The organism is Cytobacillus sp. EB106-05-05-XG126 (assembly GCF_058791715.1).
In genome coordinates this window covers 1-57,671 of record NZ_JBYTDU010000007.1, presented here as the reverse complement: position 1 = coordinate 57,671, position 57,671 = coordinate 1, and the positions used below count along the sequence as shown (strand labels likewise).

Here is a 57,671-nt window from a genome sequence, read left to right as displayed (position 1 = left end):
AGCTAATGTAGAGGAAGATATACATAAAAAGCTTTTTAAATTCGGCTATTTTGTGGGTATGTCCTATCAGATCATTGACGATGTCCTGGATTTTGTCGGTACAGAAAAAGAACTTGGCAAGCCGGCAGGAGGAGATCTCCATCAGGGAAACATCACGCTTCCTGCTTTATTTGCAATGGAGGATCATAGAATCTCCGAACAAATCAGGAGAGTCCATGAAGGAACTGAAAGGTATGACATAGAGAACATAATTGCCTTGGTCAAAGCCTCCGGTGCAATTGAAAAGTCTCTTCAAATTAGTGATAAATACCTGCAGAAAGCTTTAGGGGTACTCGAAGAGCTGCCTCATTCCAGGTCCAAGAAAGCTTTGCGGGATATCGCAAAATTTATAGGCAAAAGAAAATTCTAATTTACTGTACCAATTGCCAGCACTCTACCAGGTGCCGGCAATTTCTGTTTTTGGGAAGTTATAATTAAAAGCGCTTTCAAATTTTTGTTGCTAAATTTTCAAAACAATGTTAATATTTTCGTGGATTAACATTATAACTATACATAAGTTTTAGGAGTGGAATTCAATGGAAAGAACTTTTTTAATGGTTAAACCAGACGGTGTACAGCGCAATTTAATCGGGGAAATCGTTTCCCGTTTCGAAAAGAAAGGCTTTCAGCTAGTAGGCGGCAAGCTAATGAGCATTAGTCAGGAACTTGCGGAAGAGCATTATGGTGAGCATAAAGAGCGCCCATTCTTTGGAGAGCTTGTTGACTTTATTACATCCGGACCAGTTTTCGCAATGGTGTGGGAAGGTGAAAATGTTATCGCAACAGCTCGTCAGATGATGGGTTCAACAAATCCTAAAGATGCTGCTCCAGGAACAATCCGAGGAGATTTCGGCATTACAGTTGGAAAAAATGTAATCCATGGATCCGATTCACCTGTAAGTGCAGAACGTGAAATTGGCCTTTTCTTCAAAGAAGAAGAAAAAGTGGAATACAAAAAATTAATGAATGACTGGATTAACTAATATTTTCAAAAAGTACTTGTCCATGACAAGTGCTTTTTTTGTAACCGAATTCATTATTTCAGCTGGATGGGTATAACGATAAAAGAAAAAAGCTCACCGGTAATATCAGAGGGGAAATAGAATGGCAGACGATTATCAGGAATTTATTCAAAATATAAAAAGAAAAACAGGAATTGATCTTTCTCTGTACAAAGAAGCTCAAATGAAGAGAAGGCTCATATCCCTTTATGAGAAAAAAGGCTTTCAATCATTTGGAAGTTTTTTTAGCGCGATAGTCAAGAATAGAGAACTGCTGAATGACTTTTTGGACAGGATGACAATAAATGTTTCCGAATTTTACCGAAATGCACAAAGGTGGGAGGTGCTCGAAAAAAATATTCTGCCTGGACTATTGGATCAAAATAGGAATCTGAAAATCTGGAGCGCAGCCTGTTCCACTGGTGAAGAACCTTATACAATTGCCATGATTTTATCAAAAATGCTGCCGATGTCCCAAATCAAGATAACTGCAACTGATATTGATGAAAATGCCCTGGCAAGGGCACGGATGGGTATTTACCCTGAGCGTTCGCTAAATGAAGTTCCTGAAATGATGAAACAAAAGTTTTTTAAGCGCGAAGGAAGTTTCTATAAAATATCCGAGGATATAAAAAGGACAGTAACCTTTAAAAAGCAAAATCTCCTTTCAGATGATTTTGGCGGTCCGTATGATCTCATCGTATGCAGGAACGTTCTCATATATTTTACAGAGGAAGCAAAGGATCAGCTTTATCATAAATTCAGCGGTGCATTAAGAAAAGATGGGATATTCTTTGTTGGAAGCACTGAACAGATATTTAACTCAGGCCGCTATCAACTGGCATCTGCTGAAACTTTCTTTTATAGAAAAGAATAATAACGCATGGAGGATGATTTTTTAATCTTCCTCTTTTTCTTTTCTTTTTTAGTTTGGTAGTAAATAACTATTCGTGTTAAAATGGCTCCATTCATAAGAAGAAATAAAATATTATAGGAATTTTCAATTTTATCTATTCTTATATTTATCATTATGTTATATTGATACATAATCCTTTAATGAGTTGAAGGGGGAAAGAGTTTTGAGATATCTTACATCTGGTGAATCTCACGGACCGCAGCTGACCACTATAATAGAAGGGCTGCCAGCAGGAATGCCGCTCGTAGATTCAGATATAAACGAAGAGCTTGCCAGACGCCAGAAAGGTTATGGCAGAGGCAGAAGGATGCAAATTGAAAAAGATACTGTTCAAATAACAGCGGGGATCAGACATGGATACACACTGGGATCCCCGGTAGCGCTCGTTGTAGAGAATAATGATTGGAAGCACTGGACAAAAATTATGGGCCAGGATCCTCTTAATGCTGAGGATGAGGCAGAAGTGAAAAGAAAAATTTCCCGTCCTCGCCCAGGCCATGCTGATTTAAATGGAGCCCTAAAATATGGACACAGGGATATGAGAAATGTTTTGGAGCGTTCTTCAGCCAGAGAAACCACAGTAAGAGTGGCTGCCGGTGCAGCTGCAAAAAAACTGCTTTCTCAGCTGGGGATTGAGGTTGCAGCACATGTTATTGAAATTGGCGGTGTTGTTTCAGGCCAAAGAGATTATTCTTCACTTAAGGAGTTAAAGGAAATTACAGAAGAATCGCCTGTTCGCTGTCAGGATCAGGCTGCCGCCCAAAAAATGATGGCTGCGATTGATTCCGCTAAGGAAAATGGCGATTCCATTGGCGGAGTAGTGGAGGTTATTGTTGAAGGAATGCCGCCGGGAGTTGGAAGCTATGTACACTATGACCGAAAGCTTGATTCGAAGCTTGCAGGTGCAATGGTGAGCATTAATGCTTTTAAAGGTGTGGAGTTTGGCATAGGTTTCGAGGCTGCAAGGAAGCCTGGAAGTGAAGTTCATGATGAAATCGCATGGGACCCGGATAAGGGCTATTATCGGAAAACGAACCGTCTTGGCGGCTTAGAAGGGGGCATGTCAACGGGAATGCCAATCGTCATCAGAGGAGTAATGAAGCCAATACCGACTCTCTATAAACCGCTGCAGAGTGTCGATATTGAAACAAAGGAACCCTTCTCAGCAAGCATAGAGCGTTCTGACAGCTGTGCAGTGCCGGCAGCTGCAGTCGTTGCAGAAAATGTAATTGCCTGGGAACTGGCTTCTGCCATTGTAGACCAGTTCTATTCTGACCGGTTTGAGACATTAAAAGCATCGGTTGAACAGCAAAGGCAATTTGCGAGGGAGTTTTAATGAAAAGGATTTTAATCAAAACACCCGACAGGGCCTATCCGGTTTATATAGGGACCGGAGCAATTGAAGGATTGGGATCATATATTAAAGATACTTTTCCAGCCTTGACGAATGTAATGATCATTACGGATGAAACAGTTAGGGACTTACATCTGCCAGAGCTGGAAGCGGCACTTAAGGGGATGGAGCCAAAAGTCTGTACAGTGCCAAGAGGCGAGAAAGCCAAAACCTTTGAAGTATACTACCAGTGCTTATCATTTGCTCTGGAACATAAACTTGACCGAAAATCTCTGATCCTGGCGTTTGGCGGGGGAGCTGTCGGAGATTTGGCAGGTTTTGTGGCAGCCACATTTATGAGGGGAGTACCCTTCATTCAGATTCCAACTACCATCCTGGCACATGATAGCGCTGTGGGAGGAAAAGTTGCCATCAACCATCCTTCGGGAAAAAATATGGTAGGGTCTTTTTACCAGCCCCAGGCAGTATTTTATGACCTGGCGTTTCTTGACTCACTGCCTCAAAAAGAGCTGCGCTCAGGGTTTGCAGAAGTCATAAAGCATAGCCTGATAGATGATATGAACTTTTACTTGAACCTTAAAAACAACATCCTTACCCTTGAGAACCTCCCCTCTGATGTATTAAGCAGGATGCTTACAAAGGGAATAGAGATCAAAGGCAGGATCGTTGCAGAGGATGAAAAAGAAGCCGGCGTTCGGGCATTTCTGAATTTCGGCCATACCCTGGGCCATGCAATTGAAGCGGAGAAAGGCTATGGAGAATGGACACATGGCGAGTCTGTTGCAGTCGGAATGTTATTCGCACTTCAATTAAGTAAAACACTGCTGGATGTTAGCTTTGATGTTAACGAATTCAAGCGCTGGCTTGATCAGCTTGGCTACAAAACAGATCTCCCTGAAGATTTATCACATTCAAAACTGCTTGAGCGGATGAAGCAGGATAAAAAATCAGAAGGCCAGAATGTTCGCTTTGTTCTTTTAGAGGAAGTGGGTAAGCCTGTCATATATCAGGTTTCTGATGACATGATTTTGCGGGAGCTTTCTCTTTTTACAAAATAAATAGGCTTGACTATATGACTTAGAGATAAAAAGGCTGACAAAACAGCTATGGGAGGTGCTGCAAGTGATTCGAGGGGTGAGGGGAGCCGTCACCGTAGATAAGAATTGTGAAGCTGAGATATTAGAAGCGACTGAGCTGGTGATCAGGCAAATGATACAGGAGAATAATATTGTATCAGAGGATGTAGCTTCTGTCTTTATATCCGTTACGGAAGAATTAACAGCAGCCTTTCCTGCAAAGGCAATGCGTTCAATAGAGGGCTGGACATATGTTCCTGTCATGTGCATGAGCGAAATACCTGTTGAGGGGTCACTCCCTAATTGTATCCGGGTAATGATGCATGTGAATACAGATGCAACTCAGCAGAATATCCGCCATATTTATTTGCGTGGCGCCATCAAGCTTCGGCCAGATCTGAATACCATGAACTCTCCTTAATGGAGAGTTTTGTGATAATAGGAGCAGATCAACAACGCTTTAATACGATAATTAGTGAAAGTGATAAAAAAGAGGTGGATTTGAATGAAATGGAAGGAACAGCTGTTGAATTTAACTCCTTACCAGCCGGGAAAATCAATTGATCAAGTAAAAAAGGAATATGGACTGAATCAAATAGTTAAGCTTGCTTCAAATGAGAATCCTTTTGGATGCTCTGAAAAAGTTCTTTTTACGATGAATCAGTCGCCATCATTTTTTGCCCTGTATCCCGATGGTTATGGTTCTGAGCTGAGGTCGGTTTTGGCTGGGCACTTAAGCATACAGGAAGATCAGCTGATTTTTGGCAATGGCTCGGATGAAATTATTCAAATGATTTCCAGAGCTTTATTAAGTCCGGGAACCAATACTGTTATGGCGGCGCCTACATTTCCGCAATATAGGCATAATGCTGTGGTAGAAGGTGCGGAAATCAGGGAAATTCCGCTGGTTGAAGGAGAGCATGATCTTGATGGAATGCTGGCAGCCATTGATGAAAAAACATCTGTAGTTTGGGTGTGCAGTCCAAACAATCCGACAGGGAACTATATTAATGAGTCTGCATTGCTTTCATTCCTGAAAAAGGTGCCTCAAGATGTATTGGTTGTCCTTGATGAAGCTTATTATGAATATGTTACAGCAGAGGATTACTGCAATACATTGGATTTAATCCGAAATTACGAAAATTTGATTGTCCTGCGTACATTCTCGAAAATTTATGGCTTAGCAAGCCTTCGGGTAGGCTATGGAATTGCAAATTCTCAAACAATCAAAGCCCTCGAACCGGTAAGAGAGCCATTTAATGTAAATAAGTTTGCTCAGGCTGCCGCTGCTGCAGCCATAGGAGATCAGAATTTCATTGAAGAGTGCAGACTGAAAAATCGCGAAGGGCTCGAACAATTCTATGCTTTCTGTGAAGAGCATGGACTGGGTTATTACCCTTCACAAGGAAATTTCATATTAATCAATTTTAATGCCGATTCAGATGAGGTGTTTCAATTTTTACTTGAAAAAGGGTATATCGTCCGGTCCGGCAAGGCACTTGGCTTCCAGGGCTATGTCCGTGTAACAGTAGGTTCTAAGGAACAGAATGATGGTGTACTTGCCGCAATGGGTCAATATCTTGCAAAGCAGGCTGCAGCATTGTAGGAAGTTTTTTGGGTTAAGGGGAATAAATACTTTTTTGATATCCATTCAGAGGCATAAGTATGCCTCTGAATTATTTTTAATAAAGGCGGTGAGAGGATGAGAGGGAAGATCTTTATTATTGGCCTTGGTTTGATCGGAGGTTCTTTGGCCCTATCAATAAAAAGAAAACATAGCGAAAGCATGATCATCGGCTTTGATGTAAATAAAGAGCAGGGGCGCCTTGCCCAAATGCTTGGGGTCGCAGACGAAATTTCTGCTACTATTAAAGATGGGGCAAGGGACGCAGATTTGATTTTAATAGCTGCACCTGTACAGGAGACTCAAAAAATTATACATATTTTAAAAGAGTGTGAATTGAAAAACAGCGTCATCATTTCGGATGCAGGCAGCACGAAAAAAGAAATTGTCAGCTGCGCAAAGGTACTAAAGGAAAAAGGAATTACTTTTATCGGAGGGCATCCAATGGCTGGCTCCCATAAGAGCGGTGTCACTGCAGCAAAAGATTTGCTTTTTGAGAATGCCTTTTATCTGCTCACTCCTGAAGAGCATATTGCTCCGGCAGAAGTTGAAAGGTTAAAAGAATGGCTATCAGGAACAAAAGCGAAATTTCTTACCATAACTCCCGATGAACATGATTATATAACCGGGATCGTCAGCCATTTTCCGCATATGATAGCTGCTTCCCTTGTCCATCAGGCAGAAAAAACAAGCCGTTCGCACAAGCTGATTCCAAGACTGGCAGCTGGAGGCTTTAGGGATGTTACCAGGATTGCCTCCAGCAGCCCCGCTATGTGGAGGGATATTCTTCTTCAGAATAAAGAAGTGCTGCTTAAGTTAATGGAGGATTGGGAGGGAGAAATGGAGTTAGTAAAATCAATCCTCAGACAGGAAAACAGCGAGGGTATATTTGAATATTTTTCCCATGCAAAAATGTTCAGGGATGAACTGCCGCAAAAAGAAAAAGGGGCAATTCCGGCATTTTATGATCTGTTCGTGGATGTACCGGACTACCCTGGTGTCATTTCAGAAATCACTGGATATTTGGCAAAGGAAGAAATCAGCATAACGAATATTCGAATCCTGGAGACAAGGGAAGAAATTTATGGAGTTCTGGTTATAAGCTTTCAAACGGAAGAGGACAGGGATCGGGCAATCAATTGCCTGGAACAGTATACAAGCTATGAAACAACCATCGGTCTATAGAGCGAATTTATTAATCCAGCAAAGGGTGATGATAGATGATACCGGCAAAATTGAAGTCAAATGTCAAAGGTTTAAGCGGAGAAATAGCGATACCCGGTGATAAATCCATATCACATCGTTCTGTCATGTTTGGGTCTATTGCAAAGGGGAAGACTGCTGTAACTAATTTTCTGCCCGGAGAGGACTGTCTTAGTACGATAGCCTGCTTCCGCAAGCTCGGAGTAACTATTGAGCAGGAAGGCAATAAAGTTACCATTATGGGGCAGGGAATGGATGGATTACAGGAACCGGCTGGTATTTTGGATGTTGGGAATTCAGGTACGACGATACGCCTTATGATGGGGATTCTGGCTGGCCGTCCGTTCCATTCAGTCCTTGTCGGAGATGAATCCATTGCAAAAAGGCCGATGACAAGAGTGACCGCGCCACTAAGTTTATTTGGTTCAAAGATTCATGGCAGGAAGAATGGAGAATTCACCCCCTTATCAGTCATTGGCGGCCCCTTGTCTGGAGTAACATATGAGCTTCCTGTCGCGAGTGCACAGGTTAAATCAGCACTGCTCTTTGCCGGCCTGCAGGCAAGCGGCGAGACAGTCATTATTGAACCTGTGAAGACACGTGATCATACTGAAAGAATGATCACACAATTTGGCGGGGAAGTTGCAGCAGATGGGCAAACCATTCGGGTTAAGGGAGGCCAAACACTGACAGGGACAGAAATTCATGTTCCCGGTGACATCTCCTCTGCTGCCTTCTTTCTGGCTGCAGGAGCCATTGTACCTAATAGTGAAATTACTTTGAAAAACGTTGGACTGAATCCTACAAGAACCGGCATCCTTGAAGTGCTGCAGCAGATGGGTGCAGATTTCCGCATTGAGCCGTATGAAAATGGATCAGCTGAGCCTGCAGGGGATATTACCATAAGGACTTCTAAACTTAAAGGAACCGTTATCGAAGGGACGCTCATTCCCCGGCTTATCGATGAAATTCCAATTATTGCCCTGCTCGCAACACAAGCAGAGGGAGAAACAGTAATTAAGGATGCAGAGGAACTTAAGGTGAAGGAAACGAATCGCATTGATACGGTTGTTAATGAACTTTCAAAGCTTGGAGCCGTGATTACTGCTACAGAAGATGGGATGGTTATCAGGGGGAAATCATCTCTTTCAGGTGGAACTGTCTCAAGTCATGGAGACCATCGCATCGGCATGATGCTGGCAATAGCTGCTGCCGTCTCAAAAGGCGAAGTTCACCTTCAGCAGAAAGAAGCGATCTCTGTATCCTATCCGTCGTTTTTTGATCATTTAGATAGCCTTATTTCAGATTGAAATACCTTCATTGAAAAAAGAAAGGGCTGTATTCCTGCAGCTCTTTTTTCTGTTAAAGCAGTCATATTTATCTGAAAATTTCATAGCTTGTCATAAGACCGTTTAAGAGGGTGGTTTTATGACATATATTATTGAGAATGCAAATCTGCTAAAGGAAGACAAGCTATTAAAAACATCAATGCTGATAAGAAATAATGAGATTTCACTGATGCAGGCTGAAATGAAAAGGTTTCAGTTTACAAGAATGGATGCGGGTGTATTTATTATGTCTGCAGGATATGTGGTTCTGGACACATCTATCCCGCTGGAAAAGCCTTTTTCAGAACTCAAAGAGTATTATATCCGGGAGTTCATATTAAAAGGATGTACAGCCTTCCTGACAGCCGTGCCTGTAAAGCATGAATATTCTTTGAAGAGTGATCTTAAAAGCTTTAAGGCAAGATTATTAAGCAGCCCGATTGATTATATTATTGGTGTGAAAATTCCTGTCCGTCTCCTCACCCCTTCTTTTATGAGAAAATGCAAGAGAGAAAAAGTTCCTGTTGTTTTTGTTGAAATACAGGATGCACAGGAGCTTGAACAAGTTCCATGGGGATGGCTTCGTGAAGCAATGTTTCCTTATAATTGTCCGCTTGCACCCATCTTTGCAGGCAGGAATGAAAAGGAGAAAAGCAGAATAAATACTGTATGGGCAAAACTGATGCAGGAAGAGAAAATACCTTCGGTGCCGAATGAGCTGATGGAACAAGAGCCTTTATCCAGGTCAGTTCTGTCCAAAGCCGGGATTTACCCTTTAAAAGGGAATATTCATCAGGGCGGGGAAGTCAGTTATAATTTATTTAAAAAACCTGAAGAAGGTCTTACCGTTGAAGAATCACAGCTGTTTCATTATCATAGAGATAAACTTGCTGTCACTGTACTGAAGGGAAAAGTGATTAGAGCCGGACAAGAAGTGATTTTTCGTTCAGGTTTCGGAGAGCATGTTAAAATCAGCACACCAGCTTATTTTAAAATAGCCGATTAGCATTCGAAAGGAATTTAGTATGGATAAAGTAAATAAAATCATTACTCTTTTAGAAAACGGTCATCATGAAGAAGCGTTGGAGAGCTATCAGCAAATACTGCTGGATGGTTCCCATGAAGAAAGGTTCCTGCTGGCAGAAGAACTGTTCCAGTATGGGTTCCTTGAGGAATCAAAAGCCTTATATGAACGGCTTCTCGAAGCATATCCTGAAGAAGGAGAACTGCTCGTTCTGCTGGCTGAAACACATATTGATCTTGGAAATGAAGAGGAAGCCATCCTTGTCCTTGAAAGAATAAATGAACATGATCCGAGCTTTCCGCAGTCGCTTCTCTTATTAGCAGACCTTTATCAGATGGATGGTCTATTTGAGGTCAGCGAACAAAAGCTCCTGAAAGCAAAAGAAATATTGCCTGATGAGATAATTGTAGATTTTGCCATGGGTGAACTTTATGCAGAGCAGGGACGGTTCCTGGAAGCAAAGCGGATTTATGAAAATGTTCTCAGGAAAGAGGAAATCATTGCAGGCATAAATGTAAATCAGAGATTGGCGGATATACTCAGTGCAGGCGGAGCATTTGAAGAAGCCCTTCCATACTACGAAAAAGCGCTTGATGACAAACTGGAGATTAATACCCTTTTCAGTTATGCTTTTACAGCGCTTCAAGCCGGCTTTAACCGTACAGCCATTGAGAAATTGACTGAACTGAAGGAGCTGGATCCCGAGTATCATTCACTGTATTTATACCTTGCTCAGGCATACGAGCGGGAGGAAGAAGCAGGCAACGGCCTGGAAGCAGTCAAGGAAGGCATAAAACAGGACGAATTTAACAAAGAATTATTCTTCTATGGCGGGAAGCTTGCCTTGAAAAATGGCAATGAAAAAGAATCCGAAGATATGTTCAGGCAGGCTCTTGCACTGGATCCCGAATATGTCCAGGCAGCCATTCTTTTAAATAAACTTCTCCTCCAGCAGGAAAGATATGAAGATGTAATCGAAATCACTGAAATGCTGAACGAGCTGGAAGAGCCCCAGCTTATATGGGATTCAGCCGTTGCCTTTCAGCATATAGAGAAATATTCAGAGGCATTAAACAAATATCAGCTTGCATATACTTTCTTTAAACAGCAGCCGGATTTTCTTTCAGATTACGGATATTTTTTAACAGAGGAAGGAAAAAGGGAAGAGGCTGCCGAAATTTTTAATACATTAACCGAACTGGAGCCCGGCAATGAGGAATATCTGGATGTGCTGCAGCGACTCACAGATGATTTACTTGATTAAAAAAGGCAGTGTCTATCCTTAATGCAGTTTCAGTAAGACCAAATTTGTCTGTAAGCAGAGGAGGGAATCAAAAATGGCGACCCCTGTATCTGTCAACGAGAAGAAAGATTTTATCCGCTGGTTTTTAAACCATTATCAGCTCAAAAGAAGAGAATGTGTTTGGATTCTCAATTATTTGATGAGTCATGACCAGCTTATGGAAAAGGTGCATTTTGTGGAGCAGGCACAGTATTGCCCAAGAGGCCTGATCATGTCGACCCATTGTGTGGATGAAGTTCCTTTCCGTTTTTACAAAGAGAATGTAATGACCACAGATGCGGAGAAGTCCTTCCATGATATCCGCTTAAACAGGGATGAAGAGATTTATATCCAGCTTAATTTCCATGCTTCAAATAAGGCTCATCAGTATGCAGCGGTCATGGAGGAAAATCCCTTTATGCCAAAGACACTTCAGGTAAACGAAAAGGATCGGCTGATCGCCGAAAGGTTCCTGACAGAAAGCCTGGAAAAGTTCAGAAGAGAGAAACTCCTTGAGCTCATTGATGAAGCATTGGATAAGCAGGATAAAAAAGCTTTTAACGTTCTAACTCAGCAGCTGAATAGATTAGAAACTACTTAAGCCTTGCTTTTATAAAAGCAGGGCTTTTATTTTGCCTGCATTCTCTGATTTGAAGCATTCTAAGCATTAATGATATATTAAGGAAGGCAAATATATGTAATGGAGTGAATGATATGAAATGGATATCACAGGATATCGACATGTTCTTAAAAGAAAAGCAATATGTAGACACTGCTGTTCTGCCGCTCCTTCCTGTATCATTTGGCGATGATATCAAGCAGTCTGTAGCGATGACAGAATTTATATCACTTCTAAGTGTGCAGCTTGAAAGGCAATTCAGAGGACGCCTTATCATGCTGCCTGGATATGCCTATCTGAAACCGGCATCAGTAGAGAGCATGATCAGCGGCCTGGGCCAATGGGAATCAGAATTGAAGGCACAGGGATTTAAGCATATTTTCCTATTAACTTCAGACAGCATGTGGAAAACGTTTGAAGACCGGCTCCAAGGAGGCTTAATTTGGCTGCCATCCCTGCCTCTTGAGCATATGGATGAGAATTATCGGAATTCCATTCTGGATGACCAGGTGAAACAGCTGCTGAATCTTTTTGTGCAAAAGTGGCAAAATGGTGAATAGTGTGAATGTTAAGTCGCTCTATTTACATGTTTCGCCAAAGGATTATATTGACCTTGCATAAAGATTGATATATCATTGTTATGTCCTAGTTTTATATTGTGTTGAATTTTGTCCGTTGGACTTAACTTCATAATAGAGGGGGGAAAAGTATGAGCAAAAATCGAGTTTCTAGACGTCAATTCCTGAACTATACACTTACTGGTGTAGGCGGTTTCATGGCAGCAGGCATGCTTATGCCGATGGTCCGTTTTGCGGTTGATCCTGTATTGCAGGCAGCTGGTGAAAGTGATTTTATTCCAACAAAGCAAAAAGTGGCTGAAATTACCGAAAAGCCGACAAGGGTTGATTACACTTACGAGCAGCAGGATGCATGGTACACATCCGAAGTTACCGGCACTGCTTGGGTTTATAAGGATGATAAAGGTGAAATTGTTGCATTGTCTCCAGTATGTAAGCATTTAGGGTGCGTAGTTGACTGGAATACTGACAAGTCAAACCCTGATCATTTCTATTGCCCTTGCCATGGCGGCCTTTATACAAAGGATGGGACAAACGTTCCAGGTACACCGCCGGTTGCATCACTTGATGTATTTCCTTACAAAGAAAAAGATGGCTTCTTGTATTTAGGCAAGGCTGAACCGCGAAAGGAGGCGTAATAATTGTTAAACAAAATTTATGATTGGGTAGATGAGCGTTTAGATATTACGCCGATCTGGCGGGATATTGCTGACCATGAAGTGCCTGAGCATGTAAACCCTGCACATCATTTCTCTGCATTCGTTTACTGTTTTGGCGGTCTGACGTTCTTCGTTACTGTAATTCAAATCTTATCCGGTATGTTCCTGACAATGTACTATGTTCCGGATATCAAAAATGCATGGGAATCCGTGTATTATCTTCAAAACCATGTTGCATTCGGGCAGATTGTCCGCGGAATGCACCACTGGGGAGCAAGTTTGGTAATCGTAATGATGTTCCTACATACGTTACGTGTTTTCTTCCAGGGAGCTTATAAGAAGCCCCGTGAATTAAACTGGGTTGTCGGAGTGCTTATTTTCTTCATTATGCTTGCACTTGGACTGACTGGTTACTTATTGCCTTGGGATATGAAAGCCCTTTTCGCTACAAAAGTAACAATCCAGATCGTAGAATCAACTCCGCTGATTGGAGAATATCTGAAAATACTTATTGCAGGACATTCTGATATTGTCGGCGCGCAGACGATCACCCGATTCTTTGCTATCCATGTATTCTTCTTACCGGCTGCATTATTCGGGTTAATGGCTGCCCACTTTATTATGATTCGTAAGCAGGGTATTTCAGGACCGTTGTAAGAAATAATTTTTTGATCATTGCAAAAGGAGGGGAAATCGCCCAATGCATCGTGGTAAAGGTATGAAATTCGTAGGTGACTCTCGTGTTCCTGCAGAACGCAAACCGAATATTCCGAAAGACTATTCGGAATATCCAGGAAAAACAGAAGCATTCTGGCCAAACTTCCTGTTAAAGGAATGGATGGTAGGGGCTGTATTCCTCATCGGTTTCCTATGCTTGACAATTGCGCATGAGCCGCCGTTAGAAAAAATTGCTGATCCAAGTGATACAGCTTATATTCCGCTGCCAGACTGGTACTTCCTGTTCTTGTACCAGCTTCTGAAATACAGCTATGCATCCGGACCTTATAATGCAATCGGTGCTTTCATTATTCCGGGTCTTGCATTCGGAGCATTGCTGCTTGCACCATTCATTGACCGCGGACCTGAACGCCGTCCGTCCAAGCGTCCTTTAGCAACCGGCTTTATGCTATTGGCTCTAGCCGGCATCACTTATCTGACTTGGGAATCAGTTGCCCACCATGACTGGGAAGCGGCTGCACAGCAAGGTAAGATTGTGGCTGAAGTAGAGTTTGATAAAGAAGACGAAGGCTACAAGATTTTTGAAGCAAACGGCTGTATTTCCTGCCACGGAGGAGATCTTCAGGGTGGTGCAGGTTCACCTGCACTTGTTGACACTGGGTTAACACCTGAAGAAGTTGCTGACATTGCTAAAAACGGTAAAGGCGCTATGCCTGCAGGAATGTTCAAAGGCTCTGATGAAGAACTTCAAAAGCTTGCTGAATTCATTTCTGGCCTTGAAAGCAAATAATTTAAAAGGAGCTGGCTTTGCCAGCTTCTTTTTTTTGCCCAAAAATTGTTCGTTTTTTTACAGGAGTTTGATGTGGTAAAATAATGAAATAAATGTGTACATAGAGAAAAGGAGAAAAAACATGAAATGGATCTATCCTTTATTAGGCAGCAGAGCTATGCTGATACTGCTTCTGATTATTAACACCGCAGGCACCATCTATGGATATATATGGTATAAGTGGCAGCTGGTAGATACACCGGCTATTTTCTTGCCATTCGTACCCGACAGCCCTACAGCGAGCCTGTTTTTTATGTTTGTGCTGATTGCCTTTCTAATGGGAAAAAATTGGCCATTGATGGAAGCTTTAGCAATTGTAACCCTTATTAAATACGGTATATGGGCCGTAGTTATGAATTTGCTGGTATTTGAGGTTACAGGTGAATTGGATCCTGTTGCTCTCATGCTAATCTTCTCCCATGGTGCAATGGCAGTACAGGGTGTTCTTTACGCACCTTTCTATCGCTTTAAAACATGGCATCTAGTTATTACGGGTATCTGGACTTTACACAATGATGTAATTGATTATGTCTTTTTCATGCTACCCCGCTATCCTATTTTAAATCTATACACACCGCAAATCGGCTATTTTACATTCTGGCTCAGCATTTTCTCACTAGGAACCGCGTATTACTTCGTCCTAAGAAAGAATCGGTTTAGTCTGGATATAGTGAAATAGTGCTCTGATTCACCTGATCCAAACCATTGAGTGTTTTGGGTCTTTTTTTTAGGCTGTTTTCGCAAGGTTTGTTGCTTTTTTGTATCTTATTTACTGGTTGATTGGAGCGGAAGGTGCGAGATCCTCGAAAATGCTATCGCATTTTCTTCGTGCGGTGTTTCTTGGGGGAGCCTATTCAACGTCCAGCGGGAGTAACGGGACAGGTGAGACCCCGGCAGACGCGGAGCGTCGAGGAGGCTCAGCGCCTGCCCCGCGTTTCGCTGAGCTGCCTGGAGCGGAAATCAACGGGCAATATTGATAGATGAAAAACAACATTATATACGAAAAGAGCCTTTTTTAAAGAAATAACCTGGCTCCCCAAATTATTTTCTGGTCTAACCTTGTCCCTCTTTTCATATTTATCTAATAGTAATTTGAGGGGGGACAAGTTTGATGAGGCGAAAAGTAATCGCATTCTTATTCATTATTATGTTATTGCCTGGAATGGTGTCTGCAGATAAGACAACAAAAATAGATAAATTAGATCAATTATCTAATGAAGCCTTACAGATGGTTAAGCTTCACAGGTATGAGGATGCCAAGAAGCTTTTGGAGTATTTTTCCGAGCAATTCGTTGCTGTAAACGGCAAGGATAGGCCATTTACAATGGACGAACTGCGGATTATTACCGTCTCTCATGATGATGCTGTACAAGCTGCGGTAAATACATCCATGAGCCATGAAGAACGGCTGAATCATGCAACAAAATTCCGCCTCGTAATGGATGCGATTTCTTCCAAATATCAGCCTTTATGGACTGAAATGGAGAAGCCGATCATGTCAGTGTTTGGTGAGGTAAAGGAAGCGGCTTACAGCGGCAATAACGAGAACTTCCATTCACGTTTGAATTCCTTTTTGTCTTTATATGAGGTTATTTATCCCAGTCTGAAGATTGATGTGGATGCAGAAAAGGTACAAAAACTGAACGCACGCATAAATTTTATCGATCATTATCGGCCGCAGGTGCTTTCCCAGCAGGCAAGCCAGCAGGAACTTGCTGCATTGGAAAATGATCTGCAGACGATCTTTGATGAAATGACAGAGGATGAAACGGATCCATCCCTCTGGTGGGTGATCATCTCAACCGGGAGCATAATCATCATTACATTATCTTACGTAGGATGGAGAAAATATAAGGGAGACAGGGCAAGACAAAAAAATCGATCCTAAATACAAAGAGCTGTTTTCGCAAGGTTTATTGCTTTTTGTATATTATTACTGAGTTGATTGGAGCGGAAGGTGCGAGATCCTCGAAAATGCATTCGCATTTTCTTCGTGCGGTGTTTACTCAAGGGTGCTTATTTAACGTCCTGCGGGAGTAGCGGGACAGGTGAGACCTCGCAGACGCGGAGCGTCGAGGAGACACACCGCCCGCCCCGCGGTTCGCTTAGCAGCCTGGAGCGGAAATCAACGGCCGATATTGTTGGCGAAAAACAATATTTTATACAAAAAGAGCCTTACAAAAAAAGAGAGTCTTTTCCCGTTTTGTATTGAAGAGAAAAGGGAAAAGATAGGCAGAGTGACTTGTATGCTGGGCATTCGCAGGCCAGCGGTTAAAATTCACCATGACCAGCTTAATGGGAGGTAACAGAATGGGAGGATATCTCATTTATTTTGCAATAATTATTCTTGTTCCGCTTTGGGCACAAATGAAAGTAAAGGGAGCTTACAGCAAATATTCAAAAGTTCCTTCATCCACTCAAATGAGGGGTGCTGAAGTAGCCAGAAGAATTCTGGATGAGAATGGTCTATATAAAGTTGGCGTTGAAGAAACAAGGGGGCATCTAACAGATCACTATGATCCGCGATCCAAGACAGTCAGACTTTCAGCAACAAATTATCATGGCCATTCTGTGGCTGCTGCTGCAATTGCAGCCCATGAAGTTGGCCATGCTATTCAGGATAATCAGGATTACGCTTTTCTGCGTTTCCGCCATGCACTCGTACCTGTTGCGAATCTTGGTTCCAACTTCTCCTGGATTCTGATCATGATCGGTTTTTTTGCTGGGTTGAGCGGTATGGTGCTGCTTGGAATTATCTTCATGGCAGCTGCAGTGGTTTTTCAGGTGATCACACTTCCGGTAGAGTTCAATGCTTCCAATCGTGCGATGGATCAGGTAGTATCCCTTGGAATTATCAGAAACGATGAAGAAAGAGAGACTAAGAAAGTTTTAAATGCAGCTGCTTTGACATATGTGGCGGCAGCAGCCGTGGCTGTGCTGGAATTGCTGCGTTTAATTCTTATTTACACAGGAATGACCAGATCTGAGTAAAAGCCGGCAATGCCGGCTTTTTTAATGAAAAAAAGTGATGTCCCTGGGACATCACATTAATTTTTAGCGTTCAACCGGCTTTTTATTTTCATCCAAAGTAAAGCCTTCCCCCAGCACATCATGTACAGCTGTGACAGAAACAAATGCATGGGGATCAACAGAAGTAATCGCATTTTTTAAACGGACAATTTCATTTCGGCCGACAACACAATATAATACTTCCCGCTCTTTTTTGGTGAAGGAACCATGGCCTTTTAATACTGTAACGCCTCGATCCATTTCTTTCATGATTTTATCGGCAATTGCATCGTTTTGTTCTGATATGATCATGGCCCCCCTTGCTGCATAAGCCCCTTCCTGCATGAAATCTATTACTTTTGCACCCACAAAAACAGCAACCAGGGTATACATGGCTTCCCTGTAGTTCAAATATGTAATTAATGAAAGGGCAATCACAAAAAAGTCAAAAATGAACATTGTCTTTCCCATGCTGACTCCGGCATATTTATGTACAAGTCTGGCAATTATATCAACTCCGCCTGTTGTGCCTCCAAACCGGAAAATTGTGCCAAGGCCGATCCCGATAAAAACACCCGCGAATAAGGAAGCAAGAGTCAGATCCTCTTTTAATGGCATTTCAATCTGGTACCGCTGAAAAATCCATAGGAATAGGGACACACCGACCGTTCCGATGATGGTATAAAGAAAAACATACCTGCCCAGAAGTTTCCATCCAATAAAGAAAAGAGGTATATTTAGCAGAAGGTTAGTATAGGAAGGGTCCCACTCGAAAAGGAAGTATAAAAGCAGGGTAATACCGGTGAAACCGCCTTCGGCCAAGTTATTTTGCATATTAAAGTGAACAAGGCCCCAAGAAAAAATGGCCGAACCTAGCAAAATGAAAAAAATATTCTTAAATTTTAATCCATAAAACATATTATCCCTCCGCTGCCTGAATATCACAATACCAAAGCGTATCTAATTATATAAGATACAGATTATAAGAGCAATAACATCAAAGGACAAGAAGCGGCTGACTGATCATCTATAAGCAATGATAAAAAATATTTGTAAAATGGCTGAGCTATAGCTTAACATGAAAAGTGGAAATCTCGTATATAAAACATGTAATAGAAACAGAGGTGAAAGTATGGAGAATCCAAAAACAATGAAAGAAATGCAAACAGACGTTGACAAATACATAAGCCAATTTAAAGAAGGTTATTTCAGCCCATTGGCGATGCTTGCAAGGATGACCGAGGAACTTGGGGAACTATCCAGGGAAGTAAACCATCACTATGGTGAAAAACCAAAAAAATCCACAGAGGAAGAAAAGGCTATCGAGGAAGAGCTTGGAGATATGCTCTTTGTTCTAATATGCTTTGCTAATTCCTTAAATATTGACTTAGAAGAAGCGCACAATCGCGTCATGGAAAAATTCAGCACACGCGATAAAGACAGATGGACAAGAATTGAAGAGTAGAAGGAGAGAGGACAATGGATAAAGTTAAAGTTATTATTGCGGGACCGCGGGGGAGGATGGGAAGCGAAGCCGTCCATCTTGTTAATCGAACAGAGAACTATGAGTTAGCTGCTGTGATCGACCATAAAAATGGCGGTGGCTTTCTTAGCGATTTTGAAGGCTTCTCACAATTTGGCCATGTTCCGGTATACACAGATCTGGCCCTAGCCTTTCAGGAGCTAAGTCCCGACGTTCTGATCGATTTGACAACTCCGGAAGTAGGAATGTTCCATACAAAAACTGCCCTGGAATATGGTGTAAGGCCAGTTGTTGGAACAACAGGCTTTTCGAAGGATAATCTGAAAGAGCTTGAAGAACTTTGCCATGAAAAAGGCATTGGCTGCATTATTGCCCCAAACTTTGCACTTGGTGCTGTACTAATGATGAAATTCTCCCAATTGGCAGGAAGATATTTTAATGATGTGGAAATTATTGAGCTGCACCATGACCAGAAATTGGATGCTCCATCTGGTACTGCAGTTAAAACAGCGGAGATGATTGCTGATGTAAGAACGAAAAAGGAGCAGGGGCACCCGGAGGAGAAGGAAACGATTCCTGGTGCCAGAGGCGCAAATTTCGATGGCATGCATATACATTCTGTACGCCTGCCTGGCCTGATTGCTCATCAGCAGGTAATGTTCGGCTCTGAGGGCCAGACATTGACGATCCGTCATGACTCATATAATAGAGCTTCTTTTATGTCAGGAGTAAAACTTGCTGTTGATACGGTTTTGAAAATTGATACACTCGTTTACGGTCTCGAAAATATTATTGATTAGAGAGGGGTGCCGACATGAATATTGCCTTAATAGCCCATGATAAGAAAAAGGATGATATTGTAAGATTTGCGATCGCCTATAAATCCATTCTTGCCGAACATACCCTTTATGCTACCGGAACGACCGGTTCCCGCATCATGAAAGAATCTGGCCTTTCCATTCACCGTTTTCAGTCAGGACCTCTTGGCGGGGACCAGGAAATTGGTGCTTTAATTGCCAACAATAAAATGGATGTTGTATTTTTCTTCAGAGATCCTCTGACTGTTCAGCCCCATGAGCCGGATGTCTCAGCTTTGGTGCGTCTCTGTGACGTATATGCTGTGCCGCTCGCGACCAATATGGGCACAGCTGAAATTATTATTAAAGGCCTTGAACGCAATGATTTATCTTGGAGAAATATCGTAAGTGAAAAAGGTGACATGAATGAACCCGGATAACCTTGATATACTGGCATTTGGCGCGCATGCTGATGATGTTGAAATCGGCATGGGCGGCACAATTGCCAAATTTGCCTCTATCGGAAAAAAGATTGGAATATGCGACTTAACACGGGCAGAGCTTTCTTCCAATGGGACAGTTGAAATCCGTATAGAAGAATCGATGAAAGCAGCAGGCATTCTGGGGGTTAGTATCCGTGAGACTCTTAATCTGCCTGACAGGGGCTTATTTTATAACCAGGAATACATAAAAAAGATCGCTGAAATGATCCGCAAATATAGACCTGCCCTTGTGTTTGCGCCATATATGGAGGACAGGCATCCAGACCACGGGCATTGTGCCCGCCTGGTGGAAGAAGCCGTCTTTTCAGCCGGAATCAAGAAATATGAAACAGGCGGCAATTTTGCTCCGCATAAGGTGAAAAGCCTGCACTTTTACATGATAAACGGCTTCCATAAGCCTGACTTCCTGATCGATATCTCTTCATTTATGGATAAAAAAATTGCAGGTCTCGAGTCCTATCAAAGTCAATTTACAAGAAGCCCAGGTTCATTTGATACACCGCTTGTCAACGGTTATATTGAAACTGTTGCAGCGAGGGAAAGCTTATTTGGAAAACAGGCAGGGGTGCAATATGCAGAGGGCTTTAAAGTGAAGAATCCCTTACTGGTAAATATGGATATATTCGGTGGAGAAATATGAGAAAAAAATTAAAAATAGGTATCACCTGCTATCCCACGGTGGGAGGTTCAGGTGTTGTAGCAACAGAATTAGGGAAGATGCTTGCCGAAAAAGGCCATGAAATACATTTTATTTCATCAAGCCTCCCTTTTAGACTGAAAAGGATGTACCCCAATATTTTTTATCATCAGGTGGATGTCAATCAATACTCCGTATTTCAATATGCTCCTTACGATATCGCGCTGGCAAGTAAAATGGCGGAAGTGATAAAACGCGAGGGACTTGATCTGCTGCATGTGCATTATGCGATTCCTCATGCAGTCTGCGCGATTCTGGCAAAGCAGATGAGCGGTACAGACATTAAGATTGTTACCACCCTTCATGGAACAGATATTACAGTTCTCGGGTACGACCCATCCCTTACAGATGCGATACGTTTTGGAATCGAAAAGTCTGATGGAGTTACAGCTGTTTCCAAAGCTTTAATATCACAAACTTATGACCTGATCAAACCTGATAAGTCCATAAGAGCTGTTTATAACTTTATAGATGAAAGAATATACAGGAAAACCGATTCTCTTTATCTAAAAGAAGAATATGGCATAAACGCTGGTGAAAAGGTGATCATCCATGTATCTAATTTTCGCAGTGTAAAGCGGGTGCCGGATGTTGTGAAGGCCTTTGCAAAAATTTCTGCAGAAGTTCCTTCGAAGCTGCTGTTAGTAGGAGATGGACCGGAAATGAGCGTTATATGCAGACTGGTGAATGACCTGAAGCTTAAAGACAAGGTTTTGTTTTTGGGAAAGCAGGACAATGTGGAGGAGCTTTACAGCATCAGTGATTTAATGCTTTTATTATCGGAAAAGGAAAGCTTTGGACTTGTTGCTCTTGAGGCAATGGCATGCGGAGTGCCATGCATCGGTACAGATGTCGGTGGAATTCCCGAAGTAATCAGCGATGGTGAGACCGGCTATATTTGCACATTGGGTGATATAACTGATATCTCGCTAAAAGCAATTAAATTGCTTACTGATGAGAAAATGCTTGACAGGTTTTCTTCACAATCGATTTCGCTTGCAAAAGACAGGTTCAGTGCCGGCCGCATTGTCATTCAATATGAAGAGTTTTATTATGAACTTTTGGAAAAAGGTGACCTTTGATGAATGAAGCTTTTGCAAAGGCAGTTCCTGTGCTCGAGAAGTTAGAGGCTGCAGGTTTTGAGGCCTATTTTGTAGGAGGCTCTGTCAGGGATTATATACTTGGAAAAGAAATTGCAGACGTCGATATTGCTACTTCGGCTACCCCGGAAGAAGTAAAAACCATATTCTCGAGAACACTTGATGTGGGTATTGAACATGGCACTGTGGTGGTTCTATATCATGGCATACCCTATGAAATTACAACCTTCCGAACAGAGGCTGAATACCTGGATTTTCGGCGGCCTTCAGAAGTGCAATTTATCAGATCACTGGAAGAGGATTTGAAAAGAAGAGATTTTACGATGAACGCGATTGCCATGGATAAAGAAGGGCTGCTAATCGATCCTTTTAACGGCAGGGGCGCTATAGAGGGGAAAAAAATTTGCACTGTAGGCAACCCGGCAGAGAGATTTACTGAAGATGCCCTTCGAATGATGAGAGCAGTCCGCTTTTTCAGCCAGCTGGCATTTGAGATTGATAAAAACACATATGATGCTTTGGCATCCCTGTCACATTTACTTGAAAACATAGCAGTGGAAAGAAAGCTGGCAGAGTTCGAAAAGCTATTAGCGGGAACCGGCAGGATGAAAGCTCTTAAGGTCATTGCGGAAACAGGATTGTCTAATTATCTGCCAAAAATGTCAGGCTTCCAACAGGAATTAAAAGAAGCAGAAAATTATAATGCAGCAGATCTGACAGGAGATGAAATGTGGGCCTTTCTTGCGTATATCTTTAAGTTGGACGAGTCACAGGCTGAAGCTTTTCTGAAGAACTGGAAACTGCCTGTAAAGAGAACAAAAAAGATAGTGTCGATTATCAGCTGGATCCGGTACAGGGCCGAAAACCAGTGGGAGGCCTATTCCCTTTATCAGGCAGGGGACAAGTCCCTGAATGCGGAACGGGTCCGCAACGTAATCTTGCATGAGGACTCAAGCAGGGGAACAGACAGCCTGCTGAGTCAATATAATTCTCTGCCGATTAAAGAAAGAAGCGACCTTCAGCTTACTGGAGATCAGCTGATGGATTGGTTTGGCAAACCTCCTGGTCCCTGGATTAAAGCGGAGCTTGAAAAAACCGAAAAAGGAGTCTTGCGCGGCGAAGTGAGTAATAGTGATGAATCCATAAGGGAGTGGCTCATAAAGTGCAATCAGAAATCAGGAACAAATTGATTGATGCTTTTACGAAAAGCAATGAGGAATTTCTTTCAGGCCAGTATTTAGCTGACCTGATTGGATGTTCAAGAACGGCTGTATGGAAGCATATTGAAGAGCTGAGGAAAGAAGGCTTTGAATTGGAAGCGGTCAGAAGAAAAGGTTATCGGATAACAAAAACACCTGAAAAAGTTACCCCTGATGAAATCAGGCTTGGTTTGCAGACTGAAACCCTTGGACGCCAGATCCATCATGAAGAGAGTGTTGATTCAACTCAGAAGATTGCCCATCGCCTTGCATACGAGGGTGCGCAGGAAGGAACGGTGGTCATTGCGGAAGAACAGCTTTCAGGCAGGGGGAGAATGGACAGGAGATGGCACTCCCCAAAATCAACAGGCATATGGATGAGTGTTATTCTAAGACCGAACATTCCACCTCCGAAAGCTCCGCAGCTTACGCTGATTACAGCAGTGGCTGTTGTACAGGCAATTGAAGAGCTGACCGATTTAACACCGCAAATTAAATGGCCAAATGATATTTTGATGAACGGGAAGAAGGTTACAGGAATTCTGACAGAACTGCAGGCGGATGCGGACCGGATTATTTCTATTATCATAGGAATTGGCATCAATGTTAACCAGCAGCTTGATGATTATCCCGATGAACTTAAAGAAATTGCCACTTCATTATCCATTGAAAAAGGCGAAAAACTTTCAAGAGCTGAGCTGATTAAGATCCTGCTTGGCAAACTGGAAAGTCTGTATAAACTTTATTTAGAGAAGGGCTTTTATCCGATTAAGCTTTTATGGGAAAGTTATGCGGTCAGCATTGGCAAAAATCTTACTGCAAGGACGATTACCGGAAGCATATATGGCAAGGCCCTTGGAATAACCGAGGATGGGGTCCTGATGATTGAAGACAGCAGCGGGAAAGTCCATCACGTATATTCTGCAGACATTGAGCTGGATGTATAGAATGCCGGCCTGAAATTTTTTATAGCCAACTCAATTGCCTTTTTGATATACTTTTTATGGGCAGTATCCTTAACAGAACTGCACCTTTCTTAAGGAAACGCAAATATAATATATCTGCCTAGATCCAAAAAATGGACCGGGACAGAGGGATGAACTGATATATGAGCTAATGTAAAATCCTTCTGCCGACAGAAGGATTTTTTTAATGTTCTGTTTTTATAACTCATTATAGTTTTATTGCCTCTTCCTGCATAAGGAGGACGAATGATGAAGCAAACAACAGACTTTTTAAAAATGAAGGAAAATGATGAGAAAATTGTCATGCTGACCGCCTATGATTTCCCTGCTGCCAAACAGGCTGAAAAAGCCAATGTGGACATGATACTTGTTGGGGATTCGCTTGGGATGGTAGTGCTGGGCTATGATTCAACCGTTCCTGTTACGATGGAGGATATGATTCATCACGGAAAAGCTGTTAAACGAGGGGCACAACATACATTCATTGTGATTGACATGCCGTTTATGAGCTATCATTTGTCCGTAAAAGATACACTGTTAAATGGGGCAAGGCTCATTCAGGAGACAGGTGCACATGCTGTTAAGCTTGAAGGCGGTGATGAAGTTGCACAACAAATTGGTGCGTTAACAAAAGCAGGCATTCCTGTTGTTGCCCATCTCGGCCTGACACCACAATCCGTGGGGGTCCTTGGAGGCTATAAGGTCCAGGGGAAAAACGCTGAAGCAGCCAGAAAGCTGATTGATGATGCCAGGGAATGTGAGAGAGCCGGAGCCTTTGCTCTTGTCCTTGAGTGTGTTCCAAAACAGCTGGCAAGGCAGATCACGGAAGAATTAACGATTCCAGTCATTGGAATCGGGGCCGGCAAGGATACAGATGGACAGGTCCTTGTGTACCATGATGTATTAGGATACGGTGTAGATCGTGTTCCAAAGTTCGTGAAACAGTATGAAAATCTGAATCCGATTATCGGCGACAGCCTTACTAAATATTCCGATGAAGTGAAGAATGGAGCATTTCCTGATGATTCCCATTCTTTCAGGATGAAAGAGGAAGAGCTGCTGAGTCTGTATGGAGGAAAAGCATGAGAACGATTACTGATATAAGAGAAATGCAAAGGATTGCTTTACAGCTTAAGAGGGAAGGAAAAACAATCGGGTTTGTCCCCACAATGGGCTATTTGCATGAAGGCCATCTTTCGTTATTACAGAATGCCAGGAAAGAAAACGATGTTACAGTGGTCAGCATCTTTGTCAATCCGCTGCAATTTGGACCTAAAGAAGATTTAGCGACATACCCAAGGGATTTAGAGCGTGACAGCAGCCTTGCAGAGAAAGAGGGCTGCGATTATCTTTTTTTTCCTTCAGCAGAAGATATGTATCCTGCAGCACTGTCGGTAACGGCTAAGGTACAGGAGCGGACAGATGTTTTATGCGGAAAATCACGGCCCGGCCATTTTGATGGTGTTGCCACAGTTCTGATAAAACTGTTCAACATTGTTCAGCCGGATAAAGTGTATTTTGGGATGAAGGATGCCCAGCAGGTGGCTGTCGTTGACGGGCTTGTAAGAGATCTTAATATTCCAGTGGAGATTATCCCTGTTCAGACCGTCAGGGAAGAAGATGGTCTTGCTAAGAGCTCACGGAACGTGCATCTTCTGCCGGCAGAACGCGATCAGGCATCTGCTCTCTATAAAAGTCTTATAATGGCGGAGACTCTAATAGCTGAAGGGGAATACGATCCAGCGAGGATTCTCCGGAGAATCAGGGAATTTATTGAAAAAAACACAAGCGGAGAAATAGATTATATTGAGATTCTATCCTATCCAGATCTTAAACAGCTTTCCTGTTTGGAAGAGAAAATCATTATCGCTATGGCCGTTAAATTCAAAAAGGCCCGTTTAATAGATAACGCAATAATATCAGTGAAAAAAGAAAGCTAAGGGAGGAAGGCAGCATGTTTCGCACCATGATGAATGGAAAGATCCATCGTGCAACAGTAACAGAAGCCAATCTGAATTATGTTGGCAGCATCACAATTGATACGGACATTATTGAGGCGGTAGGAATGGCACCTAATGAAAAGGTTCAAATCGTTAATAATAACAATGGTGCTAGATTTGAAACCTATATTATCCCAGGGGAAAGAGGCAGCGGAGTAATCTGCGTGAATGGTGCAGCTGCACGTCTTGTTCAGGAAGGCGATATTGTCATTATCATTTCTTATGCTCTTGTTCCGGATGACAAGGTGCCTTATCATGAACCAAAGGTAGCCATAATGGACAGCAGCAATCGCATCGCTGACATGATACATGCAGAGCCTGAAAGTACAGTGCTATAATGTATTTTAACTAGAGCGGAACTCTTAAGGAGCTTCGGCTCTTTTTTATAATAGTCAGTGAATAAGGGACCTAAGCAGGTGGAAGAAAATAAAGAGAAAAAGGATTTGCCTTTTTCTTTTTCCGTTTTTATGATACCTTTTGAATGACTGAATATAGAGGTGTTAGCCATGGGTAATAAATATGTTGTAGTGGATTTGGAAACAACCGGTAACGCCCCGAAAAAAGGCGATAAAATTATACAATTCGCTGCTGTGGTGATCGAAAACGGAATAATTACAGAGCAATATTCCTCCCTTATAAACCCGGAGCAATCGATTCCCCCTTTCATAGAAGAACTGACAGGTTTGTCAGATGAAATGGTAGAGAATGCCCCGCTTTTCTCGGAGATTGCCCCTAAAGTCCTAACTTTGCTCGAGGGTGCCTATTTTGTGGCTCACAATGTTTTATTTGATTTGTCCTTTTTACAGGAAGAATTGATTGAAGCGGGATATAACGGGTTTTACGGTCCTGTTCTTGATACAGTGGAGATGGCCAGAATTCTTTTTCCCACTGCAGATAGCTACAAATTATCGGATCTCGCACTCAGGGAAGGCCTTGATCATGAACGCCCCCATCAGGCTGACAGCGATGCATATGTTACCGCTGAGCTCCTGTTAATATTGTTAAACAAGCTTAATAACCTTCCTCATACCACCATAGAACGGCTGCATAAGTTGTCTGGAGGCTTAAAAAGTGATCTGGATATATTATTGGACGAGCACATTTTAATTAATGAAAGCAAGATTGAGCAATTGGCAGATGACATTGAAGTTCACAGAGGTATTGCTTTAAAAAAAGGAACAGAACCACAGGAATCTGCAGGATCCGGACTTCAGGCCTTTCCTTTCCGTGAAGAGGAAAAACAGGCGTTGTTCGTTAAAGCTTTCCCGTCCTATGAAAAAAGGCAAGGCCAGTTTATCATGATGGATTCGGTTTATGAAGCCTTCAAAAATAAACAGCATGCATTAATAGAGGCAGGAACTGGTGTTGGTAAATCCCTGGCATACCTTGTTCCGGCGGCTTTACATGCAAAGGAGAGCGGCAGAACTGTCATTATCAGTACATATACAACACAGCTGCAGGAGCAGCTGCTTTCAAAGGATGTTCCTCTGCTGCAAAAAATGCTGTCATTCCCGCTTAGTACTGTATTGCTGAAGGGGAGAAGCCACTATATCAGCCTCGCGAGGTTCGTTCAAACACTAAGAGATGATGAAGATAATTATGATACAATCCTCAGCAAAATGCAGATTCTTGTATGGCTTCTGGAGACTGACACTGGTGATATTGATGAATTAAACCTGTCAAGCGGCGGGATGATTTACTGGAGCAGAATAAAGAATGATGAAACAGCTTTTTTGCAGGATAAGTCGTGGATATCGAGAGATTTTTATTTGAGGGCAAGAAAGGAAGCACAAAAGGCAGATATCATTATTACGAATCATTCACTGCTATTAACGGATCTTACAGCAAGTACTGCTATTTTGCCGGAATTCAGCCATGTGGTGATCGATGAAGGGCATCATTTTGTTAAGGCTTCCGGGAAACATTTCGGAAACAAGCTGGATTATTTATCAGTGCGGCTGATGCTTGGACAAATTGGAATGATGGAACAGAAACAGCTCTATTATAAGCTTGAGAAGCTGGTGGAAGAGAAAGCAGGGACACGGGATGATTTCATGCATTCTTTTGAAGTCAACCAATTAATAGCTGATATTCTTCATGAAATGGATGAATTGTTCAGAATAATAGCGATTTATGCTAAGAAGTACAATAAAGCCAAAAAAAGCGTAAATCGAATTTCAGTAAGATTTAATAATAATACTGCCAATAAGGAAACGAAGGCTGTATTAGCGGGTGCCGAACGTTTTGGATTTATGCTTAAGGATTTAATCCAGGCAATAGACAGTCGTGTATGCGCAGTTTCAGCAATTAAATCGGTCCTGTCTCTTGAGGAAAAGGCATTAATGGAGGAAGTGGCTTCTATTTTGGATGATTTGCGGGATATGAAAGAAGACTTAGAGCATATCTTTCATTTGCCGGCCTCCGAATTTGTTGTATGGGTAGAAATGGATACACGCGCAGCACAAAATGCCACAACGGTTTATGCACAGCCAGTATCGGTTTCTGAATACCTTAAAGATCAATTCTTCAGCCGAAAGGAAAGTGCGGTCATTACATCTGCCACTTTATCTGTAAAAAATTCCTTTAGTTTTATCGTAAAAGAATTAGGTCTGGAGGAACAGCAATGCACTCTAAAGCAGATTCAATCTCCTTTTGATTATCAGAATCAGGTTAAACTAGTGGTTTCTGATGATTTGCCTGAAGTTAATGCAGTACCGCTCGAGGAGTATGTGGCCTCCATAACCGAGCATATTATTTCCATTGCGGAAGCAGCAAAGGGAAGAATGCTGATTCTTTTCACTTCGCATGAAATGTTAAGGAAAACCCATGAGCTTATTAAGGAATCAGGATTTCTGGAGGACTATGCTATCATCGCCCAGGGTGTGACAAGCGGGAGCAGGTCAAGGCTAACGAGAAATTTCCAGCGTTTTGATAAAGCCATCCTCTTAGGGACAAGCAGCTTTTGGGAAGGTGTGGATATCCCGGGTGAGGATCTTTCCTGTCTTGTTATTGTAAGACTGCCTTTTTCACCGCCTGATGAACCAATGGCACAGGCAAAAAATGAGCAAATTGCCAATAAAGGAAAAAACCCGTTTTCCGAATACTCATTGCCCGAGGCAATTATCCGCTTTAAGCAGGGTGTAGGGAGATTAATCAGAACAAGTTCCGACAGGGGAGTCATCGTGATATTTGACCGGAGAATCATCACCGCAAGATATGGGAAAGCATTCCTGGATTCCATTCCGCCCATTCCTGTCGAGAAAAGCCATATTGAAGAAATTGTTGATTTGATAAAAAATTGGCTATAAACGTTTTGTGTATTTTCACTTTCATTCCTTTATGATGAACAAAGGTCTGTAATGCAGGATAAATTTAGATGATTAACACATTATAAATTTGTTGGGTTTTAATTTTAAATGGCTATTTGTGATATGTAGCTTTTTCATAACTTTGTTGATTTGCTGAGTTGATCTTCGCTGTGGACACTTGATCCTCGAAAATGCTGACGCATTTCCTTCGTGCGGTGTTCAATCTAGGAAGCTTATTCAATGTCCTGCGGGAGGAGGCTCGCATTCCTCCCCGCGGGTTCGCTGCGTGCCTGGAGCGGAAATCAACGGGCTAAATTCATTAACCAAAAACAACAATCTTTGAAAAGAGCCTTTTAAATAAACCCTCAGTCTGCTTTTGTTTCAATGTAGGAGGATGGAAAGATGAACGTGCTGTTCGCCTTTATGCTGCTGTTTGCGAATTGGTATTACATACCGAAAGATTCACCGGCAGTTCCTGTTAAAGTGGAAAGCATTGACCTAAAACTAAAAAGTGATGAACTGGCTATTACGTTTTTTTCTCTATCGGATGGCGAGTCTGCCTTAATTCATCATGGAAATGACGAAAAAATCCTCATTAACACCGGTGGGCAGGGAACTGAGGGTGAATTAAGAAAGCTTCTTGAATTATATGGCGTTAATCAGATTTCAGCAGTCATCCTGACAGATGAAGAATTATATAATAAGGCTAGCCTTAAATGGCTTATTAAAAACTTTGGGGTAAGGGAAATTATAGCGAATGAATCTGCCCTTTCAGAACTGAAGTCTGAAAAAGGAATAAGTGATCTCTATTGTCATGCCTGGAAACAAAATGCGAAGCAGCAGCTTTTTCCGGGATTACATGCAGAAGTTTTATACGAAGGCAGTGACCTGGGTGAAGGAACGGATATTTCTTTTATATTCAAAAGACATCGGGTATTGTTTATGAACTCGACAAGTCCGGAAGCCAAAGAATTTCTAATGAAAAAAGAGTTATCAAATGTTAATATTGTTAAACTTCCTGCGTTTGGAGGGAATGGCTCTATATCAGAAGAGATGATTAAACATCTGGATCCCCAGATCGCTATTCTTTTTTATAGACCATCCATAAAACATGATTCAGATCTGTTTCGGCTGTTAAATGATGCCTGGGTTGATGTATATTATACAAGAAAGCACGGTACGGTCACCATCAAATTTACAGACGTTAATTATGAGCTATTCACGATTTTCCCGGATGAGGAGTTCAAATAAACAGAAAATGAACCTTCATGAAAAATTCCCAGGGAAGATTTTGTGAAGACAATTAATTTTTGGCGGCTAATTAATGTAATTCAGCTAAGTTCCTGCCTTTTGAAAAGGCAGGAAACGAAAAAGCTGCGCTTATGGCGCAGCATGACGTGGTGAACCAGAAGAAAATTTGTATTGTTTTAATACCAGTTGATCATTTCTGCTGTTATACTGTTACTGAGAATTATTTCTTTGTAAAATTAGTTTAACCTTAACGGTTGGGTATATAAGTTACAAATATTGTAGAGGCTGAGGAGGAATTCCAGAATGGAAAGCAAAATTGAGGTTTTATCTACGGTGAAGATCCAGCAAAGCCCGGATCTGTATAAAATTGTTGATGCACTGAATAGAACGTTAAAAGAAAAAGACTTGATGTTCGGTTTGGCGCTTGATCAGGAAGACCAAAATAAAGCGATTTTCACGATTTATCGTACATAAAAGAGTGATTGAGACATGAAAAAAATTTTATGGGGTATCATTATTCTGCTTGTCATAAGCATTGGAGCAGGCTCTTTCATTTACTTAAACAGCACGAAGCCAGTGAGGGCAGCAGAATCAAAGGCAGTTGAGATTGCAAAACAGGAAACGGATCTTTCTGAAGCTGAAGATTTCAATTTATATCATGGAACAGAGACCTTCTATGTGATTGAAGGCAAAGACCATGATGGTACAAGCATATATGTCTGGGTTCCGGAAAAAAAGGGAAAAATCGTCTCACTGAAGCAATCTGATGGAATTTCCAAAAATGAAGCCATTAACAGGCTCAAGCAAGAGAAAAATGCTGCTGAGATCGTGTCTGTTCGGCTGGGAATGGAGAAAAATATTCCATTATGGGAAATTCATTACCGTTCCGGCAGTAATTTAATAAATTATTACTATATAGATTTTAAAACAGGGGAATGGCTGAAAAAAATTGAAAACCTGTAGCCTAAGGCATTCACCGCCACAATGCAGGAGAAAATCGGGAGGAAGCAAGCAATGGAGATTCAATTGGCACAAAGAGTAAAAGCATTAACACCATCAACAACTCTGGCAATCACTGCTAAAGCAAAAGAGCTAAAGGCCCAGGGACATGATGTTATCGGATTGGGAGCAGGCGAGCCGGACTTTAATACGCCACAGCATATCATTGATGCTGCCGTGAAATCAATGAATGAGGGTCATACAAAATATACACCATCGGCAGGGCTTCCAGCATTAAAGAAAGAAATCGCAAACAAGTTTAAAAAAGATCAGGGACTTGAATATGATGCTTCACAAATCATCGTAACCAATGGGGCAAAGCATGGCTTATATACACTGTTCCAGGTCTTGCTGAATGAAGGGGATGAAGTCATTATCCCAATTCCATATTGGGTCAGCTATCCTGAACAGGTTAAACTAGCCGGGGGTGTTCCTGTTTATGCAGAGGGAAGAGAAGAAAATGGCTTTAAAATCACTCCGGAACAGCTGGCCAAAAGCATAACTGATAAAACCAAGGCTGTTATTATCAACTCTCCAAGCAACCCGACAGGCATGCTTTATTCTGCAGAGGAATTAAAGGAGCTTGGAGAGGTATGTTTAAAGCATAATGTTCTGATTGTTTCTGATGAAATTTATGAAAAACTGGTTTATGGCAGCCATCAGCATACTTCAATTGCTGAGCTTTCACCTGAGCTTAAGGAACAAACCATTATAATTAACGGGGTATCTAAATCTCATTCTATGACAGGCTGGAGAATTGGATATGCTGCAGGCAATAAAAGTATTATCAAAGCCATGACCAACCTTGCCAGCCACAGTACATCCAACCCGACAACAACAGCACAATATGGCTCAATCGCTGCATATGCCGGGCCGCAGGATACACTGGAAGAAATGAGAGAAGCATTCGAACATCGACTAAACGTTATCTATGATAAATTAATCAGCATTCCGGGCTTTACCTGTGTAAAGCCACAAGGTGCATTTTATCTGTTTCCTAATGTAAAAAAGGCAGCAGAATTGACCGGATTTGCGAGTGTCGATGAATTTGTGGAGGCTCTTCTGGAGGAAGCGATGGTTGCAGTCATTCCTGGATCAGGTTTTGGCGCTCCGGATAATATCCGTTTATCCTATGCAACTTCTCTTGAGTTATTAGAAAAGGCAGTGGAACGGATGCACGGATTTGTTGAAAAGAACTTAAAATAATAGTAAAACGGGAAAGCCGGATCGTATCCGGCTTCCTTCTATGTTTTCAGCCTAATTAGAGCGTTTACTAATTTACTGTTATTGCTTGTCAATGTGCTTGAAGGTATAATATATAGCGATACATAAGAAGTGATTGCTTAGATTTTTTTGGAGGGAACTTAAATTGATAAAAACAACAATTTCTCAAGTTCATAAATATGTTGACCAGGAAGTTACTATTGGTGCTTGGATTGCCAACAAGCGTTCAAGCGGGAAGATTGCGTTTTTGCAGCTGCGCGATGGTACAGGATTTATTCAAGGTGTTGTAGTAAAAGCGGAAGTGCCGGAGGAAATCTTCCAAGGTGCTAAATCAGTCACTCAGGAATCTTCCGTATATGTGACGGGCAGAATCCAGAAGGACGAGCGTTCTCCTTTCGGATTTGAAATGCTGGTTACAGGCCTTGAAGTTCTTCATCAGGCTGTTGATTATCCTATTACGCCAAAAGAGCATGGAACTGAATTCCTTATGGATAATCGCCACTTGTGGCTTCGGTCCCGCCGTCAGCATGCAGTCATGAAAATCAGAAATGAAATTATCCGGGCAACTTATGAGTTTTTCAATGAGCAAGGGTTTTCCAAGGTTGACCCGCCAATTCTGACGGGCAGCGCACCGGAAGGAACGTCCGAGCTTTTTGCGACCAAGTATTTTGATGAAGATGCTTATTTATCCCAAAGCGGCCAGCTTTATATGGAAGCAGCTGCGATGGCTCTTGGAAGAGTATTTTCATTCGGCCCGACTTTCCGTGCTGAAAAATCGAAAACCCGCCGTCATTTAATCGAATTTTGGATGATTGAACCTGAAATGGCTTTCTGCGAATTTGATGAAAACTTAAAAGTTCAGGAAGAATATGTTGCTCATATTGTTCAGTCCGTACTTAAGAATTGTTCAATTGAACTTAAAACACTTGGCCGTGATACAGAGAAGCTTGAAAAAATTACAGCTCCATTCCCTCGCATAACGTATGATGAAGCTATTAAGTTTCTTCAGGAAAAGGGCTTCGATGATATTCAGTGGGGGGACGACTTTGGAGCACCGCATGAGACTGCAATTGCAGAAAGCTATGATAAGCCAGTCTTTATCACGCACTATCCAACTTCACTGAAGCCTTTCTATATGCAGCCGGATCCTTCAAGAGAAGATGTTGTACTATGTGCCGACTTGATTGCACCTGAAGGATATGGAGAAATCATCGGCGGCTCTGAGCGGATACATGATTATGACCTGCTTAAGCAGCGCATTGATGAACATAAATTAGATTTGGATGCTTACAAGTGGTACTTGGAGCTTCGCCAATATGGTTCAGTGCCTCATTCCGGATTTGGCCTTGGGCTTGAAAGAACAGTTGCCTGGATCAGCGGCGTCGAGCATGTACGTGAAACAATTCCATTCCCTCGATTATTAAACCGCCTATATCCATAATAAAAAGTGAATGAATAAATTAAGCAAAAATCCGCCTCCCGCGGATTTTTTGCTTATTCCAGTTTCGTTAGAACATTCAGAAGAAGGCAGTCAAGCTGAATCTTCATGGAAAAGTTACCGTTTTTTCAACTCACTTTGGTCACTATGTTCATGATATACTGAGAAGGAGGTGTCCCGAATGTCTAAAAATAGTTTATTAAAATGGCTGCAGGAAGGTAATATTTCAATACCTGGAGTCTTGCTTTCACAATATAAAGAAATGAATTTGAATGAGCATGAACTCGTCCTGATACTTCATGTAATTTCCTATATTGAACATGGAAATAAATTTCCCACCCCTGTAGAATTATCTTCCCGAATGACCATTTCTGTGGCTGAATGTACAGAAATGCTAAGAAAATTAATCCAAAAAGGCTTTATTGATATTAAAGATAGCTACTCTGCCGATGGAATCAGATATGAAAGTTACCATCTTGATCCGCTTTGGGAGAAGCTCATTGATCAGTTTCTGCTCAGCGGTAAAAAAGAGGAAGCTGCTAAGATGCAGCAGGAGGAAACAGATCTTTATACCTGCTTTGAAAGGGAGTTTGGCAGGCCGCTTTCACCTTTTGAATGTGAAACACTTGCTCTTTGGATGGATGATGACCACCATGATCCCCATATTATAAAAGCTGCCTTAAGAGAATCTGTCCTGTCCGGTAAACTGAATTTCAGATATATAGACAGGATCCTTTTTGAATGGAAAAAGAACGGCATAAAAACGATTGAACAGGCTAAAAGCTATGGGGAAAAATTCAGGCAGAATCAAGCACAGCAAAGGACAAAGAGGGAGGAAACTCCGTCACAGACAACGAAATCTGTTCCCTTTTATAATTGGCTTGAACAGTAAGCAGGCACTGCTGCCCGAAAAAATAATGAAGATAGTAAGTTGGTGATTTCATTGTTAAATAAAACACAAATTAGACACTGCCTTGATGCAATGGGAGAAATGTTCCCGGAGGCACATTGCGAATTGAATCATTCCAACCCGTTTGAACTGGTCATAGCAGTGGCACTGTCTGCACAATGTACTGATGCACTGGTTAACAAAGTGACAAGGAACCTGTTCCAAAAGTATAAAACCCCCGAGGATTACCTTAATGTTTCCATAGAGGAGTTGCAGGAGGATATCCGCTCCATTGGTCTTTATCGAAACAAAGCCAAGAATATCCAAAAACTATGCAAATTGCTTCTCGATGAATACGGAGGAGTAGTGCCGCGAGACAGAGACGAGTTGACAAAGCTTCCCGGAGTAGGCCGCAAAACAGCTAATGTCGTTGTCTCAGTGGCTTTTGGGGTGCCTGCCATTGCGGTTGATACTCATGTTGAACGAGTCAGCAAAAGGCTTGGTTTCTGCCGCTGGAAGGACTCTGTACTGGAAGTTGAAAAGGCATTGATGAAGAAAGTGCCGATGGATGAATGGTCAGTTACACATCATCGTATGATCTTTTTTGGAAGATATCACTGTAAAGCACAAAAACCTCAATGTGAAATATGCCCGCTGCTCGATTTATGCCGGGAAGGCAAAAAAAGAATGAAGGTGAAGCAGGCAAAATGACCGGAGAAATCGTCATACCTGTTAAAGAACAATTATGCCATTCCCTGTTTTATAAAAGGGGTGATTCATTGGCTGTAAAACAAGAATCTCTTTTCGCTTTCCAGCCCCTGCCGCCCTTTTTATACGAAGCGGCTTTTTATGCAGGTATCCCTGCAGTAAGACCCTGGGAAAACAATGCTAATTATATTCCGGTTTTGTTTGATGAGTGGGCAGGACAGAAGAATCTCCTTGGTATGCACTTCACAAACCGGGACCGGAAAGCTGCTTTAGATCCGATGAAAGTATCTTTGGGATTGTTTTTACAGATGCTCTATTGGACAAACGGGAAGCCGGTAAACCTTTTGTCCGATCCCGGAGAGTTGTCAATAAAGCCAGTGAATAGTAAAGAACGGCTGGATTTCATTTTTGCACGTCCGGCTTTTTATCATTCTTACATACAGCTGTCTGAACTTATAGCTGAAATGGAGAAGCAATATATGAGGATGCTGGCATTAGAAAAAATGAAGAAAAAGCGCTGATTCAAAACTGAATCAGCGCTTTTTTATAAGCTTTATTTAATTACGGCCGCCACTGGATTCAGATCAGTTGCCGGAATCTCCTCCGGTGTCGCCGTCAGTCCCGCCAGTTTCAGTTCCAGTTCCTGCTCCGGTACCTGTATCGCCATCTCCAGTACCTGTATCGCCTTCTCCAGTACCTGTATCGCCATCTCCGGAACCTTCACCATCACCGTTTCCGGCTCCTTCATCATCTCCAGTACCTGTATCGCCATCTCCGGAACCTTCACCATTACCATTTCCAGAACCATCGCCATCCTGGTTTCCGTCCTGGCCGCCTTCACCATTTTGATTGTCCTGATCTTCCTGTTCTTCTTCTTCCGTTCCATCCTGCCCTTCACCTTCTGTTTCATCTTCTTCGATGAGACTTGGGTCAGGGATTTCTACTTGTACAGAAGCAGGATCACTTTGCTGGTTACCGTTAAATGCTGTTACCTTAAAGGTATACACAGCACCTGGCTGAGGGTTGGCAATTTTTAAGCCTTTTTCTGAAGTAACGCTAAGCTGCTGATCTCCGCCTTCATTTACGGATACAGTCACTTCAAATTGAGTGCCTTCTGCGTCTTCCGGGTAATTCCATGATAATGTGATCTCATTTGCATCCTGGTCAAAGTTGGCTGACAGTCCAGAAGGGGAGTCCAGTTTATCAAACTTCTCGGACACTTGTGTCGGAGCATTGCCTTTTACAGCGTACTCATAAATGATTTGCTCCTTAGGTGTGTACTGGCTTGCCAGTTTGGCAGGATTGCTGCCTTTTTCAATGGCTACCTTCTCTACAGAGTTAGGGGCTTTGAAGTCTTCCGTTTCTTTTCCTTCTGAAACATGTGCCATTAAGCTGCTGAAAAGCTTTTGAGCAATTTTTTGCTCATCGCCGGCCGGGATGTAATTTTTTCTATCCTGATAGCCGGTCCAGACAGCTGCTGTATAATTAGTTGTATAGCCTGCAAACCAGGCATCAGGCACGGCACCTTGAGGTATTCCAAATTCCTGTTCCTGTTCATCCGTATAGTTTGTAGTCCCTGTTTTTCCTGCAACAGGCAATCCAGGTACATCAGCCAGACGGCCAGTTCCGTAAGAAGATTTAACTACACTTTTCAGCATGTCACTGATCATAAATGCTGTATAATCCTTCATCACTACTTCAGATTCAGGTTTCAAATCAAGCTTCGTGCCGTCACGCATTTCAATTTGCTTGATGGCATGTGGTTCAGTGTAGAAGCCATTGTTACCAAATGCACTGTATGCACCGGCTACCTGAAGAGAAGAAACCTCATAAGCGCCGATAGAATAGGACTCATACATCTCTTTCATTGTAATGCCTAATTTATTGGTGAATTCCAATGCTTTATCAGTCCCGACTTCCTGAAGTGTTTTCAGAGCCGGAATGTTGCGTGAGCGGGCAAGGGCCTCACGCATGGACATAGGACCCATGTGTTTTCCATCCCAGTTATTGATTTCTGTACCTCCGGAATATGTGTGAGGTTCATCAACTATTGTCTGGTAAGTTCCCCATTTTAGATATTCAATTGCTGGTCCATAATCGACAATTGGTTTAAAGGTTGAACCGGCATGTCTTTTTTGATCCACGGCAAAGTTAAAGCCGCGTTTTACTTCCTGATTGCGTCCTCCGCCGATTGCTCTGATTTCCCCAGTTTTGGTATCAAGCAGGGTGATTCCCGCTTGGAATTCGTCATCTGGATACGCTACTGCTGCATCAGTGTTTAAAATGTTTTCTACGTGTTTCTGTGCATTTGGATCGAGTGTCGTATGGATTTTCAGCCCGTCAGAATATGGGTTAAGATCCGGGTATTTTTTTTCGACTTCGTCCAAGACAACATCGATGAAAGAATCATATTTTGATTCATTTGTTTCTCTTTTTTCTTCAGCCACAAGTGTAGATTCTACAGGAACCTTTTGGGCTGCTTCCATTTCTTCCTTTGTAATAAAACCATGCTGATTCATCAGTGAAAGGACAATATTTCTCCTTTTCTCTGCTTTGTCAGGATGATCAAAAGGATTATAATTGTTCGGGCTTTGCGGCATGCCGGCTAAGAGGGCAGCTTCATGCAGTTCCAGCTCACTAAGTTCTTTACCGAAGAAAATTTTCGATGCCGTTAAGACCCCATGGCCTTCAGACATATAAATCTTGTTTACATACATTTCAAAGATTTCCTGTTTTGTATACTTGCGTTCAAGCTGGAAGGCAAGCCAGGCTTCCTGGGCTTTTCTGCTAAGCGTTTTTTCATTATTCAGGAAGGAGTTCTTTACCACCTGCTGGGTAATCGTACTTGCCCCTTCAGAACCAAATCCGCGCGTAACATTTGCGATAACAGCACCGCCTAAACGGATTAAGTCCATTCCATTATGTTTATAAAAGCGGACATCCTCAGTTGCTAAAAAGGCGTCTTCCACAAGTTTTGGAATGTCTTCATATGCGACATAATCCCGGTTTTCCGAGCCTACATCTGTAATGAATTCGCCCTCCATATCGTAAATCTGTGAAGAAATGGGATCCTTCAGCAATTTTTCATCAAGCTTTGGTGAGTCTTTCACCATAAATGCAAAAGCGCCTGCTCCTAAGAGCATTCCAGCAATTCCGAGGGCAATTAAAATAAGGAAAATACGTTTAAAAGTGCCTGTGCCTTTTTTCTTGCCCTTCTTTTTAGGCTTGGATTGCTGTTTGCGGCGCTCCTCCCTTGATTGATATTTTTCTGTCATATCTATGTTCATCCTTTCTGACAATGGAACTGTAAATTAATTATTTAAGGGTATAAAGATAATCTATTATCTTAATATAGTCAATTCTGGGCTGAAATCCAAGCGGAATGTAATGGCCATTCATTTCAATTTCACCCTTGGTGATTGATTTTCTCCCCCCATCCTTCATTCTCTCCCAATATGAGAGCAGATGATGTGCCTCTAACAGGAAAACTTCTTCGGTAGCCGAGAAGCGGAGGAGGACGAAACAAATCCCTTTCTGGGCTAAAACTTTCTCCATGTGCTTTACCTGGTGCTCATGAAAATTCTTTAAAGGGAAGGAGGTCGTGTTCTGGGTTTCTTTTGCTTCAAAATCAATATACCTGCCTTTATACACACCATTATAATCAGTTGTTGATGCTTGTTTGAAATAAGCTTCTTTAATAACAGCTGCACTTCTCTTTGGATAATCGACCTGTACGATTTGAACAGGCGTGGGCTTTTTATGAATAGTGGCTATTCCATGTTCCAAATAGAATTCATTGGTTTCATTTATATCTTCCTCCAGTGTCATTCCGCGATTGCTGTATGTCCATTTCTTCTCTGGAGTCAGTTTTTTGGCGCTATTAGCAGGCGGGGTATATCTCCTGCCATTAGGATAGTGGAAATTCATGAATTCACCTCATTTTCAGCTACTCCCTATGATAACAAAAGTACGCATGATTTGGTTGAATAAAAAGTTCTAAATAACAAAGTATATAGGAAACTCCAGTTAAGCAGTATTTTCCGGTTTTGCCCGGATGCTGCCTGATGCCCAAATATAGAACATTCATTTTCTGAGGTGAATTGCGGTGTTTCTTTCTGGGAAATTCCTGAACAGACATGAAAAAAAGGAACAGGCAATAAAGGATCATATTATGAAAATGACAGCCAAATATAACATGGACAATATCTCGAGAACGGAAGCTTATTTTCATTTTTACAAAAAGCACCCTGAAATACGCTGGGCGTTCCTGGCCTCCATGGTATCCCGTAATGCCGGCTGGAATATGTGCGATCTTGAAGGAAGCTGTTTTCCTAAATTGATAGGAAAGAAATTCAGGGATATGCTTTATATTACATATGAAAGGGCCAATTGGCTGATTTTTCAGGATGCATTTCCCCAGCTGCTCCTCTATCATTATTCGACGAAACTAAATAGGCCAATGTTTCATTTATTAAAAACTTTTCATGTATCGGCCTTTATGGAAAAGGAGTGGCTGTATTTCTGGAAAAATAGAAATAAAAAGAGATTAATGATTTCACTGATTATTAACGAACAAAATGTTATTCAAGAGCCTGTAATGGAGCATTCTATTTATAAAAATAAAGTATTTCATACATTGCTTTTTTCCTTTCAGGATTATCTTCATTTTAGTTCAGTCATCTTCCCTACTTGCAAAGGGGAATTATACGGGGCGAGTGTTAATGGTTTCCGCTCTGTGTCCAAAAGAATTGATCTTGGAAAACGGCTGGCAGAAATATTATTTGACACAAGTTATTATGACGACGTGTATGAATTTGCTTTTAACACGGTTCATACTGGTTCAAGGCATGATTATGAGAAATACTTTAAGGGAAGAAAACGGAGAACTACCCCTTTCTTACGCTGTACATACCCAATAATCACTCATCACATACATCAATTTACTGATTGGTCTGTCAAAAAACGCATAAAGAGTAAATGGACATCAGAATCGGTTGTCCTAAAACATCCCGTTCATATTAAAAAATGGTATTTGCATAAGCAGGACCAGCTTCACAAGGCTGCCAAGCTGGGAAAAATATTTCGCTCAATTTGTTAACAGAATAAAACTGCAAACAAAAAAGCAAGGAGTTCCTTGCTTTTTTAGTGTCTGCATCCAGCTCCAGCGCCTGCCCCCTTGAGGTCAGAAGCCAATCCTCTTCCGCTTTTGTTCTATTAAGTTGAAGGGCGGTCAGGACCTTCAAGCTTTTTATTGCCATAGCCTGCTTTTGTTTCTTCCAGCTTTTTTGGCTGAATTTTATTTTGTTTTTCTTTTTTTGCCATAACATAACACCTCCGTTCATTAGTTTGTTCAATGATGTTATTTTCATTCTTCGGAAGCTGTCGAAACCTTGCCGCTTCTATGCAAATAAGTACTTTCTTTGGCGAATCACTTCTAGTTTTGTCATGCATGGAGGAAACCTTCAGGGAAGATAGAATTTATGTAGGCACAAAGCAAATTTTCACTGTATCCTTCATTGTATTTATGGCAGATGGCAAGGGGAAAAAGAAATCGGGAGGTTTTTTGAATGCAGGGAAAAATGGTAGAAAAAGATGAATTGCTGGCCATGCTTTCAGAAATATATGATCAGCTTGAAGAGCTTGAAAATGTACTGGAGTCTAATTTGTCAGGACTTCGGCAGGATTGGTATTATGAACAGTCAGAAAAAATAGAGGCTTGTGAAAGCAGGCTCGAAGTGATTGAAGAAGATATGACGGCAATCAGGTCTGAGGCAGACAGTATAGAGAGCGCAAAAAGATCGGCACGAATGAAGCTTGAACTCGGCTTCTAAGTGGAATAGAATAGCAGTATCCTTCAGTAGCTAAAATTGACTAGCTACTTTTATTTTTGGAGATGAAGCCCATGGTAAATGAAAATTCCCTGCTGCAAATGACAGAAATGCTGCTTGAATATGTGGAGATCTCGGACAACAGGTATAAACAGGCTAAGGAATCAGGTGAAAAGGGTGATTTTTATAATGAAGTCAAACCTTTTGCTGATGAGGTTAAATCCATAAATGACAGATGGAAAGAAGAAGCCCGGGAGTGGGTTAGCATTCATAAACCACGAAATCTTTATTCACAGCAGATTGAATCTGCTTCTGAACATATTGAAATGGTTTCCATTCAGGCATTTTTTCCTGAAACAAGCAGAACCAGATTTATTAATTATGTTAATTCGGCTGTGTATGTGTTAAAGCAGTTGATAATATTATTAAGTGATGAAAAAAAGGGAACCTGAATCAGGCTCCCTTCATTAAATTCTTATGCATTTACTGAATCCTGGAGGGTATTATCTCTGTAGCTTTCTGGAACGGCCGCTCCTTGAGCTTCGAGCTCACGAACGAGATTTCGATAATCTGTACTGGAAATTTCATTATGGATATAGGCCTTTTTAGCAAAATCCAATAATTCATTAACATTTTCAGGAGTATACTCCCGCAGCTGATGAAACTTCATTTGTAGTTCGTGAACATTCATGATATTGCCTCCTCTAGAATAGATTCGCGGAGAAATTTCTTCCCCGCATTCCGGTAAATGAAAAAGCGGACAAGAAACAATTTGTTTTTTATATCCTAACATGAAAATTTATTTTTCATCGTTTTTAAAAAAATCAAACTTCCGACATCTTTCATCATAGTTAGACAAAATCGGAAAGCGCTTCCTTTTTTACTCATATTTTACTCCTTTCACATTCTGGGCAAATCATTCATATATTGTAGTGGTGATAATAAGAAAGCTACTGCCTGATATTATCGCTAATATACTTATCTTATTGAATGGGGAGGATGTTTGCCCATGTTTGGCCGAGTAATGAATAGAACGAACCATATACAGCCATACGGCCATTTAAATCAAAATGTATACTTTGATCCATTTTATATGGGGCCCAATGGCCAATATTATATGAGGCAGCAGCCATTGCAGAATTATAACCAAGCTGCCGAACAGTATAATCCTTATTATTCGCCTTTTAATATGGAATATCAGCAGCCGCAGCAAATGACAGGAATGCCGCAGAGTTTTCCGCACCAGCCCTATCCGCAGCAAAATTTTGATTCCGGATATTACTCACATACAGGATCAAAAAATGCAGGGATTTTTCAGAATCCGCTAGAATCTGAAGATTATTTTGGAAATCAGCCAAGTAAGCCAGCTGCTCCGCAAATGCCATACATGAATCCATATCCAAAGCAATCCTTCATTCCAAAACAGCCATCTGGCGTGCAAAGCATTATGAATTCGTTTAAAGCTCAGGACGGATCACTGGATCTTAATAAAATGGTGGACACAGCAGGCCAGATGATGTCTGCAGTCACACAGGTATCATCCATGGTTAAAGGGATTGGCGGAATATTTAAAGCTTAAAGGATCATGGCCGCACCGGCCTTTTTTTTATGTTTTAAAAAATCAGACTTGAAAAAAAATTAAATATATTTAAAAATAGAATAGCCGGTCTATTTTTAAATATATATAGGAAATATTATCTATGAGAATTTAATTGTTTTGATTGGCGAAATTTAGACAAAAGTGAAAAAATAGAAAAATGACTCTTAGTCATAAAAGGGGGGTTACTATGGTTCGTGCTGTGCAGCAAATTTTTATTATATTTGTATTAATTTTATTTCTTGCAGCTCTGCCAAAGATTATATCTGTTGATCCATTGAGCGGGAGTCTACAATGGAGCTTCGAAAGTCTGCCGCATATTTATGGAGATTTTATTTCTGAAATAAGCAAGGGAAGCCTTGGTACCTATGAGCTTGGGATGCAGACACGTCCTATAGCCGGGGACATTGCTGATAACTTTTTTACCAGCCTGCTGATTGTATTGGTTGCTGTAAATGCATCCTTAATTATAAGTCTAATTTTCGGAGTGTTTATCAGCCGCTTCAGGCTTACTAAGCTTTTTGGGGCTTTCATGAATATTCTTGCGGCCATACCTGACTTTATCATCATTGTGATGTCTATGATTCTTGCCGTTAAAATATATAAAATGACCGGTATCAGGGTGATTTCACTCAGACCGGATGGAGGAGCTCTCAACACATGGTTTCCCACAGCGCTTGCAGCGATTGCCCCGACGCTATATTTATTTAAGCTCGTGTCGGTCAAATATTATCAGACAAGCGGGGAGGATTATATTAAGACTGCAGTTGCTAAAGGAATGGGCTTAAATTACATAAATTTTCAGCATGTCTTCAAAAATTTAGAGCCATTTATCAAATCTGAACTTGTCAAAGTGATTTCCCTGGCTATTGGCAATCTCTTTATTATTGAATATATTATGAATGTTTCCGGCATAACAAAATTTATTTTTCAGAGCAGCGGGGTTCAGCCGATTGCAATCGGCTTGTTTGCCATGCTTTTGATTTCTTTAATTGTCTATATTTCTAATAGACTCATATTCTATCTGTTTAAACGGGGTTTTATCTATGAATAAGCTGTTAAAAATAAATTACTCCTTAATTATCGGAACTGTTATGGTTTCCGGCTTGCTTTTTTTCAGCATTTTCGGGCCTATTCTTGCACCGCATTCATTAACATCGGTTTTAGAAACACAATATACTAACGGGAAGGTTCTGGCACCGCCATTGGAACCTTTTGAATCCTCTTCCTATCCGCTGGGCACCGATAAATGGGGCTATGATATTTTATCCATGATTTTATATGGATTAAGGTACACTGTTTTTATTGCAGCTGCTGTGACTGTTATAAAAATGGCATTTGGAACAATCATCGGTTTGTATGCGGGCACCTTAAAAAGGACGCCAGGCTGGCTGATTGCTTTCGAAAATGCATGGAGCTATGTACCGCTTTTTCTGATCCTGTATTTTTTTCTTGCGCCAATAAGCTTCAACAGTAATCTTAAGCAAAATGTGTTAATTGTCTATTTTATAGTCATTGCGTCAGTCATCAGCATTCCAAGCATTGTGTCTTCTGTAAGGCTTAAAACCGCTCAGTTATATAAGTCTGTTTATATTGAAGCTGCAAAAGCCCTGGGGGCCGGAAAACACCGTCTGATCTGGAAGCATATTTTTCCTCAGTTAAAGGAAACGTTCCTAGTAATGTTTATACTTGAAATTGTCTACGTAATCGCCCTTATGGGCCAGCTGGCACTTTTAAATATCTTTGTCGGCGGAACCATTATGAGATATGACCCCATCATCTACCTGTCAGCAACAAAGGAGCTGGCGGGATTGGTTGGCCAGGCAAGATTAAATATTTATGGCAATACCCATATATTAATTGCACCATTAGCGGTCCTTTTGCTTGCAACTGTGTCTTTCAGTCTGCTGGCAAATGGACTGAAGAACCGCTTTCAATCAAACTATCAGCGTACTCCCTGGATTAAGACTGGGCATGAGCCATTAATACAGCCTTCCAGAAAACAATATGGCCGAAAAAAGAAATTCTGGTCATTCTCCGGTCCTAAAGCAGGCTTCGCTGCATTAGTCGTTGCTTTTGCAGGTGCAGGTGTCTATGTTGTGGCTGCAAAGGATTCAAATACAGGTGTTCAAAGCGGCAGCAAGGCGGATTATAACATTGATCTGGAAATGAACGGTGAAGGCTATTTCACTGCTAAAGCAAATATCCAGATGAAAAACCAATCAGATAAAGACTGGAATGAGCTTGTCTTTTATTTCATTCCGAACGTTTTTAAAGAGGGACATTCATTTGATTCTGTTGAAGGATCGTCTGAAGCAGAGATCGAAAAAGTGACAGTGAATGGGCAAAAAGCTTCTTTTAAGCTGGATGGTGATACGCTAACAATAAACTTAAAACCTGAAATGAAGGATAAAAGCAGACATAAGGTGGAGATCCAATATGGATTTACAGTCCCAGAAAGAGGCATCCGTTTTTCAAAAGCAGGTACAAATTATTATCTTGCTCAATGGTACCCAATGGCTGCAGTCTATCAAAAAGGCAAATGGAACAAAGAGCCTTATATGGAGGGGCTGGAAACATTTCATACAGGCTTCTCTGATTTCAAAGTTTCCTATAAGCTGCCTGAAGGGTATTCCCTGGCTTCCACAGCAGAAATAGATCCGGAAAAAGGAAAGAGTGAAGGGACAGTTAAAGCCAAAAAGGTCAGGGATTTCTTCATTGCAGTCATGAAGGATATGAAAGTGTATGAAACGGAAGCGCAAGACGGTGTGAAGGTCAGACTATTTTCAAAGGGGAATCATGACAAAAACCCGGAAGCATCGTTAACACTGGCCAAAAAAGCATTATCTTTCTATCAGAATAATATTGGTGATTACCCGCATGAGCAGCTTGATATTGTTTTGGATGAAGGGCAATTTATGGAATATCCCGGTATAGTCACTATAAATCCTTATATTGATGATAAAAGGTTTTATGATATTTCTATTGTTCATGAAATTGCTCATCAGTATTTTTATGGAGCAGTAGCTAATGACCCATACAACAATGCGTGGATTGATGAAGGGATTACTGAATTTGCCACCTCTATGTACTTCTATGCAGGACAAAACCAAACTGAACGACAGGCATTTGGCATCTCCCATTATCGGATGGAGGCTATCGAGGAAGCTGGTCTGGGCAGGCAATATTCAAATGTGCCGGTTAATGAGGTAAAGCATACAGGATATATTTATGGCCAGCCTGCTTTGGAGATTTTACAAATGATTCAGGAAAAGTATACCTTGAAAGGAGAATCCCCTAAGGAAGTGGGGATGCAGTTCCTGTCAGATTATTATCAGAAATTCCGCTATAAAGAGGTCGATACGAAGGAGTTTATATCCTTCACAAAGGATTATTTCAGTGTTCCGACCGGCTATTTCAATAATTGGATTGATACATCTAAACTGAACAGTTAAGCCCAGCTTAGATGACCCAAACAAAAACAAGCAGGCTTGATACTGCTTGTTTTTGTTTATCCAGACTCTATAAAAGTGCAGCCAGAATCAGTTCTCATCGATCAGGATTCTTTTTCCCTGCTCCTTAGGTACTGTGATTTGCAAAAGGCCATTTTGGTAAACCGCTTTTACTTTCTTTTCATTAACTGGCTGTGGAAGCGGAATTGTCCGGCTGGAACGCTGCATGCTTTGCTGCCTGCGGAAAATTTTGTTTTTTTCATCTTCTTCCGTTATCATCTCAGAGGATTTAACTGAAATGGTTATATAATTATCCAGGATATCAATCTGTATTTGCTCTTTATTTATTCCTGGAAGTTCCGCACTAATGATGTGTTCCTTTTCAGTTTCAGCAACATCAACATGGAAGGAAGAAGAAGCCGGGAAGGGATTTTTAAAGAAATCATCCATTGTCTGCAGAAATCCTCTGCCAGGTTTTTCATGGAAAAGCTGATTCATTGATCTCATCAAATCCCCAAATGGTTCGTTACGATCCTTTTTCTTTGGATCCTCCATATCCATCCATCCCCTCTCAAACAGGATTTTTCAACATATCGTATGCTGCCTATTGGGTGGATGTTCCTGTGGAATAATCAGGAAAAAGAAAAAACCGCATAGTGCGGTCTTAAAATATTGTTTCTAATAGCTGATCAGGGTTTATGATTAAATGTCCATCCTGGTCTGTTTCAATTAACATTTCTTTTTTCATTTTGGTTAAAGTCCTGCTGACCGTTTCCCTTGTGGTGCCAATCATATTGGCAAGGTCTTTATTTGTAAAGTCCCCTTTTAAAACAAAGCTGCCGTTTTCAAGTTTTTTTCCATGCATTTTGGCAAGCCGGATAAGCAATTTAATGATTTGCTCATAAGTATTGTTTAAAATTTGCGATTCCAGGCGCTCCTGCAGATCGACAATCTTCTCGCCAAGGACTTTAAACACCTTAATACATAACTCTGGATTTTCAATAAGCACCTTTTCAAATTGCGAAATAGGCACAACTACGAGCTGAGCGTTTTCCAGCACCTCGGAAAAAGCCGGGTACCCGCCTTTTCTGAAGAATCCCACATGAGGGAACATCTCGCCTTTTGCCAGGATGGCAACAATCTGTTCTTTGCCATTAATATCACTTCTATAAATCTTAACTCTGCCGTTGTTAATAAAATAAACATTATCCAGCGGGTCGTCCTGCAGAAAAACATGACTTCCTTTTTTCCATTCCCGTGATATGGATATCTCAACTACTTTATCCAGTTCTTCGCTGTTCAGCTCTTTAAAAAGAGAGAACTGGGAAAGAACTCCCTTAATTTCTTCTGCTTTCATAATCCACCTCTTGCTTCTGTCCTATTAAGCTTATTGTAACAAAAAACATTAATAACGTTTATCTTAAGAAAAGCTTATTTTACTAATCCCGGCTGTGACATCTAAATATATCGGACCTTCCTGGTGAAAAATGATTTTAATCCCTCGGCGAAAATATTAAAAGTTAAGATGGCATAGGTCATGGAAAATGCCGAGAAAAAAGGAATCCAAATTGGGCCTCTTATATCCTCAAAGGCTTTAATCATCATCATTGGCCAAGAAATCGAATTATTGACCAATTGCCAATCTCCTGTCATGGATTGAACCAAATCCTGTGAAATAAAAATGCCGATAAACCCTAATTGACCAAGCAGAAACATGACTTTTCCAAGATCAGTAACCATATATACAAGAAGCTTACTATACAGAAGAGGAAGATAGTATATTCTGAAAAGCCTGTAAGGTGAAGCTCCGGCAGCAATCCCTCCATTTATATACTCTTTAGATGAAATCTGATCAAATTCCAGCTTTATCATTTCAGCAGCACGGGGCATTTCTGCCAGAGCAATAATAAGGAGCAGGAATAAAGGGCGGTATTCACTCAGCAAAAATGGCGGCAGCATGGCAAGAAGCATGACAATGATGATGGTTGGAATATATGACAGCAGTCCATTCAGCCATTTAAGCAAGAGGTGTGTACCCAGCCATTTTTTGTGTGCAAGAAAGGAGAGCGGAATGGCCAGTACATAGCGAAGGACAGTTATACAGGCAACTAGCAAAATTGTTTCTTTTGCCCCCAGGATGATCAGACTGAGTAAATCCCTTCCGCTTTTGTCAGTGCCAAATATGTAATCCTCTGATGGCGGATAAGGCGGTATAACTGGCTTCTTATCCTCATTTAGGATGTATGTAATCGTTGTAAGCTCGCGGTCAACAAAAGGAAGATATGGTCCGGCAAACGTGATTGCCAGCAATAGCAGCAGCAAAAAGGTTCCTAAGCAAAATAAAGCATGTTTCTTGATCCATGATAAAATTCGCATCTCCATCACACCCTTTCCTTTTGGACGAGCCATAATTTTGCTGTCTGTGAAAGGATAATAGTTAAAAACATGATGAAGAGAAAGGGAAGCATCAGGGACAGTGCCTTAATTTCATCATTAGATGATATGCTGAATAGAAGTTCCTTGCCTGCCCCATTATAGCCTGCCAGCTTTTCAATGATTGGGAGACTGGATAGGATATAGAGCATCACCATCTGCGCCTGGTTCATAATGGGGGACCAGCAATTCCATAGCATGTGAAGAAGTGCTTTGAAGTCGCCAAGCCCTTTTGCATATGCTGTGCGCACATACTCTTCGCCCATTTCATTTTCAAGAGCAGCCGTTGTAAAACGGGACATGTGCAAAAATGGAAACAAGGATAATGAAATGAGCGGCAATAAAAAGCTATACCAATTTTCATGTCCATAAAGCTTAAAGTGCGGAAGTCCATGCTGCATCATGAGAATGAAAAGATACTGTATGGCAATAAACAGAAAAAAATCGGGTATGGAAGAAAACATCCAGGAAAGAAAATTCTGCAGTTTCCCGGTGAACTTTGTTCTCCGGTAAAATTGGACAGCACCCATTAATGTGCCAAGAAGCATGCTGACAATGAAAGCAGGCAGAACAATTTTTAAGCTGCGCGCAACGAATATTCCAGCTTCTTCACTAACGGGGCGTCCGGTGCGGGCTTCCCCTAATCCTTTTTCAGTTAAAATATGGCCTGTGAAATCTTCTATTCTTTCCAGATATAGTTCAAAACTGAAGGGGTAATCTGCTTCAATTTGAAAGGCCGATAAAAAGGTTACTTCCTTTTCTCTTGGAAGAAAAAGAATCAGGATAAACCCAATGACAATTAACATAAATACACCTGTTGATTTTAAAATACTTTGCAGCACGACTTCACCTCATTTGAGAAAAAATGGATATGCTATATTTTCTTATATTTAGAACTTTCAGTCAATTTTTCTGTGAATCTGAAAATAAAGATTAAAGACTTTAAGGCTTAGTAGAAATTATTCCATAAAAAGTTAATAGAAATTAAGAGTTTGCTCTGTTAGAACGAACGTTTATTCGATAGAATAGGAAGATGAGGTGAAATAGATGAAAGTGCGAAAAAATTTGCCTGAAATCATGAAACAGCTTATATCTGAACAGCAATATAAAGAGAATATTGTCCATTGGCACACAATAGAAGAAAAAGAGGCTAAGACTGCCAGCCTTCCGGAAAACATTCATCCATCCTTAAAGGGTGCACTCCAAAAAAGGGGCATTTCAAGGCTTTATACACATCAGAAAACATCTTATCAGACAGCCATGAATGGGGACAGTCTGGTAGCTGTTACTCCAACTGCATCTGGAAAAACGCTTTGCTACAACCTTCCAGTCCTGCAGACGATCGTAAATGATCCAGATGCAAGGGCGCTTTATATGTTTCCGACAAAAGCATTGGCTCAGGACCAAAAAAGCGAAATCAATGAAATCATCCAGGAGTCCGGATTGGATATAAATTCCTATACATATGACGGGGATACACCGGCAAACATCCGGCAAAAAGTTCGCAGGGCCGGGCATGTAGTTATAACAAATCCCGACATGCTTCACTCGGCAATATTGCCTCACCATACAAAGTGGGTATCCTTGTTTGAAAATTTAAAGTATGTGGTCATAGATGAACTTCATATTTACAGAGGGGTATTTGGCAGTCATGTAGCAAATGTTATTCGCCGCCTTAGACGAATTTGCCGTTTTTATGGCAGCGACCCCATTTTTATCTGTACATCTGCAACAATAGCCAATCCTCTGGAGCTGGCAGAAAAGCTTACTGAAAAGCCGATGAAACTCGTGAATAATAATGGAGCTCCAAGCGGGAAGAAACATTTTGTATTTTATAATCCTCCAATCGTCAATAAACCGCTGAATATCAGAAGAAGTGCAACTCTCGAAGCGAGAAAGCTCGCAGGAGAACTTCTGAAAAATAAAATCCAGACCATTGTATTTGCAAGAAGCAGGGTCAGAGTCGAAATCCTGCTGACGTACCTCCAGGAGCTTGTCAAACATAAACTGGGGCCTAAAGCAATTCGGGGTTATAGAGGCGGTTATTTGCCAACCCAGAGACGGGAAATTGAAAAAGGACTGCGTTCAGGGGAGATTTATGGAGTTATCAGCACAAATGCCCTTGAACTGGGAGTGGATATCGGACAGCTGCAGGTTTGTGTCATGACCGGATACCCCGGTACCATTGCCAGCTCATGGCAGCAGGCTGGACGTGCAGGCAGAAGGCATGGTGAATCGCTTGTCATTATGGTGGCAAGCTCCAGTCCGCTGGATCAATATGTTATTCAGAATCCTGATTACTTTTTTAATAAAAGTCCTGAAACAGCCAGAATTAACCCGGATAACCTTATTATTCTCGTTGATCATATCAAATGTGCAGCCTATGAGCTCCCTTTTAATGCCGGGGAACGTTTTGGCACTTTTGAAACTGAAGAGGTATTGGAATACCTGGCGGAGGAAAGGGTGCTTCATCAGAACGGTGACAAATTTTATTGGATGAAAGACTCATTTCCTGCCCACAACATCAGTCTTCGTTCAGCATCACAGGAGAATGTTATCATAATTGATCAGTCAGATATTGCGAATGTAAAAGTAATTGGTGAAATGGACCGCTTTTCCGCTATGACCCTTCTCCACGATGAGGCAATCTATCTTCATCAGGGAACCCAGTTTCAGGTGGAAATGCTTGATTGGGAAGAGAAGAAGGCATTTGTCCGGGAAGTGGATGTAGACTATTTTACGGATGCTAATCTGGCAGTAGAGCTCAAAGTGCTTGAGCAGGATAAAATCAGGTCGTCATCCATTGGAGAGATTGGCTTTGGGGATGTCAGTGTTGTAGCAATGGCAACAATATTTAAAAAAATTAAGTTTGAAACACATGAAAATATTGGATCCGGTCCAATAACACTTCCTGAAGAAGAGCTCCATACAAGCTCAACCTGGCTTTCGTTTAACCGGGAATCCTTGAATTATAAACAGGACCGGCTTGAACAGGGACTCATTGGAACAGCACATGCGCTCAAGCATATTGTGCCGTTATTTGTTATGTGCGATCCTCAGGACGTTCATGTTATCCCGCAAGTGAAAGCTGCCCATAATGAAAAGCCGACGATCTTTTTTTACGACAGGTATCCTGGCGGTGTAGGGTTAAGTGAGAAAATTTTCGGGGGAATCGAATATATCATGCACGAAACGATGGAAATGGTCAGCAGATGTGCATGTGACCATGGCTGTCCTTCCTGCATAGGAACAGATACCTCATCAGAAACGGCCAAAAAAGACGTACTCAGGATTCTCGGCTCTTTTAAAAATGGCGTTAATAGCGCAGGTGATAGAATTGTCCATTAAAAACAAGCTGAACAGGCTTAAGGGCCATCTTGGCACAGATAAAGATAAACAGCCTTCATCCGTCCCAAAACATGAGAATAAGGCCGATGTCCCTTTTAAAGAAGTATGGACTAAAGAAGGTGTTTATCCGTATTACTTTGAAGACTCTTACTGTCTTGTAAGGGAAAAAGAATACAGCCTTGATTACAGGCATGGAATCTATACTTTTGGACAGTTTACAGCAGCGGTGGATGCCTGGAATTCTTCCGGCCTCAAACATCCGCTGTCTGCATCCGGTCACGGGCCGGAAAGTCTTTTCTTTTTTGATACAGAGACAACCGGTTTGGGCGGTGGTACTGGCAATACTATCTTCCTTCTTGGCCAAGCCAGCCTGCAGGGAAGCAAAATAAAGCTGAAACAGCACATTCTCCCTCAGCCGGGTGCTGAGATAGCTTTATATAAAAGTTTTCTGGAAAGCATAGATTATTCAACAATGGTCACATACAACGGGAAAGCTTTCGACTGGCCGCAGGTTAAAACGAGACATACCCTGTTAAGGGAGCATGTTCCAAAACTCCCGCCGTTTGGACATTTTGATTTATATCATGCTGCAAGGAGAATGTGGAAGCACAAGCTTGAAAGAATAAAGCTTGCTGCAGTGGAGAAAGATGTTCTGGGGATTGAAAGAAAAGATGATATTCCAGGGTTTCTGGCACCAATGATTTATTTTGATTTTATTGAAAGAAAAGATCCTGAAGGCATGCTGGGAATCATAAAGCATAATGAAATTGATATCCTATCCCTGATCAGCCTGTATACACATCTTTCTTTCCAGATTCTGCAGCTGGATGAAAGACAGACATCACGTGAGGTTTATGAAGTGGGAAGGTGGCTTTCCACACTGGGTGAATCTTCACAGGCAGCAAATGCCTTCAATAAAATATCTGAAGGAGAGTCATCTGAAGCTTTGGATGCCAGGTTTGCATTAGCTTTTGAGCATAAGAAACATAAAAATTGGGATGAGGCAGCAAAATTATGGAAGGATATTGCTGAAAAAGGCTTGATCAATATGAAGGCAGTATCATGCATTGAACTGGCCAAGATTTACGAGCATCGAATAAAGGATATAAGCCAGGCTATACTCTATTCAAATAAAGCGTTAAACCTGCTGGAAGCAGATAACGGAACAGAAAAACTGAAAATAAAACAGGAAGATGTACACCGGCGGATTGTACGGCTTAAACGAAAATTTAATCGAGCTAATATCTCCTTGTAACATAATTTTAATATACCAGACAAAAAAATCCACTATTTCCTAGTTGTATGTACTTCTTCTAACAGTTAAAATTATAACTTGTGTGGTACTTTTTTAGGAATTTTTTATAGTGAGGCTGGTAAAAGATGTATAAAGCAATCTTATTTTTATTCTTCCTTGTAATTTTCACTACTGCAATCGTTTTCTCCAATTTAAAAGACAGTTTCTACAGTATGCTCTAAGGCTAGTACCTATAAAATAGGTGTTTTCATTAGTACAAGATTACTCTTTCTAACATAGGTTGTTAATGTAAAAACAATTTCGAAAGGGGATCTTTACATGTATTGCAGACCAAGACCTTCGCAGGTGATGCCTGCTGTTGTTCATCCGACAAAATGCTGTGTAACTCATTCGTTCCAGAACATTGTGGTTCCGCACATTCATCCTACGCATCATACTCATGTAAACCACATTAACTATGAGAATCAGCACTCTTACCCGCACACGCAGTCAAATGTTAACCAGGTTACACAATCGAATGTGAATATGGGACCAAGACCTGGCGTGGCAGGTGCATATAGCCCAGGAATGGGGCCAGGTATGGGAATGGGCCCTGGTATGGGAATGGGTCCAGGATATGGCGGACCTGGAACTGGCGTAGCTGGAGCATCAACGGGAATGGGTCCAAAACAAGGGCCAAGTTTTTCCGGCAGATAAAAGACAAGGGCTTTATGCCCTTGTTTTATTTATATAAACGGCAGGTTACTCAGCCAGATTTCCTTAAGGAGTTTTGCAATTGACAAAAGTAGCAGTTATTTCAGGGTACAAGCCTTTTGAAGTAGGGATATTTAAAAACGATGCCCCTGCTGTCAGCTATATTAAAACCGCAATCAGAAAAAGCCTGCTTTCATTGCTGGATGACGGTCTGGAGTGGGTAATCATCAGCGGACAGCTTGGTGCAGAACTTTGGGCAGCTGAAGTTGTTTATGATCTTCAGATCGAAGGTTACGAAGACCTGAAGCTTGCAGTCATTACTCCCTTTTTAGATCAGGAAGCTTCCTGGAAGGCTGCCAACAAAGAATGGTATGAATCTATATTGGTTCAGGCAGATTTTGTTGATTCGGTAACAAAAAAACCTTATGAAAGCCCGCTGCAATTCAGATTGAAAAATCATTTTTTGGTCAGTAAGAGCGATGTTCTGCTGCTGTTTTATGATATGGAAAAAGAGGGAAGCCCTAAGTATCTGTATGAAACCGCAAAAAAATATCAGGAAGAAAATGAATATGATATTAGACTAATCACCTTTTATGATTTACAATTGGTTGTAGAAGAAGAACAACTCTCTCAGAGAGACTCATTTGAATAATGCTCAGATAAATTGACAAATGTACATATCTCTGGAAAAATAGTATTAATTATGATTGCCGATATACTGAGGTGAGTGTCATGCTATCCGATAAAATTAAATTAACTGCAAAAGATATTTTGGAAAAAGAGTTTAAGACAGCCATGAGAGGTTACAAGCCTGAAGATGTCGATAAGTTTTTAGATTTGGTCATTAAAGACTACGAAGCATTCCATCAGGAAATTGAAGATCTGCAGCTGGAAAATATGAAGCTGAAAAAACAGGTTGAGGAAGCTTCACGCAGACCGGCAGCACAAACTGCAGGAACAACCAATTTTGACATCCTAAAAAGATTATCAAATCTGGAAAAACACGTTTTTGGCAGTAAATTGTATGATTGACAGTATTTATCGGACTTTCCAGTTTAAAACCATTGCTATTCCATCACAGATTACATATAATATTCTTTGTGATCATTAATAGCGTTCGGGTAATCGCTGCAATATATCTTATATTGTAGAGGAAAGTCCATGCTCGCACAGGCTGAGATGCCTGTAGTGTTCGTGCCTAGCGAATTCATAAGCTAGGGCAGTCGGAGCTGGCTCTGGCTGACGGCAGGGAAAATGCCTAAGTCCTTCGGGATATGGCATGAATACCTTGAAAGTGCCACAGTGACGTAGCCTTTTCAGAAATGAAAAGGGTGGAACGAGGTAAACCCCGCGAGCGAGAAACCCAAATGATGGTAGGGGCACTTTCCCTGAGGAAATGAACAACGGGAAGGACAGGCAGAAGCCTGTAGATAGATGATTACCACCTGAGTACGAGACATTTGTCGCTTGCAGTACTACGGTACAAAACATGGCTTACAGAACGTTATTAGTGAGACAGTATGAGTGTTATAAATTCAAGCTCTCCTTTTTGGGAGAGCTTTTTTACTTTGCTGCAGGCTGGTAAGAAGTATATGCTGATTTCAAGATGACTACTCAGAGGACCTGAGAGTCTCATTGCGGCTAAAGAAATAAACAGATATACTTTATGTGTTGATTGCTATGTCCAGTTAGGGTATACATAATAGAAATAAGAATTTAGGTTAGGGTGAAAATAAATATGTCTAAATACGATTTAATCGCCACTACGGCCATGGGCCTTGAGGCACTTGCTGCCAAAGAAGTGCGCGATCTTGGATATGAATGTGAAGTTGAAAATGGCAGAATAACATTTAAAGGCGATGAAGCTGCAATTGTCCGGTCTAATTTATGGCTGAGAACAGCAGATCGGGTTCGCATAAAAGTGGGAGAATTTAAAGCAACGAGTTTTGACGAGCTTTTTGAAAAAACTAAAGCGCTGCCCTGGGAAAGGTATATGCCAGAAAACGCCGAATTCCCAGTATCAGGGAAATCTGTGAAGTCCAAGCTTTTTTCTGTTTCCGATTGTCAGGCGATTGTCAAGAAAGCAATCGTTGAACGCATGAGAACAAAGTATAATAAGACAGGCTGGCTTGAAGAAAATGGGCCCCTATTTAAAATAGAAGTCGCTCTCCATAAAGATGTAGCCCTTCTGACCATCGATGCCAGCGGAAGCGGCCTCCATAAACGGGGATATCGTGCAGGGCAGGGGGAAGCTCCATTGAAGGAAACACTTGCAGCTGCATTGGTTATGCTGACAAATTGGAACCCTGATAAGCCATTTGCTGATCCCTTCTGCGGATCCGGCACTATCCCGATAGAAGCAGCATTAATCGGACAGAATATTGCACCCGGTTTCAATCGTGAATTCATTTCGGAAGGGTGGTCCTGGATTCCTGAAAAAGTCTGGGAAGATGCAAGAAATGAAGCTGAAGACCTGGCAAACTATGATCAGCCAATCGATATAACAGGTGCTGACATTGATCACAGGATGGTTAAGATAGCAGAAGAAAATGCTTTCGAAGCTGGGTTGGGTGATTTGATCAACTTCAAACAAATGCAAGTGCGTGATTTTACGACTGCTAAGGAATATGGTGTCATTGTCGGGAATCCTCCATATGGGGAACGCCTTGGTGAGAAGGCTGCGGTACAGCGAATGTATGCAGAGATGGGAAGTGCCTTTGCTCCTCTTGACACGTGGTCCATTTATATCCTGACTTCAGACGAGGAATTTGAGACTCACTATGGAAGAAAAGCAACTAAAAAACGAAAGCTCTTCAATGGCTTTATTCGTACAGACTATTATCAGTACTGGGGCAAAAGACCGCCGAGAAATAATTAGCAGCAAAAGCATAAAACCTCCTGAAACTGTATAGAATATATCTATCTGATTCTTTTTTCAGGAGGGGTGGCAATGAAACATTCCAGCATCGATTTCCATAAAATTTCCCAGGCGCTGAATGGAACACTTGAAGCAATACACGGAGACGGTGATCCATCTGCAGAGGCACTGGAGAGTCTTAAAAACGCACAGGATGAACTTCAGCAGGCATTGTCATTTTCTATGTCACGTTTCAACTAGTCGTTTATCGCAGTCTAACGGGCAGTAAGACCCCCACTTCAAGAGATAAGTGGGGGTCAAACTGCCCGTAAAGGCCCGTAAAGAAGAACAAAGACTAAGAACGCCACATCCTGTGGCAACGTCTTTGTGACCCACTTTCCGTGGGCCTCAACTAACAATCAGTGGGG

59 protein-coding genes and 1 other RNA gene (1 of these 60 running past the window's edge) are annotated in these 57,671 nt (G+C 41.5%); 52 read left to right on the top strand and 8 right to left on the bottom strand.

Going from position 1 to position 57,671, the window contains the following annotated elements; translation table 11 throughout:
• The 19 genes from hepT to AC3WTL_RS18335 all read left to right on the top strand — a co-directional run.
• Nucleotides 1–409: the final stretch of a heptaprenyl diphosphate synthase component II gene (gene hepT, locus AC3WTL_RS18425; protein ID WP_492369860.1), read on the top strand. Its footprint begins 554 nt before the window's first position; the window shows 409 of its 963 coding nt (coding positions 555–963); its start codon lies off the left edge, out of view; the stop codon is at nucleotides 407–409.
• Nucleotides 410–575: 166 nt separating this feature from the next.
• Complete coding sequence (gene ndk / locus AC3WTL_RS18420; RefSeq protein WP_035330143.1) at nucleotides 576–1,022, top strand: nucleoside-diphosphate kinase; 447 nt, start codon at nucleotides 576–578, stop codon at nucleotides 1,020–1,022.
• Between the two features lie 121 nt (nucleotides 1,023–1,143).
• Nucleotides 1,144–1,917: a CheR family methyltransferase gene (locus tag AC3WTL_RS18415; protein ID WP_163141845.1), complete on the top strand. Its 774-nt coding sequence runs from the start codon at nucleotides 1,144–1,146 to the stop codon at nucleotides 1,915–1,917.
• Between the two features lie 202 nt (nucleotides 1,918–2,119).
• On the top strand, nucleotides 2,120–3,292 hold the full coding sequence (gene aroC / locus AC3WTL_RS18410; protein ID WP_048008173.1) for a chorismate synthase: 1,173 nt from the start codon (nucleotides 2,120–2,122) through the stop codon (nucleotides 3,290–3,292).
• Nucleotides 3,292–4,368, top strand: a complete 1,077-nt coding sequence (gene aroB, locus AC3WTL_RS18405; RefSeq protein ID WP_492369859.1) for a 3-dehydroquinate synthase — start codon at nucleotides 3,292–3,294, stop codon at nucleotides 4,366–4,368. Before aroC ends, aroB begins: the two co-directional genes overlap by 1 nt.
• A 64-nt stretch (nucleotides 4,369–4,432) precedes the next feature.
• Entirely contained in the window at nucleotides 4,433–4,807 is a 375-nt protein-coding gene (gene aroH, locus AC3WTL_RS18400; RefSeq protein WP_492369858.1) for a chorismate mutase, read from the top strand.
• An 84-nt stretch (nucleotides 4,808–4,891) separates the two neighbouring features.
• On the top strand, nucleotides 4,892–5,992 hold the full coding sequence (gene hisC, locus AC3WTL_RS18395; protein WP_492369857.1) for a histidinol-phosphate transaminase: 1,101 nt from the start codon (nucleotides 4,892–4,894) through the stop codon (nucleotides 5,990–5,992).
• Between the two features lie 96 nt (nucleotides 5,993–6,088).
• Nucleotides 6,089–7,195 carry a prephenate dehydrogenase gene (locus AC3WTL_RS18390; protein ID WP_492369856.1) on the top strand — a complete coding sequence of 369 codons (1,107 nt, stop codon included), beginning with the start codon at nucleotides 6,089–6,091 and terminating at the stop codon, nucleotides 7,193–7,195.
• Between the two features lie 35 nt (nucleotides 7,196–7,230).
• Nucleotides 7,231–8,523: a 3-phosphoshikimate 1-carboxyvinyltransferase gene (gene aroA, locus AC3WTL_RS18385; protein WP_492369855.1), complete on the top strand. Its 1,293-nt coding sequence runs from the start codon at nucleotides 7,231–7,233 to the stop codon at nucleotides 8,521–8,523.
• A 118-nt stretch (nucleotides 8,524–8,641) separates the two neighbouring features.
• Nucleotides 8,642–9,547 carry a hypothetical protein gene (locus tag AC3WTL_RS18380; protein WP_492369854.1) on the top strand — a complete coding sequence of 302 codons (906 nt, stop codon included), beginning with the start codon at nucleotides 8,642–8,644 and terminating at the stop codon, nucleotides 9,545–9,547.
• Nucleotides 9,548–9,566: 19 nt separating this feature from the next.
• Entirely contained in the window at nucleotides 9,567–10,829 is a 1,263-nt protein-coding gene (locus AC3WTL_RS18375; RefSeq protein ID WP_492369853.1) for a tetratricopeptide repeat protein, read from the top strand.
• A gap of 73 nt (nucleotides 10,830–10,902) precedes the next feature.
• A complete protein-coding gene (locus AC3WTL_RS18370; protein WP_492369852.1) occupies nucleotides 10,903–11,448 on the top strand; it encodes a ReoY family proteolytic degradation factor in 546 nt (181 codons plus the stop codon).
• A 113-nt stretch (nucleotides 11,449–11,561) separates the two neighbouring features.
• Nucleotides 11,562–12,026 carry a YpiF family protein gene (locus tag AC3WTL_RS18365; protein ID WP_492369851.1) on the top strand — a complete coding sequence of 155 codons (465 nt, stop codon included), beginning with the start codon at nucleotides 11,562–11,564 and terminating at the stop codon, nucleotides 12,024–12,026.
• 149 nt (nucleotides 12,027–12,175) lie between these two features.
• Nucleotides 12,176–12,682, top strand: a complete 507-nt coding sequence (locus AC3WTL_RS18360) for a Rieske (2Fe-2S) protein (RefSeq protein ID WP_048008301.1) — start codon at nucleotides 12,176–12,178, stop codon at nucleotides 12,680–12,682.
• 3 nt (nucleotides 12,683–12,685) lie between these two features.
• On the top strand, nucleotides 12,686–13,360 hold the full coding sequence (gene qcrB / locus AC3WTL_RS18355) for a menaquinol-cytochrome c reductase cytochrome b subunit (RefSeq protein WP_035330156.1): 675 nt from the start codon (nucleotides 12,686–12,688) through the stop codon (nucleotides 13,358–13,360).
• 43 nt (nucleotides 13,361–13,403) lie between these two features.
• A complete protein-coding gene (locus AC3WTL_RS18350; RefSeq protein WP_048008303.1) occupies nucleotides 13,404–14,171 on the top strand; it encodes a menaquinol-cytochrome c reductase cytochrome b/c subunit in 768 nt (255 codons plus the stop codon).
• Nucleotides 14,172–14,292: 121 nt separating this feature from the next.
• Nucleotides 14,293–14,889 carry a lipoprotein heptaprenylglyceryl N-acetyltransferase LhaT gene (lhaT, locus tag AC3WTL_RS18345; RefSeq protein WP_048008304.1) on the top strand — a complete coding sequence of 199 codons (597 nt, stop codon included), beginning with the start codon at nucleotides 14,293–14,295 and terminating at the stop codon, nucleotides 14,887–14,889.
• A gap of 432 nt (nucleotides 14,890–15,321) precedes the next feature.
• On the top strand, nucleotides 15,322–16,098 hold the full coding sequence (gene ypjB / locus AC3WTL_RS18340; protein ID WP_048008305.1) for a sporulation protein YpjB: 777 nt from the start codon (nucleotides 15,322–15,324) through the stop codon (nucleotides 16,096–16,098).
• 422 nt (nucleotides 16,099–16,520) lie between these two features.
• Nucleotides 16,521–17,201, top strand: a complete 681-nt coding sequence (locus AC3WTL_RS18335; RefSeq protein ID WP_048008306.1) for a zinc metallopeptidase — start codon at nucleotides 16,521–16,523, stop codon at nucleotides 17,199–17,201.
• A 63-nt stretch (nucleotides 17,202–17,264) separates the two neighbouring features.
• Here AC3WTL_RS18335 and AC3WTL_RS18330 read toward each other — a convergent pair whose 3' ends face one another.
• On the bottom strand, nucleotides 17,265–18,137 hold the full coding sequence (locus AC3WTL_RS18330; protein WP_048008307.1) for a YitT family protein: 873 nt from the start codon (nucleotides 18,135–18,137) through the stop codon (nucleotides 17,265–17,267).
• A gap of 214 nt (nucleotides 18,138–18,351) precedes the next feature.
• Between AC3WTL_RS18330 and AC3WTL_RS18325 the strand changes: the two genes are divergently transcribed.
• The 19 genes from AC3WTL_RS18325 to AC3WTL_RS18235 all read left to right on the top strand — a co-directional run bounded on the left by AC3WTL_RS18325 (nucleotide 18,352) and on the right by AC3WTL_RS18235 (nucleotide 36,301).
• Nucleotides 18,352–18,684: a nucleotide pyrophosphohydrolase gene (locus tag AC3WTL_RS18325; protein ID WP_048008308.1), complete on the top strand. Its 333-nt coding sequence runs from the start codon at nucleotides 18,352–18,354 to the stop codon at nucleotides 18,682–18,684.
• Nucleotides 18,685–18,698: 14 nt separating this feature from the next.
• Nucleotides 18,699–19,502: a 4-hydroxy-tetrahydrodipicolinate reductase gene (gene dapB, locus AC3WTL_RS18320; protein ID WP_197247632.1), complete on the top strand. Its 804-nt coding sequence runs from the start codon at nucleotides 18,699–18,701 to the stop codon at nucleotides 19,500–19,502.
• A 14-nt stretch (nucleotides 19,503–19,516) separates the two neighbouring features.
• Nucleotides 19,517–19,939: a methylglyoxal synthase gene (mgsA, locus tag AC3WTL_RS18315; protein ID WP_048008310.1), complete on the top strand. Its 423-nt coding sequence runs from the start codon at nucleotides 19,517–19,519 to the stop codon at nucleotides 19,937–19,939.
• Entirely contained in the window at nucleotides 19,926–20,642 is a 717-nt protein-coding gene (bshB1, locus tag AC3WTL_RS18310) for a bacillithiol biosynthesis deacetylase BshB1 (protein WP_222497900.1), read from the top strand. Before mgsA ends, bshB1 begins: the two co-directional genes overlap by 14 nt.
• Complete coding sequence (bshA, locus tag AC3WTL_RS18305; RefSeq protein WP_492369850.1) at nucleotides 20,639–21,781, top strand: N-acetyl-alpha-D-glucosaminyl L-malate synthase BshA; 1,143 nt, start codon at nucleotides 20,639–20,641, stop codon at nucleotides 21,779–21,781. The genes bshB1 and bshA overlap by 4 nt, the downstream gene beginning before the upstream one ends.
• Entirely contained in the window at nucleotides 21,781–22,989 is a 1,209-nt protein-coding gene (locus tag AC3WTL_RS18300; RefSeq protein WP_222497902.1) for a CCA tRNA nucleotidyltransferase, read from the top strand. The genes bshA and AC3WTL_RS18300 overlap by 1 nt, the downstream gene beginning before the upstream one ends.
• Nucleotides 22,962–23,945 (top strand): biotin--[acetyl-CoA-carboxylase] ligase, encoded by a 984-nt coding sequence (locus tag AC3WTL_RS18295; RefSeq protein ID WP_163141875.1) that lies wholly within the window; start codon nucleotides 22,962–22,964, stop codon nucleotides 23,943–23,945. Before AC3WTL_RS18300 ends, AC3WTL_RS18295 begins: the two co-directional genes overlap by 28 nt.
• Nucleotides 23,946–24,212: 267 nt before the next feature.
• The gene (gene panB / locus AC3WTL_RS18290; protein WP_048008315.1) at nucleotides 24,213–25,049 is read left to right on the top strand and encodes a 3-methyl-2-oxobutanoate hydroxymethyltransferase; all 837 of its coding nucleotides are present in this window, start codon (nucleotides 24,213–24,215) and stop codon (nucleotides 25,047–25,049) included.
• Nucleotides 25,046–25,903 (top strand): pantoate--beta-alanine ligase, encoded by an 858-nt coding sequence (gene panC, locus AC3WTL_RS18285; protein WP_492369849.1) that lies wholly within the window; start codon nucleotides 25,046–25,048, stop codon nucleotides 25,901–25,903. The genes panB and panC overlap by 4 nt, the downstream gene beginning before the upstream one ends.
• A gap of 14 nt (nucleotides 25,904–25,917) precedes the next feature.
• Nucleotides 25,918–26,301: an aspartate 1-decarboxylase gene (gene panD / locus AC3WTL_RS18280; protein ID WP_048008317.1), complete on the top strand. Its 384-nt coding sequence runs from the start codon at nucleotides 25,918–25,920 to the stop codon at nucleotides 26,299–26,301.
• A 168-nt stretch (nucleotides 26,302–26,469) separates the two neighbouring features.
• Entirely contained in the window at nucleotides 26,470–29,271 is a 2,802-nt protein-coding gene (gene dinG, locus AC3WTL_RS18275; RefSeq protein ID WP_492369848.1) for an ATP-dependent DNA helicase DinG, read from the top strand.
• Between the two features lie 402 nt (nucleotides 29,272–29,673).
• Nucleotides 29,674–30,522, top strand: a complete 849-nt coding sequence (locus AC3WTL_RS18270; RefSeq protein WP_222497908.1) for a ComEC/Rec2 family competence protein — start codon at nucleotides 29,674–29,676, stop codon at nucleotides 30,520–30,522.
• 303 nt (nucleotides 30,523–30,825) lie between these two features.
• Nucleotides 30,826–30,996 carry a YpmA family protein gene (locus AC3WTL_RS18265; RefSeq protein WP_009332715.1) on the top strand — a complete coding sequence of 57 codons (171 nt, stop codon included), beginning with the start codon at nucleotides 30,826–30,828 and terminating at the stop codon, nucleotides 30,994–30,996.
• Between the two features lie 15 nt (nucleotides 30,997–31,011).
• Complete coding sequence (locus tag AC3WTL_RS18260) at nucleotides 31,012–31,485, top strand: cell wall elongation regulator TseB-like domain-containing protein (protein ID WP_197247644.1); 474 nt, start codon at nucleotides 31,012–31,014, stop codon at nucleotides 31,483–31,485.
• Nucleotides 31,486–31,542: 57 nt separating this feature from the next.
• On the top strand, nucleotides 31,543–32,727 hold the full coding sequence (locus tag AC3WTL_RS18255) for a pyridoxal phosphate-dependent aminotransferase (protein ID WP_135148260.1): 1,185 nt from the start codon (nucleotides 31,543–31,545) through the stop codon (nucleotides 32,725–32,727).
• 166 nt (nucleotides 32,728–32,893) lie between these two features.
• Nucleotides 32,894–34,186 (top strand): asparagine--tRNA ligase, encoded by a 1,293-nt coding sequence (asnS, locus tag AC3WTL_RS18250; RefSeq protein ID WP_156185103.1) that lies wholly within the window; start codon nucleotides 32,894–32,896, stop codon nucleotides 34,184–34,186.
• 178 nt (nucleotides 34,187–34,364) lie between these two features.
• Nucleotides 34,365–35,075: a DnaD domain protein gene (locus tag AC3WTL_RS18245; protein ID WP_492369847.1), complete on the top strand. Its 711-nt coding sequence runs from the start codon at nucleotides 34,365–34,367 to the stop codon at nucleotides 35,073–35,075.
• Between the two features lie 51 nt (nucleotides 35,076–35,126).
• The gene (gene nth, locus AC3WTL_RS18240; protein WP_197213738.1) at nucleotides 35,127–35,783 is read left to right on the top strand and encodes an endonuclease III; all 657 of its coding nucleotides are present in this window, start codon (nucleotides 35,127–35,129) and stop codon (nucleotides 35,781–35,783) included.
• Complete coding sequence (locus AC3WTL_RS18235) at nucleotides 35,780–36,301, top strand: YpoC family protein (protein WP_222497913.1); 522 nt, start codon at nucleotides 35,780–35,782, stop codon at nucleotides 36,299–36,301. Before nth ends, AC3WTL_RS18235 begins: the two co-directional genes overlap by 4 nt.
• Nucleotides 36,302–36,364: 63 nt before the next feature.
• On the opposite strand, the gene AC3WTL_RS18230 is transcribed toward AC3WTL_RS18235, so the two are convergent.
• Together AC3WTL_RS18230 and recU are read right to left on the bottom strand one after the other, a co-directional pair.
• Nucleotides 36,365–39,055 carry a PBP1A family penicillin-binding protein gene (locus tag AC3WTL_RS18230; RefSeq protein WP_492369846.1) on the bottom strand — a complete coding sequence of 897 codons (2,691 nt, stop codon included), beginning with the start codon at nucleotides 39,053–39,055 and terminating at the stop codon, nucleotides 36,365–36,367.
• Nucleotides 39,056–39,095: 40 nt separating this feature from the next.
• The gene (gene recU / locus AC3WTL_RS18225; protein WP_095244652.1) at nucleotides 39,096–39,707 is read right to left on the bottom strand and encodes a Holliday junction resolvase RecU; all 612 of its coding nucleotides are present in this window, start codon (nucleotides 39,705–39,707) and stop codon (nucleotides 39,096–39,098) included.
• Between the two features lie 178 nt (nucleotides 39,708–39,885).
• Between recU and AC3WTL_RS18220 the strand changes: the two genes are divergently transcribed.
• The 3 genes from AC3WTL_RS18220 to AC3WTL_RS18210 all read left to right on the top strand — a co-directional run bounded on the left by AC3WTL_RS18220 (nucleotide 39,886) and on the right by AC3WTL_RS18210 (nucleotide 42,060).
• The gene (locus AC3WTL_RS18220; protein WP_163141890.1) at nucleotides 39,886–40,878 is read left to right on the top strand and encodes a DUF2515 domain-containing protein; all 993 of its coding nucleotides are present in this window, start codon (nucleotides 39,886–39,888) and stop codon (nucleotides 40,876–40,878) included.
• A gap of 469 nt (nucleotides 40,879–41,347) precedes the next feature.
• On the top strand, nucleotides 41,348–41,611 hold the full coding sequence (locus tag AC3WTL_RS18215) for a hypothetical protein (RefSeq protein ID WP_048008329.1): 264 nt from the start codon (nucleotides 41,348–41,350) through the stop codon (nucleotides 41,609–41,611).
• A 71-nt stretch (nucleotides 41,612–41,682) separates the two neighbouring features.
• Nucleotides 41,683–42,060 carry a YppE family protein gene (locus AC3WTL_RS18210; protein WP_492369845.1) on the top strand — a complete coding sequence of 126 codons (378 nt, stop codon included), beginning with the start codon at nucleotides 41,683–41,685 and terminating at the stop codon, nucleotides 42,058–42,060.
• Nucleotides 42,061–42,083: 23 nt separating this feature from the next.
• Here AC3WTL_RS18210 and AC3WTL_RS18205 read toward each other — a convergent pair whose 3' ends face one another.
• Nucleotides 42,084–42,299, bottom strand: coding sequence for a YppF family protein (locus AC3WTL_RS18205; RefSeq protein ID WP_048008331.1), 216 nt, complete (start codon nucleotides 42,297–42,299; stop codon nucleotides 42,084–42,086).
• A 318-nt stretch (nucleotides 42,300–42,617) separates the two neighbouring features.
• Between AC3WTL_RS18205 and AC3WTL_RS18200 the strand changes: the two genes are divergently transcribed.
• From AC3WTL_RS18200 to AC3WTL_RS18190, 3 genes are all read left to right on the top strand, one after another.
• Nucleotides 42,618–43,187, top strand: coding sequence for a YppG family protein (locus tag AC3WTL_RS18200; protein WP_248348563.1), 570 nt, complete (start codon nucleotides 42,618–42,620; stop codon nucleotides 43,185–43,187).
• A gap of 208 nt (nucleotides 43,188–43,395) precedes the next feature.
• Nucleotides 43,396–44,259 (top strand): ABC transporter permease subunit, encoded by an 864-nt coding sequence (locus AC3WTL_RS18195; protein ID WP_197247654.1) that lies wholly within the window; start codon nucleotides 43,396–43,398, stop codon nucleotides 44,257–44,259.
• Nucleotides 44,252–46,660, top strand: coding sequence for an ABC transporter permease subunit (locus tag AC3WTL_RS18190; RefSeq protein WP_222497917.1), 2,409 nt, complete (start codon nucleotides 44,252–44,254; stop codon nucleotides 46,658–46,660). The genes AC3WTL_RS18195 and AC3WTL_RS18190 overlap by 8 nt, the downstream gene beginning before the upstream one ends.
• Nucleotides 46,661–46,747: 87 nt before the next feature.
• On the opposite strand, the gene AC3WTL_RS18185 is transcribed toward AC3WTL_RS18190, so the two are convergent.
• The 4 genes from AC3WTL_RS18185 to AC3WTL_RS18170 form a co-directional block, all read right to left on the bottom strand.
• The gene (locus AC3WTL_RS18185; RefSeq protein ID WP_222497919.1) at nucleotides 46,748–47,212 is read right to left on the bottom strand and encodes an Hsp20 family protein; all 465 of its coding nucleotides are present in this window, start codon (nucleotides 47,210–47,212) and stop codon (nucleotides 46,748–46,750) included.
• Between the two features lie 109 nt (nucleotides 47,213–47,321).
• Nucleotides 47,322–48,014, bottom strand: coding sequence for a Crp/Fnr family transcriptional regulator (locus AC3WTL_RS18180; protein ID WP_048008336.1), 693 nt, complete (start codon nucleotides 48,012–48,014; stop codon nucleotides 47,322–47,324).
• Nucleotides 48,015–48,115: 101 nt separating this feature from the next.
• Entirely contained in the window at nucleotides 48,116–49,039 is a 924-nt protein-coding gene (locus AC3WTL_RS18175; protein ID WP_248348567.1) for a peptide ABC transporter permease, read from the bottom strand.
• On the bottom strand, nucleotides 49,039–49,932 hold the full coding sequence (locus AC3WTL_RS18170) for an ABC transporter permease (protein WP_248348569.1): 894 nt from the start codon (nucleotides 49,930–49,932) through the stop codon (nucleotides 49,039–49,041). The genes AC3WTL_RS18175 and AC3WTL_RS18170 overlap by 1 nt, the downstream gene beginning before the upstream one ends.
• A gap of 205 nt (nucleotides 49,933–50,137) precedes the next feature.
• On the opposite strand from AC3WTL_RS18170, the gene AC3WTL_RS18165 reads away from it, so the two are divergent.
• The 8 genes from AC3WTL_RS18165 to AC3WTL_RS18130 all read left to right on the top strand — a co-directional run bounded on the left by AC3WTL_RS18165 (nucleotide 50,138) and on the right by AC3WTL_RS18130 (nucleotide 57,504).
• Nucleotides 50,138–52,438: a DEAD/DEAH box helicase gene (locus tag AC3WTL_RS18165; RefSeq protein ID WP_222497923.1), complete on the top strand. Its 2,301-nt coding sequence runs from the start codon at nucleotides 50,138–50,140 to the stop codon at nucleotides 52,436–52,438.
• On the top strand, nucleotides 52,428–53,693 hold the full coding sequence (locus AC3WTL_RS18160; RefSeq protein ID WP_492369844.1) for a ribonuclease H-like domain-containing protein: 1,266 nt from the start codon (nucleotides 52,428–52,430) through the stop codon (nucleotides 53,691–53,693). Before AC3WTL_RS18165 ends, AC3WTL_RS18160 begins: the two co-directional genes overlap by 11 nt.
• A 318-nt stretch (nucleotides 53,694–54,011) precedes the next feature.
• The gene (locus AC3WTL_RS18155) at nucleotides 54,012–54,389 is read left to right on the top strand and encodes a CotD family spore coat protein (protein ID WP_341075392.1); all 378 of its coding nucleotides are present in this window, start codon (nucleotides 54,012–54,014) and stop codon (nucleotides 54,387–54,389) included.
• Between the two features lie 79 nt (nucleotides 54,390–54,468).
• The gene (locus AC3WTL_RS18150; protein WP_197247662.1) at nucleotides 54,469–55,038 is read left to right on the top strand and encodes an SLOG family protein; all 570 of its coding nucleotides are present in this window, start codon (nucleotides 54,469–54,471) and stop codon (nucleotides 55,036–55,038) included.
• 80 nt (nucleotides 55,039–55,118) lie between these two features.
• A complete protein-coding gene (gpsB, locus tag AC3WTL_RS18145; RefSeq protein ID WP_048008342.1) occupies nucleotides 55,119–55,418 on the top strand; it encodes a cell division regulator GpsB in 300 nt (99 codons plus the stop codon).
• An 81-nt stretch (nucleotides 55,419–55,499) separates the two neighbouring features.
• An RNA gene (gene rnpB / locus AC3WTL_RS18140) (RNase P RNA component class B) lies at nucleotides 55,500–55,888 on the top strand.
• 236 nt (nucleotides 55,889–56,124) lie between these two features.
• Complete coding sequence (locus AC3WTL_RS18135; RefSeq protein WP_222497927.1) at nucleotides 56,125–57,264, top strand: THUMP domain-containing class I SAM-dependent RNA methyltransferase; 1,140 nt, start codon at nucleotides 56,125–56,127, stop codon at nucleotides 57,262–57,264.
• A 72-nt stretch (nucleotides 57,265–57,336) separates the two neighbouring features.
• Complete coding sequence (locus AC3WTL_RS18130) at nucleotides 57,337–57,504, top strand: hypothetical protein (protein WP_175609136.1); 168 nt, start codon at nucleotides 57,337–57,339, stop codon at nucleotides 57,502–57,504.
• Nucleotides 57,505–57,671: the final 167 nt, after the last annotated feature.

Bases quoted from the DNA above. Each gene is read 5' to 3' on its own strand.
- AC3WTL_RS18185 (WP_222497919.1), bottom strand. From the start codon at position 47,212: ATGGAGGATCCAAAGAAAAAGGATCGTAACGAACCATTTGGGGATTTG.
- AC3WTL_RS18265 (WP_009332715.1), top strand. From the start codon at position 30,826: ATGGAAAGCAAAATTGAGGTTTTATCTACGGTGAAGATCCAGCAAAGC.
- AC3WTL_RS18415 (WP_163141845.1), top strand. From the start codon at position 1,144: ATGGCAGACGATTATCAGGAATTTATTCAAAATATAAAAAGAAAAACA.
- AC3WTL_RS18180 (WP_048008336.1), bottom strand. From the start codon at position 48,014: ATGAAAGCAGAAGAAATTAAGGGAGTTCTTTCCCAGTTCTCTCTTTTT.
- AC3WTL_RS18370 (WP_492369852.1), top strand. From the start codon at position 10,903: ATGGCGACCCCTGTATCTGTCAACGAGAAGAAAGATTTTATCCGCTGG.
- gpsB (WP_048008342.1), top strand. From the start codon at position 55,119: ATGCTATCCGATAAAATTAAATTAACTGCAAAAGATATTTTGGAAAAA.
- AC3WTL_RS18325 (WP_048008308.1), top strand. From the start codon at position 18,352: ATGGAGAATCCAAAAACAATGAAAGAAATGCAAACAGACGTTGACAAA.
- AC3WTL_RS18215 (WP_048008329.1), top strand. From the start codon at position 41,348: ATGCAGGGAAAAATGGTAGAAAAAGATGAATTGCTGGCCATGCTTTCA.
- panD (WP_048008317.1), top strand. From the start codon at position 25,918: ATGTTTCGCACCATGATGAATGGAAAGATCCATCGTGCAACAGTAACA.
- AC3WTL_RS18245 (WP_492369847.1), top strand. From the start codon at position 34,365: ATGTCTAAAAATAGTTTATTAAAATGGCTGCAGGAAGGTAATATTTCA.
- AC3WTL_RS18210 (WP_492369845.1), top strand. From the start codon at position 41,683: ATGGTAAATGAAAATTCCCTGCTGCAAATGACAGAAATGCTGCTTGAA.
- AC3WTL_RS18330 (WP_048008307.1), bottom strand. From the start codon at position 18,137: ATGTTTTATGGATTAAAATTTAAGAATATTTTTTTCATTTTGCTAGGT.
- panC (WP_492369849.1), top strand. From the start codon at position 25,046: ATGAGAACGATTACTGATATAAGAGAAATGCAAAGGATTGCTTTACAG.
- recU (WP_095244652.1), bottom strand. From the start codon at position 39,707: ATGAATTTCCACTATCCTAATGGCAGGAGATATACCCCGCCTGCTAAT.
- AC3WTL_RS18190 (WP_222497917.1), top strand. From the start codon at position 44,252: ATGAATAAGCTGTTAAAAATAAATTACTCCTTAATTATCGGAACTGTT.
- AC3WTL_RS18130 (WP_175609136.1), top strand. From the start codon at position 57,337: ATGAAACATTCCAGCATCGATTTCCATAAAATTTCCCAGGCGCTGAAT.
- AC3WTL_RS18155 (WP_341075392.1), top strand. From the start codon at position 54,012: ATGTATTGCAGACCAAGACCTTCGCAGGTGATGCCTGCTGTTGTTCAT.
- ndk (WP_035330143.1), top strand. From the start codon at position 576: ATGGAAAGAACTTTTTTAATGGTTAAACCAGACGGTGTACAGCGCAAT.
- AC3WTL_RS18135 (WP_222497927.1), top strand. From the start codon at position 56,125: ATGTCTAAATACGATTTAATCGCCACTACGGCCATGGGCCTTGAGGCA.
- AC3WTL_RS18350 (WP_048008303.1), top strand. From the start codon at position 13,404: ATGCATCGTGGTAAAGGTATGAAATTCGTAGGTGACTCTCGTGTTCCT.
- bshB1 (WP_222497900.1), top strand. From the start codon at position 19,926: ATGAACCCGGATAACCTTGATATACTGGCATTTGGCGCGCATGCTGAT.
- aroB (WP_492369859.1), top strand. From the start codon at position 3,292: ATGAAAAGGATTTTAATCAAAACACCCGACAGGGCCTATCCGGTTTAT.
- AC3WTL_RS18335 (WP_048008306.1), top strand. From the start codon at position 16,521: ATGGGAGGATATCTCATTTATTTTGCAATAATTATTCTTGTTCCGCTT.
- ypjB (WP_048008305.1), top strand. From the start codon at position 15,322: ATGAGGCGAAAAGTAATCGCATTCTTATTCATTATTATGTTATTGCCT.
- bshA (WP_492369850.1), top strand. From the start codon at position 20,639: ATGAGAAAAAAATTAAAAATAGGTATCACCTGCTATCCCACGGTGGGA.
- AC3WTL_RS18200 (WP_248348563.1), top strand. From the start codon at position 42,618: ATGTTTGGCCGAGTAATGAATAGAACGAACCATATACAGCCATACGGC.
- AC3WTL_RS18235 (WP_222497913.1), top strand. From the start codon at position 35,780: ATGACCGGAGAAATCGTCATACCTGTTAAAGAACAATTATGCCATTCC.
- lhaT (WP_048008304.1), top strand. From the start codon at position 14,293: ATGAAATGGATCTATCCTTTATTAGGCAGCAGAGCTATGCTGATACTG.
- AC3WTL_RS18270 (WP_222497908.1), top strand. From the start codon at position 29,674: ATGAACGTGCTGTTCGCCTTTATGCTGCTGTTTGCGAATTGGTATTAC.
- dinG (WP_492369848.1), top strand. From the start codon at position 26,470: ATGGGTAATAAATATGTTGTAGTGGATTTGGAAACAACCGGTAACGCC.
- hisC (WP_492369857.1), top strand. From the start codon at position 4,892: ATGAAATGGAAGGAACAGCTGTTGAATTTAACTCCTTACCAGCCGGGA.
- AC3WTL_RS18380 (WP_492369854.1), top strand. From the start codon at position 8,642: ATGACATATATTATTGAGAATGCAAATCTGCTAAAGGAAGACAAGCTA.
- dapB (WP_197247632.1), top strand. From the start codon at position 18,699: ATGGATAAAGTTAAAGTTATTATTGCGGGACCGCGGGGGAGGATGGGA.
- AC3WTL_RS18260 (WP_197247644.1), top strand. From the start codon at position 31,012: ATGAAAAAAATTTTATGGGGTATCATTATTCTGCTTGTCATAAGCATT.
- AC3WTL_RS18360 (WP_048008301.1), top strand. From the start codon at position 12,176: ATGAGCAAAAATCGAGTTTCTAGACGTCAATTCCTGAACTATACACTT.
- panB (WP_048008315.1), top strand. From the start codon at position 24,213: ATGAAGCAAACAACAGACTTTTTAAAAATGAAGGAAAATGATGAGAAA.
- AC3WTL_RS18390 (WP_492369856.1), top strand. From the start codon at position 6,089: ATGAGAGGGAAGATCTTTATTATTGGCCTTGGTTTGATCGGAGGTTCT.
- AC3WTL_RS18175 (WP_248348567.1), bottom strand. From the start codon at position 49,039: ATGGAGATGCGAATTTTATCATGGATCAAGAAACATGCTTTATTTTGC.
- AC3WTL_RS18300 (WP_222497902.1), top strand. From the start codon at position 21,781: ATGAATGAAGCTTTTGCAAAGGCAGTTCCTGTGCTCGAGAAGTTAGAG.
- mgsA (WP_048008310.1), top strand. From the start codon at position 19,517: ATGAATATTGCCTTAATAGCCCATGATAAGAAAAAGGATGATATTGTA.
- AC3WTL_RS18195 (WP_197247654.1), top strand. From the start codon at position 43,396: ATGGTTCGTGCTGTGCAGCAAATTTTTATTATATTTGTATTAATTTTA.
- aroA (WP_492369855.1), top strand. From the start codon at position 7,231: ATGATACCGGCAAAATTGAAGTCAAATGTCAAAGGTTTAAGCGGAGAA.
- AC3WTL_RS18375 (WP_492369853.1), top strand. From the start codon at position 9,567: ATGGATAAAGTAAATAAAATCATTACTCTTTTAGAAAACGGTCATCAT.
- AC3WTL_RS18365 (WP_492369851.1), top strand. From the start codon at position 11,562: ATGAAATGGATATCACAGGATATCGACATGTTCTTAAAAGAAAAGCAA.
- AC3WTL_RS18165 (WP_222497923.1), top strand. From the start codon at position 50,138: ATGAAAGTGCGAAAAAATTTGCCTGAAATCATGAAACAGCTTATATCT.
- AC3WTL_RS18230 (WP_492369846.1), bottom strand. From the start codon at position 39,055: ATGACAGAAAAATATCAATCAAGGGAGGAGCGCCGCAAACAGCAATCC.
- AC3WTL_RS18205 (WP_048008331.1), bottom strand. From the start codon at position 42,299: ATGAATGTTCACGAACTACAAATGAAGTTTCATCAGCTGCGGGAGTAT.